This window comes from Thermomicrobium sp. 4228-Ro, assembly GCF_026241205.1.
Taxonomy (GTDB): Bacteria; Chloroflexota; Chloroflexia; order Thermomicrobiales; family Thermomicrobiaceae; genus Thermomicrobium.
The window spans coordinates 1,948,176-2,005,846 of record NZ_JAPFQM010000001.1; the positions used below are offsets into that span (position 1 = coordinate 1,948,176).

Here is a 57,671-nt window from a genome sequence, read left to right on the forward strand (position 1 = left end):
GCGCTGCTGGCAGAGCTCGCTGAACGGGGAATCGGATTCGTCATGGTCACGAACAACGCGACGAAGACGCCCGAGGAGTATGCGGCCAAGCTTTCCCGGATGGGGATGACGGTTCCGCCGGAGCGTATCGTGACCTCAGCTATCGCGACCCGCGACTGGATGCGCCAGCGCTACCGACCGGGCACGACGGTCTACGTCCTGGGGATGACCGCGCTGGAGCGTGCGGTGTACGACGGAGGGTACTTCGTGCGCGCCGAGCGCGATGCGCAGGTCGTCGTGAACGGAGCGGATTTCGCGCTCACGTACGAGAAGTTGAAGATCGCGACGCTGGCGATCCGCGCGGGAGCGGACTGGATCGCGACGAACGCTGACCGAACGTTTCCCTCGGAAGAGGGGCTCATTCCCGGTAGCGGCGCGATCGTGGCAGCGCTGCAGGCGGCGACCGATCGCTCGCCGATCGTGATCGGCAAGCCGGAGCCAGCGATGGTGCTGCGTGCCGCTGACATACTCGGCATTGCACCTCACGAACTCCTGATGGTCGGCGATCGGCTCGATACCGACATCCTGGCTGGTCGACGGGCCGGTGCAGCGACTGCACTGGTGCTCACTGGGGTCTCTTCGTTGACCGAGGTGCAGGCGAGTGCCGTGCGACCGGATATCGTGATCGACGACCTCCAGGTACTGCTCGAAGCCGTGCGAGGTGAAGAAGCGTGAGGCGAGTCGGCCGGTACTGGATCGATGACCCTCGGCTCATCCAGGGACGTGACGACGTTTCGCCAGAGGGGTTCAATCCCGGCGCGCTGCGGCTGCAGTATGCACTGGAAGCACTCGAGGGCGTGGAGGGACGTGTCCTGGTTCCCGGTTGCGGTGCCGGGCGTTACGTACGAGCCCTCGAGCGTGCCCGGCCTGACCTGTGGGTCGTCGGCGGTGACTTGAGTCGGCGGGCCATTCGCGAAGCACGGGCACGCGATCCGGCTGAACACTACGTCGTGCTCGATGCCTGCCAGTTGCCGTTTCGCTCGGGCGCCTTCGACGCGGTCGTGTTCCTGGACGTGCTCGAGCATGTTCCGGTACCGGCTGCGATGATCCGCGAGTGCGTGCGTGTTTTGCGCACAGGTGGCATCCTGCACGCCTTCGTGCCGCTGGAAGCGCAACCTGGGACGTTGTACTGGTTGCTGCGAGCGAGCGAGCGCTGGCCGATCCATCGCTGGAAGCGTGACCACGTCGGGCACATCCAGCGCTTCTCGGATCTAGACATTCTGCGCCTGCTCGGTCGAGTCGGCTTGGAAGTCCGAACGCTGAACTATAGTTTCCATTTGATCGGTCAACTGCACGATCTTCTCGACTACTGGCAGCGCGAGCGTACCGCTGGGGGTTCGGGAGCACTCCCGACTTGGTTGGTACGACTCCTGGTTCGTCTCGTTTTCGTCTTCACCTGGCGGGCCGCAGCTGTGGAAGACCGGCTATACCGCGGCCGCGTGCTCGCGGCAGGTTTGCACGTGACGGCGTACAAACCAACGGACACCGAGCAGGCCACGGTTACCGCGGGGGCGACAGTGCTGGTCGGCTAGTTTCGTAGGAGGGGATCGATGATCCCGATCATCGACGGACACACGGACTATTTGCTATCTCTTCTGGAAACGGGTCGCGATTTCCTCACAGAGAGTGACTGCGGTCATGTCGACCTGCCGCGGGCACGTCGCGGCCACCTCGCCGCGATGTTCAGTGCGGTCTTCATCCGTGATGCGTATCTGCCCGACCAAGCGTTGCTACGGACGATGCGAGCGGTCGACCGTCTGCTGCAGACGATCGCAGCCTCCGGTGGAGCCATGCAGCTCGTCACGACCGTCAGCGAGCTCGAACATTGCCTCCGAACCGGTACCTTCGGTGCCATCTTGCACTTCGAAGGCGCAGAGGCGATCGATCCCGAGTTCGCGGTCCTCCGTTTGGCCTACCGGCTCGGCCTCCGCTCGCTGGGATTGACCTGGAGTCGTCCGAACATCTATGCCGAAGGAGTCGGCCCCGACGATCGCGGTCGAGGACTGACCGATCTCGGCCGGGCACTCGTACGAGCGTGCAACGAGCTGGGCGTTTTGATCGACGTCTCGCACTTGAACGATGCCGGGTTCTGGGACGTGATCGAGCGGTCGACGCAACCGGTCGTCGCGAGTCACTCGAACTGCCGAGCCTTGTGTCCAGTGCCACGGAACTTGACTGACGAGCAGATCCGTGCGTTGGCGGCGAAAGGTGGCCTACTCGGCATCAATTTTCATGTCGGCTTTCTCCGCCCAGGAGCCGAGCGACCGGACGAGGTGAGCCTCGGCGACGTGATCGCTCATATCGACCACGTCGCCGAGCTCGTCGGCATCGACTACGTCGCTTTCGGCTCGGACTTCGACGGTGCGACGATGCCGCACGATCTCCCGGATGCCGCAGCAATGCCGCGTCTGGTCGAAGCTCTCTCCCGGCACGGGTACGACGACGTCGCCGTGCGCAAGATCTGCTACGAAAACTGGCTCCGCGTCTTGCGGACCGTCTGGCGGGCGTGAGCCCGACCGTTCAGACCTCGGTGACCAGCTCGAGCGACTTGTCGGCGACGATCCGCTGCGCCATGGCCAGGAAGCGCTCGAGGGGCATCGCTCCGAGATTCTCGTTGGTGCGGAGTCGCACCGCGATGGTCTCTTCAGCTGCCTCGCGGTCTCCGACGACGAGCATGTATGGCACTTTCTGCAACTGAGCATTCCGAATCTTCGCTTGCATCCGGTCATCGCTGTCGTCGACCTCCACCCGGAGCCCTGCTTCGCGCAGGCGTTCGCGTACGCGGTAGGCGTACGGGAGGTGGCGATCGGCGATCGGGATAACGACAGCCTGCACCGGTGCCAACCAGACGGGGAATGCACCGGCGAAGTGCTCGATCAAAATGCCGATGAAGCGTTCCAGCGAGCCGTAGATGACGCGGTGGATGACCACCGGCGTCTTCTCCGTCCCGTCCCGATCGGTATAGGTACAGCCGAAGCGACGCGGCAACTGGAAATCGAGTTGGATGGTACCGGTCTGCCACTGCCGACCGAGTGCGTCCTCCATCAGGATGTCGATCTTCGGACCGTAGAACGCTCCCTCGCCTTCTCCGATGAGATAGTTTCCGGGCCCAGCATGCTCGTCGAGAATGCGTTGCAATGCCGCCTCGGCCTTGTCCCAGGTCTCTGGGTCACCCATGAAGTCGTCAGGGCGGGTCCCGAGACGCAGCGTGTACCGGAGACCGAAGATACCGTAGAACAACTGGGCGATCTCGAGAATCCGAGCAAACTCTTCTTCAATCTGCTCTTCGGTGACGAAGATATGTGCATCGTCCTGCTGGAACTTGCGAACGCGGAGAAGGCCGTGCAGCGTGCCGGAACGCTCGTACCGGTGCAGGATGTCGCAATCGGACAGGCGCAGCGGGAGGTCACGGTAGCTGTGCTTCTTGAGGTTATAGACGACCATGGCGTTCGGACAGTTCATCGGCTTGACGCCATACACCAGATGGTCGTCGAGCTGAATGAGGAACATGTTCTCCCGGTAGTGTTCCCAGTGACCCGAAGTCTCCCAGAGGCTCTTGTCGTTGATAAGCGGGGCTGCGATCTCCTGGTAGCCACGCTTTTCATGCTCCTGTCTCCAAAAATCGAGGAGCAGGTTGAGAATCTTGAGCCCCTTGGGGAGCCAGTACGGCATACCCGGTGCGGTCGGGTCGAAGTGGAAGAGCTCGAGTTCCCGGCCCAGACGGCGATGGTCGCGCCGCTCAGCCTCTGCCAGGCGGTGGAGATAGGCCTCGAGTTGCTCGCGCGTCGGCCAAGACGTGCCGTAGATGCGCTGGAGCTGTGGGCGGCGCTCGTCGCCGCGCCAGTAGGCACCGGAGACACGAAGAAGCTTGAAGTAGCCGATTTGGGACGTGTCCCGAACATGCGGTCCTCGGCACAGATCGGTGAAGCCGTCGTGCGTGTACGTCGTGATGATCTCGTCCGGCGGGAACTCGTCGATGAGTTCCAACTTGTAGGGTTGATCGCGAAACAACTCGCGGGCCTGCTCCCGTGTCACGATCTGCCGGATGAATGGATAGGCTGCCGCCTTGATCTCTTCCATGCGCCGCTCGATCCGCTCGAGATCTTCAGGCGTGAGCGGCCGGGGCAGGTCGAAGTCGTAGTAAAACCCATCGGCGATCGCTGGGCCGATGCCGAGTTTGGCGCCAGGGAACAGTTCGAGCACGGCCTGGGCCATCACGTGTGCGCAGGAGTGGCGCATGCGGGCGAGATCCAGCTCCTGCTCGCTCTCGGGGGCGACAGCGAGATCCATTTCCTTCGTGACATCGCTCATGCTGTCCGACCTCCTGACTGGCTCACATCTTTCCTCGATCAAAACGAAAGCCTGCCATCCGGTTGGGACGGCAGGCCGAGCCTGACGCGGTTCCACCCAACTTTCCGCCGAGCAGACGCCTCAGCGGCACTCGTTGGCTCGCCCGATAACGGGGGCACCGGATTCGGTTACTCGGTTTCACCGAACCAGCTCACGGGTGGTGCGGGCGACCATCGGTTCCTAGCCGAGCTCGCAGCCAGTGACTCAGCCTCTCTGCAGGACGAGAGTCGCCGCATGTCCCGGTCCTCGCCGTTCTCACGAGAATGGTAGACGTCGAGTGAGATCACTGTCAAATGCGCTCGTCCCGGTGAGCGCTCGAACGATGGAGGAGTTCCGTGTTCCGCGGACAAGTGCTGCGCCTCAACATCCCCACACAGAAGGTGCCCCTGTAGGTCTGCACCGGTCTCGTCTGGATCGACTGGCTGAACGATCCTCCGTGAGTGCAGCGATGCATGCGCTGCCGAGCGAACAGGCACAAAAACCCTCGCCGCACGGCGAGGGTTTCGAAACCAGGTGGGCGGTAGTAGACTCGAACTACTGACCTCCACGATGTCAACGTGGCGCTCTAACCAGCTGAGCTAACCGCCCACGCCGATACAGAGTATATCCACACGGGGGCCGAGCTGCAAGGAGAGCAGAGTGAGAAGGGCACGCGCGGCCGACGACCCCGTCCGCGACTTGCAGGCATCTTCCGGTCTGCTCGAGCGGCGATGCGCCTCGGTTTCTCGCACGAGCGGGCACGATTCCCGCGCATGCCGGTCCTTCGCGACGGTGCTGCGATACCGTGTGTGCACAGATCGTGCCAGGGGGCAAATCCTGGAGTGAAATCCTGATGTTGCCCGAACGAGCAGGTGACGAGATGTCCGGTTGGTTTGCCTGTGGCACGGGTTCAGCACAGTGCGTTCGTCAATGTCCGAAGTGGCTGTATATCACCTCGCGCGGTTGCCACTGGATATCCCAGGTTGCGAAGCGACCGAGAAGCTGACGGGCGCGCTCGTGTAAGGTCCGGAGGATCGGGTTGCGCACCTTGTATGTTCCCCGGAGCTGGTTCACGATGAGTTCGGAGTCGGTGTGGACGTGCACAGCTGTCGTTTCCGGTCGAGCCCCCTGCTGCTCGAGCCTTTCGAGGAGCGTTTCCAGTGCTGTAATGAGCGTCCGGTACTCAGCTTGGTTGTTGGTGAGTTCCTGGTCGAACTCGATGCGCTGCTGTTCGACTGCACCGTTCGGGAATTCGAAGCGGAAGCTCCCGTAACCGGGTCCGGGATTGCCGAGCGATCCACCATCGAAGTAGAGAACGACACGCTCGATGGTTTCCTCCGTCTGCACGCTGCGGTCCCTCCGACATCACAGAAAAACGGGAGAGGCTCTGCGGACATGAACCTCTCCCGAATCGTACCAGCAGCACGCACGCTCAGCTCGCCACAGCGGCGTGGCGCTCGCGCGACTCCTGGATAATGGTCTCCGCGAGGTGTTGCGGAACCGGTTGATAGTGACTGAATTCGGTGCGGAAAGTTCCGCGCCCCTGGGTGAGTGAGCGGAGTTCCGTCGCGTACCGCTGGAGTTCGGCGAGCGGCACGAGCGCCTCGATCGTCGTCCATCCGTTCTCGTTCGGCGTCATGCCGAGCACCTGTGCACGCTTGCCGTTGAGGTCACTCATCACGTCACCCGTGTACGCATCCGGGACGGTGACCTGGAGGCGCATGATCGGTTCGAGGAGGATCGGCTTGGCAGCTGCCTGGCCCTTGCGGAACGCCTGTGCTGCGGCGATCTTGAAGGACAGCTCCGAGGAATCGACCGAGTGGTAGGAACCATCGACGAGCGTCACTTTCACGTTGACGACCGGATAGCCAGCCAGCACGCCGGCTTCCATCGCCTCCCGGACTCCTTTTTCGACGGCAGGGATGAACTGCTTCGGTACGACGCCGCCGACGATCGTCTCGTGAAACTCGAAGTCGGCATCGGGAAGCGGCTCGAGGTCGAGGAAGACGTGCCCGTACTGCCCGTGGCCACCGGTCTGCTTCTTGTGCTTGTACTCGACCCGACGCACCGGTACCGAGATCGTCTCTCGGTACGGAATGCGCGGTAGGCTCCAGTCGACGTGAACGCCGAACTTCCGAGCCATCCGATCGAGTGCGATCTGAATGTGACTTTCGCCGAGTCCGGAGAGGAGCGTCTCACCGGTTTGGTTCTCGCGACCGATACGCAGGGTCGGATCTTCTTCGAGGAGACGCTGCAGAGCGATGCCCATTTTGTCCAAGTCGGTCTTCGTGCGTGGACTCACGGCGACTGTAAAGACCGGTTCCGGGAACTCGATACCAGCGAGCGTGAGCGGTCGGTTGGGATCGGTCAGTGTGTCACCTGTCCGGGCGACCTGAAGTTTCGCGACGGCTCCGATGTCACCTGGTCCGATCTGACCGACCGGCGTCTGTTCTTTCCCGCGCACGACGAACAGTTGTCCGATGCGTTCGGTCTCGCCGCGTTGTGGAACGGCAGCGTGCGAATCGGTGCGCAACGTGCCAGAGTAAACGCGGAAGTACGACAGTTTGCCGACGAAGGGATCCGCAATCGTCTTGAAGACGACCGCGGCCAACGGACCGCTCGGTTCGGGACTGAGTTCGATCTCCGAGCCATCAGGTCGTCGCGCCAGGGTCGGACCAGGCATGGGGAAGAAGTCCACGATCGCATCGAGGAGCGGTAGGACGCCTTTGAGCGAGGTCGCCGCAGTAACGAAGACCGGTACGATGCTCCCGCTGGCGATGGCTGCTCGCAGGCCAGCACGAAGCTCGTCTTCGCCGATTTCCTCTCCCTCCAGGTATCGCAGCGTCAGTTCTTCGTCGCTCTCGCAGGCTGCTTCGACGAGCTGAGTGCGGAACTCGTCGAGCATGCTGACCAGTTCGTCTGGGGCGGTTGTCGGTTCCAGCGCACCATTGTCGGAGTACAGGAAGGCGCGACCTGTCAGGACATCGACGAAGCCACGGAACGTCTTCTCCTGTCCGATCGGTAGCTGCATGGGGACGACGCGGTTTCCGAAGGTGCCGCGGGCACTCGCGAGGGCTCGTGCGAAGTTGGCGTTCTCGCGGTCCATCTTGTTGATTACGATCGCCCGAGGGAGACCGATCGTTTCCGCTAATCCCCACACCTGCTCGGTGCCGACCTCGACACCCACCGTTGCGTCCATCAGGATGAGGGCTGCATCGACGACACGGAGGGCACTGCGGACTTCTCCAGCGAAGTCGAAGTATCCCGGAGCATCGAGCAGGTTGATTTTGTGATCGCGCCATTCGATCGGCACGATGCTGAGGAGTATCGAGATACGGCGCTTGTGCTCATCCGGGTCCCAATCGGATACCGTCGTTCCGTCCTCGACCCGGCCGAGTCGGGAAATCGCACCGGTAACGAAGAGAAACGACTCAGTCAACGAGGTCTTTCCAGCTCCACCATGGGAAAAGAGACCGACATTCCGGATCCGTTCAGGGGTGTACTGTTTCACGGTACCCTCCTCACTAGCCAGACCGGCGACGGGCCCCGTCGGGAGACCGGTGGCTCGAGTCTGGACTGGCGCGAGTTCGGCGCATCCTGCACCTCAGCTCTCGGGAACTGCAGTTGATAGTATAACGTCGCTGCTCGTGCGTGGCACTCGACGTGAAGCCGTAGAGGGGGTCCGATGACCAACGAATCAGCGTCGTCTCGAGCGGGACTCGCTGAGCGGTTGTTCGAACTGACTCGCGAACTGGCTGATCGGGACGGTGTTTCGGGTCATGAGCAAGCGGTCGTTGCTCGTCTCGTGGAACTCTTCAGGCCGTTCGCGGATAGGATCGATGTCGATTCGTTCGGGAACGTGTTCGTACGACTCGCGACATCGGTAGACCGACCGGTCCTGATGGTGACGGCACATTCGGACGAGATCGGGCTCCTCGTGAAGGGGATCGAACCGAACGGGTTTCTCCGCGTCGAGAAGATCGGTGGAGTTATCGAGAGCCTGCTACCCGGTCGGCACGTGCGCGTTCGCGGCCATCGCGGTGTGATCGGTGTGCGCCCCGGCCATCTCATGACGCCTGAGGAGCAGCGGAGCGTGCCGCCAGTTCGGGAGTTGTACGTGGATCTGGGGTTCGACTCGGCTGAGGAAGTGCTGGCGCTGGGCATCCAGGTGGGAGATCCGATCGCATTCGAGGAGCCGGTGGAGCGTCTGGCGAACCCGCAGCGGATCAGCGGAAAGGCGCTGGACAATCGTGTCTCCTGTGCGTTGCTGGTTGCGCTCGCTGAGCGGCTGCGTGGGGCGGAGTTGGGATGCCAGCCCGTACTGGTGGTCACGGTGCAGGAGGAGGTAGGTCTGCGTGGTGCGCAGATGGCTGCCTACCGGCTCGTGCCGGATGCCGCCATCGTGGTCGATACCGTCCCAGCCGGAGGGACGCCGGACACCGATCTCGTGCGCGACCTGGGCATTCGGATCGGTGGTGGGCCGGTCCTCGCACTCGCGAGCGGCATGGGGGGTGTGCGTGGACATCTTGCGCATCCTGGGATGCGCGATTTTCTTCTCCGAGTCGCCGAAGAGCGTGGCATTCGAGTACAGCGGGCATTGTTCCCACGCAGTACCTCCGACGTGGCTGCCGTGCACCTCCAGCGCGGAGGAATTCCGTCGATGGTCGTCAATATCCCCCGCCGGTATGCGCACAGCCCGGTCGAGACGCTCGATCTCGACGACGTCGTCGCGACGCTGGAACTCCTGGAAGCGGCGGTTCGGGCTTTCGACGCCACGGTCAGCTTCGACTTCCTCGCTGGTTATCGGTGATGCGGTTGTGTCACCGTGCCACGGTGGCGTGCCCGCTCGTAGGCTGTCCGTAGCCCGTGCAATGTCAGATCAGGCTCGAGCGCTGTGAACTCGGGAACCAGCGGTGCGACGAGCGTCGCAAGACCACCGGTCGCGATCGCGGGTGCGTCCTGGCCGAGTTCTTCGCGAATGCGGCGAATCAAGCCACGGACGAGTTCGGCATACCCGATGACCGTGCCAGCCTGCAAGCCCTCGCGCGTGTTGCGGCCGATCGTCCGACCAGGTGGCTCGAGTGCGACGGTAAAGAGGCGAGCGGCCCGCTGCGTGAGTGCATCGAACGCGATCGCCAGGCCAGGGGCGATGGCTCCGCCGATGTATGCACCGCGGCCATCGACGACATCGAATGTCGTACCGGTACCGAAGTCGACGACGATGACCGGGGCACCGTACCGCTCGATCGCGGCGATCGCGTTGCAGATGCGGTCGGCACCGACTTCCGTTGGCTGGTCGACATCGAGCACCAGTCCCAAATCTTGCGAACCATTGACCACGAACGGTTCGCTCGCGAGCCGCTGCCGGACGAGTTCCGTGAAGACCGCTGTCAAAGAGGGAACGACACTGGCGATCGCGACGGACCGTACAGCCTGAATGCGGAAGCCTTCGCTCTCGCTCAGCGTGACGAGCTGCACCCACCACTCGTCAGGCATCCGGTCGCGCGCTGTGGCGAGACGCCAGCGCGTTCGCAACTCGGAGCCGTCGAAGAGACCGATCACGACATTGGTATTGCCGATATCGACCGTCAGTAACACGGTGCAAACCCTTTCTGCCAAGGACAAGCGGTCCGTGCAGGGGAGGTTCTCCGACCTCCACGTGTTCTCGTGCAAGTCTGGAATACTGTTGGGAAGAGCGCAACGGTGCGCGACGCTCGATGGAGAGCGAGGTCGGCGATGACGGTGCAACCGCAGCCTCTCGGGAGCGAAGCCGGTCAGGCGCTCCGGGCCGAGCCGATCGAGGGACTCCGGCACGAAGTCAACCTGCTCGGTAGCTTGCTGGGCGACGTCCTGCGTGAGCAGGGCGGCGAAGCGCTGTACGATCTCGTCGAACGGGCACGGCGGGCGACGATCGCAGCCCGGACGACTGGCCGAGTTGCGGAACGCCTACGTGAACTGCAGGAGCGGTTTTCCCGTTTGTCGGACGAGGATCTGTTCGGGATCGTCCGGGCATTCGGGATCTTCTTCCATCTCATCAATCTCGCCGAGCAACATCACCGGGTTCGGACACTGCGGCAGCGCGAGCGAATGGAGCCGGCGCTGCACGAATCGATCGAGGCGGCGCTGGTTGCGCTGCGTGATCGTGGTCTACCACCGGACACAGTGGCGAAAGTGCTGGGCGAACTGCTCGTCTTCCCTGTTTTCACAGCACATCCGTCGGAACCACGCCGCCGAACTGTGCTGCAGCGACTCGCGGCACTCGCCCGTTCGATTCAGCAGTTGGACGATCCTCGCCTTTCGCCTCGCGAGCGTGACTGGCTGCTCGAACGCTTGCGCGAGGAGATCACACTCCTCTGGCAGACGGCGGAGACACGGGTCGCGCGTCCGACTCCGCTCGACGAGGTGCGGAGCAATATCGCGATCCTCGTCGGCCCGGTTTACGATGTCGTTCCGTTACTCCGTCGTGCGCTCGAGCGGGCGCTCCAGCGTTCCTATCCTGAGTTGGTCGGTCGAGAATGGCCCGTCCCGGTGCGCCTAGCGACCTGGGTGGGAGGGGACCGCGATGGCAATCCGAGTGTTACCGCTGCCGTCACGGAAGCGACTGCGCGTCTGCTCCGCGAGGCGATCGTACGCCGGTATCGCGACGAAGTCGTGGAGCTACGGCGGGCTTTGAGTGTCTCGGCTCGCGTACGGCCAGCGAGCGAAACGCTGCTCGACCGGATCGATCGCGAGCGTGAGCGCCTGAATCTCGCACCAGTGCGAGCGTGGGCGGACGAGCCCTACCGGCGGTTCCTCGGACTCATCGAAGAACGCCTGCGCCGCACCGAGGCGGGCGAGTTCGGCGGTTACTTTACCCCGGAGGAGTTCCTGGACGATCTCCGGTTGATCGCCGATTCGCTGGAGTCGGGTAAGGGGCTGCGCATCGCCAGGGGACGCGTTGCCGATCTCATCGCACGCGTTCGGGTGTTCGGCTTCCATCTCGCAGAGCTGGAGATCCGGCAGGATGCGGCGCGACATCGCGAGGCACTAGCCGAGTTGTTCGCGTTGGATGGGGTCTCGAACTATCTCGAGCGCACTTCGGACGACCGGGAAGCGCTCGTCTTGCAGCGACTGGCCGGAAAGCCGTTCGGCTTTCCGCGCGGTGCACTCTCGCCGGAAACGCGCGAAGTACTGGAGACGTTCGAGGCGATCGTCCGCATCCAGCGGTTCAACGGTGAGCGTGCTTGCCACACGGTCATCGTGTCGATGACTTCGGAAACGGCTGATGTCCTGGGTACGTTGCTGCTGGCTCGCGAGGCGGGATTGGTCGATTGCTACACCAACAAGGCGTGGAGTCGTATCGACGTCGTGCCGCTTTTCGAACAGATCGCTGAACTCGACAACTGTGGAGCGATTGTCGAGCGTCTCCTCTCGTTGCCCTTCTACCGTGAGATCGTAGCGTCTCGTGGTGACCACCTTGAAGTGATGGTCGGTTACTCCGACAGTAACAAGGACGGTGGGTACGTTTCCTCGAACTGGCGCATCTACCGGGCACAGGAACAGCTCGCGCGCGCTGCGAGCCGATACGGCGTCACACTGCGGATTTTCCACGGTCGAGGGGGCGCGATCGGTCGCGGTGGTGGGCCGATGGGCCGGGCGATCCGCTCCCGCCCCATGGCCGCGCGGACACCGGTCCTCAAGGTCACCGAGCAAGGTGAGGTGATTTTCACGCGCTACAGCGAGCCGGCGATCGGTCTCCGTCACTGGGAGCAGATGATCCATGCACTCGTTCAGTCGGTACTCGGTGAACCGGAGCCGCCTGTGCCTACGGAATGGCTTTCCACGATGGAGCGACTCGCATCCTTGTCGCAGGCCGCGTACGAAGAACTCGTCAAAGGTCATCCGGAGTTCGTCGCGTATTTCACTACCGCAACGCCCTTTCCGGAACTTGCCACATTGAACCTCGCATCCCGCCCGGTTGCTCGGCGAGCGGGCAGCGATGGCACGGTCCGGTTCGCTGACCTGCGTGCGATTCCGTGGGTCTTCAGCTGGACACAGAGCCGCGTGAATTTGCCGGGATGGTACGGTTTGGGGACAGCGCTCGAGCGCGTCGTCGAGGAGCGTGGTGCGGAAATCCTGCGGTCGATGTACCGGAATTGGCCCTTCTTCGAGACACTCATCGATAACGCGCAGATTAGTCTGGGAACAGCGGAACTCACTGTCGCGTCGCTCTACGCGCAGCTCGCCGAGTACCCGGAGCTCTTCGAACGCATCGCCGCGGAGTACGAGCGCACGGTCCGCCTGGTCCTGACTATAACTGGGCAAGTCGAGTTGCTCGAGCGCTCGCCGGTCCTTTCTCGCCTGGTTAAGCTTCGCAATCCCTACGTGGACGTCCTCCACCTCGCACAGATCGAACTTCTCCGGCGGTACCGTCAACTCGCAGCCGACTCGGAAGGTCGGCGAGCTCGGCTGCTCGATGCGATCCACCACAGCATCAACGCGATCGCGGCAGGGTTGCAGACGACGGGCTGATCGGTGTCGGCGGCGTGTCGAGCAGCCGCTCCAGCTCTGCCCGGACGTGCGGATCGTTTTCGCGCTGTAGCGCCGAGAGGAGTACTGGCTCGCTCGTAGAGAAGTCGATCCGAGCCATGGCCCAGGCGGCATGGCTGCGTGCGAGCGGCTGGTCGTGACTCAGCACCACCTCTTCGAGAATGGCCAGGTGTCGTCTGTCACCGATATTGCCCAAGGCGACCGCAGCGTTCCGAGCGAGCCCGGCGCGCTTGGCCCGGAGGACCGGGCGGCGCTGGTAGACCGTTCGGAATTCCTCCTCGCTCATGCGGAGGAGCCATTCCAGTGAAGGAAAACAGTGTTCGATGCGCTCGGGACGGACGACCGGGTCCTCCGCTGGAAGCGCAGCGGACGTGTAGGGGCACACCTCCTGACACACGTCGCAGCCGAACACCCAGTTGTCCATCAGGGGACGGAGTTCCCAGGGAATCGATCCGCGGTGTTCGATCGTCAGGTAGGAGATGCAGCGCGGTGCGTAGAGCTGATAGGGCGCGACCAGGGCGCCGGTTGGGCAGGCGTCGAGACATCGCTGGCAGCGACCGCAGCGTGGCCGAAGCGGTTGATCCGGATCGATCTCGATGTCGAGTACGAGTTCGCCGAGGAATACCCACGACCCGTGCCGGGGCACGAGGATCATCGTATTCTTCCCTTGCCAGCCGAGCCCGGCCCGCGCCGCCACTGCCCGATCGACGATCCGGGCTGTGTCGACGAGAAACCGTGCCTCGATTGTCCGTCCTACTCGTGCTTCCAGGAAGGCATGGAGCCTGCGCATGCGCTCTCGGAGAACCCGGTGGTAATCGATCCCCCAGGCGTACCGGGCGATCCGGCCACGTGCCACACCGTCGTTGGGGGGCTGGATATCGGGGAGCCAGTAGGAAAGGGCAACGCTCACGATGCTGCGGGCGGTCGGCTGGAGATTCCGCGGGTCCGCAGCGATGTCAGCGCGTCGCTCGTCGAACCAGTCCATTCCGCGCAAGTATCCGGCACGGATCCGTTCCTTGAGCAGGTCGGCGAGGTGCGGAAACGGCTCAGCAGTCGTCACGGCGATGAGTGAGAGTCCTGCTTCGGCGGCGAGTTGACGCAGTTCGTCGCGAGTCAGCTGCATGGCTGAGCCTGGGCGATGAACTCGAGAACTTCGTCGCGTGTCGGTAAAGCGGAACGGGCGCCGAGTCGGCGGGTCGCCAGGGCACCGACGGCGTTCGCGAACCGGCCGAGTTCCGGTAACGACAGGCGCTCGAGCAGTCCGTAGATGAGACCGGCAGTGAAGGCGTCGCCAGCACCGGTCGGATCGACGGGCTCGACTGCGAAAGCTGGACATGACACGATTTCACGCGGCGAAACCAGAACGCAGCCGCCCCGTCCACGGGTGATCGCGGCGAGGCGAGTCGCACCCAGTGGCATCCATCGCCGGAGCGTCTCGACGACACTGTCCAGGTCTCCGCAACCAGTGAGAGCGGAAAATTCCACCTCGCTCCCGACGAGCACGTCGTGCTGGATAGCGAGGCGAAGTGCGCGATCCCTCGGGAGAAGAGCGAGGTGGGTGAGCGGGCCGACCAGCTGGATCCGTGGTGCGATATGCGCAGGCAAGTCGAGGAGAAATTGGCGAAGTGCATGGTCTTCCACGTCGATCACGACGATGCGCGCCTGGAACACGCGATCGAGCGGTAAGGGGTCTCCGAGCTGGAGGTGGGCGCCGGGATGCCAGAGAATCGTGCGTTCCGGACCCGGTGTCACCAGGATCGTGCAACGATCAGTCGGTGTGCCGGCACCTCGTGGGAGGATATGCAGCGTTATATTCTCCCGCTCCAAGTCCGCAAGCAGCGCTGCGCCGTACCGATCGGAACCGACCGTCGTGACGAACAGCGGGCGGACGCCGAGTCGGGCGAGTGCGACGGCCACGTTCGCAGCAGTTCCTCCGCCTGCTTCTGCACGGTGCCGGATGATCGCCCCCGATCCTGGCGTCGGGAGTCGGTCGAGCACCAGGAACTCGTCCCACGACGTCGTTCCCAGGACAGCGACAGGTTCTCGGTGCTCCGCTGCCTGGTGATCTGCCATGTTGAGCGCTCCGCTCGTGGTTACTCACCGACGATCGGAATACTGATCTGGCGTTGGGCACGGTGCTCGGCACCGGAACGCCGCTCGGCGAGGATCTGTTCGATCTCTTCCTTCAGTGCCGGGACGATCTCGTGTTCCTCGACACGCCGTACGATCTTCCCCTTGCGGAAGATCACACCCTTGCCGCGACCGGCCGCCACACCGACATCGGAATCCCGAGCCTCGCCTGGGCCGTTGACGACGCACCCCATCACGGCGACCTTGATCGGCTCCTTCACCGTGCGGAGATATTCGTCGATCTCGTTCGCCAGTCGGAAGAGATCGACTTCCACCCGGCCACAGGTCGGGCAGGCGACGAGGGTCGCGCCTCGCTCGCGGAGGCCGAGGCTCTTGAGGATCTCGTAGGCGACCCAGACCTCTTCGACCGGATCGGTCGTGAGCGAGACGCGGATCGTGTCACCGATGCCCTCTTGGAGCAGTGTCCCGATTCCGATGGCCGAACGGATCGCACCCGACTTCGGTGTACCTGCCTCGGTGACACCGAGATGCAATGGATAGTCGTTCAGTTTGGCCATACGTCGGTAGGCCTCGATCATCACCGGTACCTCGAAGGCCTTGAGCGAGATGACGATATCGCCGAAATCGAGGTCCTCCAGGATCTTTACATGGTGCAGTGCCGTCCGCACCATATGCTCGGCGATCAGCTCGGTCTGCGTTGCGCCCTGGGCAGCCATCTCGTCGACGAACTCGCGGGTCATCGGCGGCAGCGAGCCGAAATTAACGCCGATGCGGATCGGAACGCCTCGCTCCTTCGCCTTCTCGACGACCTCGCGGACCTCTTCCGGCTTGCGGATGTTTCCCGGGTTGAGGCGCAGCTTGTGCACGCCTGCTTCGAGCGCCTTGAGGGCAAGCGTGTGCTCGAAGTGGATGTCAGCCACAACCGGGATCGGTGAGCGCGGAACGATCTCTGCCAGGGCGGCTGCTGCGACACGGTCCGGTACGGCGACGCGCACGATCTCACAACCCGCGTCGGCGAGTTCGTGGATCTGCCGGAGCGTCGCCTGCGGGTCACGCGTATCCGTCGTCGTCATCGATTGCACGACGATCGGTGCATCACCACCGATCTGGACGTTACCGACCCAGACTGGACGTGTCTTCCGGCGCTGGTAGGCCATCGCTTCCTGTTCCCTCCCGATGGGCGTGTCGCGCCCTGAGCCTCTCTGTGTCAAGTGTGCACGATCGGCGACGGTGTCGTCGATGGCAGCCTAACGAAGAAGCGATTCGCCGCTCAAGAGCCGTCCGATATCGACGAAGGCGATGGCGAACATGAGCAGGAGCAAGATGGCGAAGCCGACGAGGTGGATCAAGCCTTCCTTCTCCGGTGGAATGCGCCGTCCGCGGATAGCTTCGACGAGAACGAAGAACAAGCGACCGCCATCGAGGGCTGGGAAGGGGATAAGGTTGAGAATCGCCAGGTTGATCGAGAGCAACGCGGTGAGATGGGCGAGCGTGACCCAGACCGGTTCCGGACTGAGCTGGAGAATCTCCGACGTAAGTTGGCCCATACCGATCGGCCCTGCGATATCGCTCAGCGAGGCTTCGCCGCGCACGAGCATGAGGAGACCTTGGATCATCTGTGCGAGGAGGAGGGCTGTTTGTCTCGCCGCCTCGATCGGAACGTGCCACAGCGGGACACGACTCATGACGAGGGTCGGACGCAACGTGAGGCCGGTGTTGGGAATCCCGCTGTCAGGTGCTGGTGGGGTCGCGAAGGCCAACGTGACTGTTTGTCCAGCCCGTTCGACGACGAGCTCGACGGTGCGCCCAGCGTACGTCTGGAGCGCGAGGCTATAGGCGCCAGCATCTTCGATCGGGTAGTCGCCGATGCGGACGAGCCGATCACCTGGCTGCAGGCCTGCCTGAGCAGCAGCGGAACCAGGTTCGACTGACTCGACGACGAGGCGAGCAGCTGGTTCGATGAGCACGCGGATACCAGTACGACCTTGTCCTGGCGGCGGACTTTCTCGCGGCACGACGATGGTATCGATCCGCTCAGTGCCACGCTGGATCGTCACTCGGAGCGGTCGACCGGCGTTACGTTCCGTAGCCTGAATCAGCCGATCGGCGTCATGAATCGGCTGGCCATCCACGGCGACGAGCCGGTCACCCGGTTGCCAGCCAGCGGCGGCGGCGGGCGAGTCAGGGACGACCTCGGCGACATAGAGGTGAAAGCGTGGCTCGCCGCGAAAGCCGACGAGCATTATCATCAGCAGGAACGCAACGACGAGATTCATGAAGGCGCCAGCACCGAAAAAGACGGCACGCTGCCAGCGTGGCTTGTTCTGGAGGCTATCCGGACCCTCGGTCGCTTGATCTTCTCCGACAACCCGAACGAACCCGCCCAGTGGGATGGCATTGATCGAATACAGCACACCTCCGCGCCGGATACCGAAGAGTCGCGGGGGGAGTCCGATGCCGAACTCGAGAACGCGGATGCCGAACAGTCGGGCAGCCAAGAAGTGACCGAGTTCGTGAGCCAAGATCAGAACGGCGAGGATGGGGACGATATAGAGCGCTTGCATCGGTCTTGCCTTCCACGGCCGGAATGACGGCCGGACCAACTAACTGTATCGGCCGATACGAGTGGACGTCAAACGTCACACAGGATTGAGGTGGAGGGATGTGACAGCCGGTCGGGAGGGCGTCGCGCTGGTCATGGGGAGAGACCAGACCGTTCTGGGAGTCGGTCTTGTAAAGATCACGGAATGTCGGCGACAATAAGCGCGTCCTGCCGGAAGGTACGGCATGGGGCGGCAGGACGGCGAGGATGGCATGGATGGATGGGAGGTCGTGCCTTGATTATCGGGATTCCGCGGGAGGTCAAACCGCGGGAATATCGCGTGGCGCAGCCACCACATGGCGTGCGGGAACTGGTGCGACACGGTCACACCGTACTGGTCGAACGTGGCGCTGGTGTCGGGAGCGGCTTTTTGGACGACCAGTATACAGCGGCTGGTGCGCAGCTCGTCGACGATGCGGCGACGGTGTGGGGCGAAGCCGAACTCGTCATCAAGGTGAAGGAACCGATAGAGTCGGAAATTCCCTTTTGCGGCCAGGACTTCTCCTTTTCACCTTCTTGCATCTGGCTGCGAACGAGCAGTTGACTCGCGTGCTGCTCGAGCGAGGTGTCACGGCGATCGCGTACGAAACCGTGCAGTTACCGGATGGTTCGCTCCCCTTGCTTGCCCCGATGAGCGAAGTGGCCGGGCGGTTAGCTGTACAGGTAGGCGCCTACTACCTAATGGAGCCTTATGGTGGACGCGGCGTGTTGCTCGGAGGGGTACCCGGTGTGCCCCCAGGCAGGGTGGTGATCATCGGTGGGGGAACGGTGGGGACGAATGCTGCCCAAATGGCAGTGGGCCTCGGTGCTGATGTGGTGCTGTTCGACATCAATGTCGAGCGGCTACGGCATCTCGAGTCGGTCCTGCACGGACGGTTTCGTACGCAGATGTCGAACGAGCAAGCACTGGCCGAAACGATCCAGGAAGCGGATCTCGTGATCGGAGCGGTCTTGATCCCCGGAGCCCGGGCACCCAAGCTCGTGACGCGCGCGATGGTGGCCAGTATGCGGCCAGGCAGCGTGATCGTGGACGTCTCGATCGACCAAGGTGGTTGCGTCGAAACGGCTCGACCGACCACCCACGATGCACCGGTGTACGAGGTCGACGGCGTTGTGCACTACATGGTCACGAACATGCCCGGAGCAGTGCCGCGAACGAGCACGTTCGCACTGAGCAATGTGACGTTGCGATATATCGTGGAACTCGCTAACCTCGGTTTCCGTGCTGCCGTGCAGCGCGACCAGGCGCTGGCGAAAGGCGTTAATGTGTTTAGAGGACATATCACACATCCTTCGGTCGCCGAAGCACTAGGGCTGCCGTTCGTTCCGCTCGAGACATTGTTGTGACGCGAGCGGATGCCGGTCGAAGGTCGTTCGATGACACTTGGGAGAGTGGAGGCGAGGCCGATGCAAGAGGTGATCGAGCAGTTCTTAGCAGGGGTCGTCCGCGAGCGGGGTCTGTCACCCAATACCGTGGCTGCCTACCGAAACGACCTGGAACAGTTCGCAGCGTATCTCCGCGAGAGGTGTCACCTCGCCGAGTGGAATGCGCTCCGGAGCGAACATCTCGAAGCCTTCTTGCAGTACCTCCGCGATCGACAGTATGCGGACACCACGGCAGCCCGGAAACTCGCCGCGATCAAGGCGTTCTGTCAGTATCTCGTCCGTAACGGCATTCTCGAGGACAATCCTGCTGATGGCTTACCGGTACCGCGAGTCGGTCGTTTCGCACCGCGCGCGATCTCGCCCGAAGATGTCCGCTCGCTCATCGCGATCGCGTCGAGTGACCGGTCGCCTGAGGGATTGCGTGACCAGGCGATGCTGCTCACGCTCGCCACGACCGGTCTCCGCGTGAGCGAGTTGACCTCGCTCGATCTCGACGATGTCGATCTGGCGCGCGGGGAGCTGGTCGTTCGCCGTCCGAACGGTCGAGAGCGCCGGGTGCCGATTAACTCGGAAGCCGTTCAAGTCCTGCGTGAGTACCTGGAGCGCGCGCGTCCCCTCTTTGCGCCGTCGAAGACTGAGCGGGCCGTGTTTCTGAATCATCGAGGTACACGGTTGACTCGACAGGGATTCTGGCTCATTCTCAAGGGCTACGCGGAAGCGGCGGGCTTGCCCGATGTGACGCCTCATACACTCCGACACTCCTTCGCCGTTCATGCGCTCGCGAATGGCTGGGATCTCCGCGATGTTCAGCGGATCCTCGGGCACGTGAGTCCAGCGACGACGCAGGTGTACCGGCAGCTCGTCGAACAGGTCATCCAGCCGGATGGCCAGGTGCCGGCGCACGCGGAATACTTCGAGCGAGTATCTGATGAGCAGGGGGCGGCCACGAGCCGCGTGACCCAGCATTGAACCTGGACAGAAGTGCCTGTGGCCAGCCCCTCGTCGATGACGAGGGGCTGCGTGTGTCCGGAGGGGGATGAGCACGATGGAGTCGAGTCGAGCATCGACCGTGCGCCTGGAGATGATCGTTTCTCTCGCGAAGCGACGAGGGTTCGTCTATCCGGGTAGCGAGATCTATGGGGGCTTGGCCAACACGTGGGATTATGGACCACTCGGGGCGGAACTCAAGCGTAACATCAAGAACGCCTGGTGGGAGTATTTCATCCAGCGTCGGGAGGACATGGTCGGGCTCGATGGCGGCATCCTCCTGCATCCAAAGGTCTGGGAGGCCTCGGGGCACGTCGAAGAGTTCAACGATCCGTTGGTCGACTGCCGGCGTTGCAAGAGTCGGTTCCGGGCGGACACGCTGATCGAGGAGCGGCTCCATCGGCCGACGGAGGGCCTCTCACTCGATGACATGACGCAGATCATCCAGGAGTCGAGTCTGGCCTGTCCGGTGTGCGGGGCGCGCGATTGGACGCCGGTGCGAAAGTTCAACTTGATGTTCCGGACCTTCATCGGGCCAGTCGAAGAACAGTCGACCCCGGTTTATTTGCGTCCCGAGACGGCGCAAGCGATCTTCGTCAATTTCAAGCAGGTCGTGCAAACCAGCCGCGTCAAGATTCCGTTCGGCATAGGCCAAATTGGCAAGGCATTCCGGAACGAGATTACGCCCGGTAATTTCATCTTCCGCCTGCTCGAGTTCGAGCAGATGGAGATCGAATATTTCATTCGACCCGAGACGTGGGAAGCCTACTTCGATGACTGGTTGGAGGAAATGGCACGATTCCTCCGCTGGATCGGCTTCAAGCCTGATCGCCTCCGCACGCGCGAGCATGGCCCGCAGGAACTGTCGCATTATTCGAAAAAGACCATCGATTTCGAATACCTGTTCCCCTTCGGATGGAAGGAATTGTGTGGCCTCGCCTATCGCACCGACTACGATCTTCGGCGTCACCAGGAGTACAGCGGCGAGGATCTCACGTACTTCGATCAAGAACGGAACGAGCGGTACATCCCGCACGTCATCGAACCGACGATGGGCGTGGAACGCCTCATGCTGGCACTCCTGTGCGATGCCTACGACGAGGAACCAGCAGTCGACGTGAACGGGAACCCCTATACCCGCGTGGTGCTGCGCTTCAACCCGCGCATTGCCCCGTACAAGGCGGCAGTGTTGCCGCTCATGCGGAAGCCAGAACTCGTCGAAGTGGCGAAGGATGTCGCCCGTGAGCTGCGTCAGCACTTCCGAATCGAGTACGACGAAACCCAGAGCATCGGGCGGCGGTACCGGCGTCAGGATGAGATCGGGACGCCATACTGCATCACGATCGACTACCAGACGCTGGACGATCGAACGGTGACGGTCCGCGACCGGGACACGATGCAACAGGTGCGTGTGCCGATCAGCGATCTGGTCGAGGAAATCGAAAACCGCCTGCGCTCAGCTTGAGCGCTCGTGGAGCTCGAGCTCGTCTTGGCCGAGGAGTTCTCGGACAACGCGATGCAGTTCCTCGGCAGAGTAGTAATGAATGACGAGCCGCCCACTCCGTTCCGTCCCGCGGAGCTCGACTTTCGTCCGGAGTCGCCGCTGCAGTGCTTCCTGCAGCCAGGCGTAGTCCGGTGGAGGGGTGGCGCGAGACGACCGACGTGCCGGCAGCGCGCCCGCCGTCCATTGCCGGACGAGTTCCTCCGTCTGGCGGACGGTCAGGTTGCGCTCGCGAACGATCCGGAGTGCCTCGATCTGGGCGGCGGTGTCCGGAAGCGCGAGCAGGGTACGGGCATGTCCCTCGCTGATCTCGCCGGTAGCGAGAGCGTCCTGAATCGCTGCCGGGGCTTCAAGCAAGCGGAGCGTATTGGCGACTGCGGAACGACTCTTACCGACGCGTTCAGCAACTTCTGCTTGTGTGAGCCCGAATTCCTCGATGAGTGCTCGATAGGCCATCGCTGTTTCCAAGGGGGAGAGATCGGCACGCTGCAGGTTCTCCACGAGTGCGATCTCGACGGCTTCACGGGGAGAAAGGTCACGAACGATCGCCGGGATACTGGTCAGTCCGGCTAGCTTTGCGGCACGCCATCGTCGTTCGCCAGCGACCAGCTGGTAGGGTGGGGTGCCACTCGAGCGAGCGACGATGACGGGCTGCACGACCCCGTGTCGTCGGATCGACTCGGCGAGCTCCAGCAGGCTGTCCTCGGCGAACTGTTGCCGTGGTTGCCGGGGATTCGGCGCGATATCGTCGATGGCAATCTCGCGGATTGCCTCGTCACTGATTGCTGTCGTCTGGGGTATCAGCGCGTCCAGACCGCGTCCCAATCCGGTGCGTCGAGCCATCGGAACCACACCTCGCGTCTCGCCCGAGTCTAGCACGAACCAGGGGTATACCTACGCCTGGACGGCAGAAGGAGGCGTTCGATGTGGATTCTCGAGTTGGTGGGAATCGTCCTGATCGCCGCTCTCCTGCGGTATGCGGCGGAATCAGCGCAGCGGTCGGTCTGGGCTCGCCGTGGGCTCGATGTCGTCGTATTGGGCGGTGGAAGCCTGCTTCTCGGGGTTGGCCTTCTCGGTTGGTACCGCAGTATGCACGCACTCCTCGTGTCGGGGGTACTGGGCGGTGTCCTCGTCCTGCTCGCGCGGTGGTATCCGTATCGCACCCGCATCGCGCGGTGGATACCGATCGATCCCGACTCAGTGCCTGATGCGTTCGGTCTGGCTCTTCTGCAGGGGTTGATCGGCGTTCTCGCTGGGGCACTCCTTCTCTCCAGCGCCTTGCCGGAGTTCGAAATTCGGCGCGAGCAGCTGATCGCACAGGGGATCGGCGAGGTAGCGTTAGCGTTCGTTTTGGTCGGCTTCCCGTTCTCGCGTGACTTTCGCGATGCAGTGCATCGCCTCGGGCTCACGCTGCCAGCACGACGCGAGGTGGTGAGCGCTGGGCTCTTCACTGTAGCGCTTTTCCTCGTATCCCTGACGAGTGGAGCGCTGGCGCATATCGTGCAGCCAGAAGTGGTCGCTCGTATCGAAGAACGGATGATCCCGCTGACCAGCGAGTTCGGGGCACCAGGCTGGGCGCTGCTTCTGGGAATTCTCGCCGGAATCGGTGAGGAACTCTTGTTTCGCGGTGCGATCCAACCACGCTACGGGCTCGGATTGACGGCGGTGCTGTTCACGCTCGTTCACGTTCAATACGAACTCTCGGTCGTGACACTCGGGGTCGCAGGGCTCGCGATCCTCCTGGGATTGGAAAGACGCTGGTTCGGTACGACGGCCTGTATTCTGACGCATGCGCTCTACGATATGGTGGCGGTTCTGCTGCAAGCTGCGTCCCGTTGAGCGGAGGGCTACTGGTTCACCGGGAACTGCTGCCACGTGCCGTCCGCGAAGAGTGCATAGACAAAACCGCGGTCACTCAGGATGAGCGTACCGTGCTCGAATTCCTGGATGCGTGCGCCGGTGGACATGACGTGAACGTCACCTTCGGTCGCGTAACCGAGCGACGGAGCCAGCGCCTTTTCCTCCCAGACCTGACCGAACGCCCCGCCCGGTGCCCACAGGTTGGGCTCCACGGAGCGAAATTCGAGAGGCGGATCGACCGGTTGTGGCTCGGGAACACTGGACCAGGTGCCAGTGGCATCGAGGATGTAGATGTGCAAGGTGTCGAACCGCTCCAGCATCATTCCGCGCTGGAAGGCCAGTTCTGCAGCGTTAACAGTGAAAGCGGGTGAAACTGGCTGACCGAGTCGCTTTTGGATCGCCTCGTCAGCCCAATAGACGCGTGCGAACGCACCCGTGACCGGAATCGGTTCAGGCGTGCCCGGTGTCGGAGACGGCACGACCGTCGGACTCGGTGTCGCCTCCGGCGCGGTCGAGGACGGCAGCGGCGTCGGCGTCGGAACCGGAATCGGCGTCGGTGATGGCGTTGGTGGGGGCGGTGGAGCGGGAATCTGCGGCTGATCGGAAGATCGGTTCTGAGAAGGCTCGGGAACGATCGGCGCTACCGTGGGCACTGCCTGCGCGGGTGCCCCAGCCGGAACGGCAGTGGGAGATGATGCAGGCTCAGCGACATTCTCCCTCGGCGTCGCCATCGGTTTCGGCGACGGAGTCGGAGCGGGGGTAGGTGTTTCCTGGACATGAGCGACAGCGCTTGTCGTCTGGAAGGTCAAGACGAACGGAGTGCCGAGCGGGTGGCCCCAGCGATCTTGTGCATCGGGTAGGATCGCGATGCGATACACCGTATCAGGCAGCAACAGAACGCGGCGTTCGGCGTCGGCCCCGATAATCAGGGTTGTCCCATTCCAGCTGATCGGTAGGCGCTGTCGTTCACCGGGTGGCGAAATGCGCAAATTGTTCAGTACTGATTCTTCGTTCATCGGTTTCGAGAAGGTGATTTCGACTGGTTGGTAGATGGGCCACCGCTGCGTCGAGGAGGTCGCTGGGTTCGAAGCGACGACGCGCGGTGGTTGGGTGCGTTGGAATCCGATACTGGCCGTGACCAGGGCGATGAGCAGAACGATCATGCCGAGCGCACTCGTGGCCAGCGCGAGCCGTGTTCGCGTCCGGGGGGTACTCTTCCGTTCTTCGACTAACCGCTTCCACACGTCACGCTGCAAGGAGCGCGGTGGTGGTGGCGATGGGGGCAGACGCCGGAGCTGCTCGCGCAGTCGTTGGTATTCATGGAGGCGGGCTCGGCAGTCTTCACACACTGCGAGGTGCGCGAGCAAACGCTGCCGCTCCTCGTCCGACAGATCGCCGTCGAGGTAGGCTGACAAGAGCGGCCGGTAGGAACGACAGCGCAGCGAGCTCATCCGGATGTCGATGCCTCCATGTCGTGGTACAGGCGACGGAACTCTTCCCGCGCACGGAACAGCAGAGACTTCGCTGCCGAGCGGGAAATGTTGAGCATGTCAGCGATCTCGTCGATCGAATACCCCTCGTATTCCCGGAGGATGAGAACTGCTCGGTAGCGCGGTTGCAGCCGCTGCAGGATGCGCTCGACGAGGTCCTGGGTTTCGGTCTGGAGGAGTGCTCGTTCCGGATCGGCAGCTCCCGCTGCGCGCAGGGAGTTGCCGTGCCAGGGATTGAGCTGGTCGAGGCGGAGCCAACGCAGGCGATTCCGGCGTCGAAGCGTATCCAAACAGACGTTGGCTGCGATGCGGCGCAACCACGCCCCGATATGCAAATCGTCAGTCGTTTGCGGCAGCGCCTTGTAGGCCCGGATGAAACATTCTTGGGTGAGATCACTCGCATCGTCGGCATTGCCGACCATCCGGTAGACAAACTGGTAGATCGTGCGTTCGTATTTTTGATATAGGAGCGCGAACGCTTCCTCGTCGCCCGCCTTGGCGCGGACGACACAGCGTAGCTCATCTACCGCAGACAGGGCGACTGAGCCCGACATCCGCTCTCCTCCAATGTCTATAACGAGCGACGGGTCCTCTGGGTGCGGTGACTTCACGGCAGCACTCCTGACAGGCCGATCGTACACTGTTCCTTGCCGGATGTCAATTCGGTGTTCCTGCGGCGATCGTTGTGCGACACGGAGGGCGCGGAGCTTTCGAGGCCTGGTAAATGCCCTCGGCTTCACGGTGCCGTCCTGAGGCAGCGTACGGGAGACCGTGAAAGCTCGGGCGTGCATCGACCACATAGACGCGTGTTCACGTGTGGATGGGATAAAGGCAAGCGTGCCGAGCTCGTCACTCGTTCCGGCGGTGTGGGGAGCGCCTCGCACGCATGATCGGGGAAGTCGTTCGTGTGCGTAGCCAGGTGAGAACGGGCTCGGAGGGACGTCGCTGGCGCGTCATAGCGAGGGCTCCTGGCTTCATGATCTCGTTTATACTCAGTGCACCACGTGCCTCATGGTCTCTGGGTTCTGTATAGAGGGTTTCAGGAGAAGATCGATGGCTCGCACCTTTCAAGAGCGTTTGCAGCGCGGAATCGTACTGGCTGACGGCGCGATGGGTACGCAGCTGTACGAGCGTGGAGTTCGCTTAGACGAGTGCTTCGAGGCGATCAACTTGCACGCGCCGCATCTGGTTCTGGAAATCCATCGTGCGTATATCCTCGCGGGTGCTGAACTGATCGAGACCAATACGTTCGGGGCGAATCGTTTCAAGCTGGCGAATTTTGGACTCGCCGATCGTGTGCGGGAAATCAACCGAACAGGGGTACGGCTGGCGCGAGAAGCGCGCGAGATTTGTGGCGTTCCGGTGTTCGTCGCTGGTGCTGTGGGACCGACCGGACGGCTCCTTGAGCCATACGGGACAGTGGCACCGGAGGCGGTTCGCGACGCCTTCCGTGAGCAGATCGAGGCGCTTCTAGAAGGTGGTGTGGATGTCCTCGTTTTCGAGACGATGAACCAGCTCGCTGAGATTCGCGAAGCGATCGCTGCGGCGCGAGAGGTCTGCGACCTCCCGATCGTCGCTCAGATGACCTTCGCAGCCGACGGTCGCACACTCGCCGGGCACAGCCCTGAGGAGGTCATCGAAGCACTGGCTGAGCTCGGCGTTTCCGCAGTCGGCGTGAACTGCAGTGTCGGGCCGAGGCCGACAGTCGCGATCCTCCAGCGGATGGCCGCGGTCAATCGTTGGGGTCTCCCACTGTCGGCGATGCCCAATGCCGGTTGGCCGACCAACGTTGGAGGACGGGTGATCTTCGGCGCATCACCTGACTATTTCGCGGATTTCGCGCGGGAGGTCCGCTCTTATGGCGTTCGGTTAGTCGGCGGTTGTTGCGGCACGACGCCGGCGCATATCGCCGCGATGCGGCGTGCTCTGGATCATGACACTGGTCAGGCGTCCCTGGGCGTCAGCGAGCGCCAGCGCACTGACCGTTCGGTGACTGAAGTTCCATCGACTGAGAGTCCAACCCGGTTAGCGCAAAAACTCGGGAAAGCGTTCGTCATCAGTGTGGAGATCGACCCACCGAAAGGGCTCAGCCCGGTGAAGGCGATCGACGGTGCGCGGCTGTTACGCGAGGTCGGTGTCGAGTTCATCAATGTCGCCGACAGTCCGATGGCGCGTGTGCGGATGAGTGCTCTCGCGCTCTGCGTGATTTTGCAGCAAGAGGCTGGAGTCGAGACGATTTTGCACTTGACCACACGCGATCGCAATCTCATGGGGCTGCAGTCGGACCTGCTCGGCGCGCACGCGCTCGGGGTTCGCAATATCCTCGCCCTAACCGGCGATCCGCCGACACTCGGCGACTATCCTCAGGCGACGCCTGTCTACGACGTCGACTCGATCGGCTTGGTGCGCATTCTCCAGCGTTTCCGACAGGGAATCGATGTCGGGGGTGCCTCGATCGGTCGGCCTGCTGCGTTCACGATCGGTGTCGCTTGTGACCCGACCCGGTCGGATCTCGATCACGAGATCGAGCGTCTCCACGCGAAACTCGAAGCGGGTGCCGATTTCATCATGACCCAGCCGGTCTTCTCCTTCGACACCTGGCGATCCTTCGTAACGCGGTACGAGGAGCGGTATGGTCCGATCAGGGTGCCTGTCCTGCTGGGAGTGTTGCCGTTGCAGAGCTATCGTCATGCTGTGTTCCTGCACAACGAGGTGCCGGGCATCACGTTGACGGAAACCGCGCTGGAGCGCATGCGACGGGCTGGACCGAACGGTCGATCTGAGGGTGTCGCGATGGCACGCGAGTTGATCGCCGAAGCATACGACTTTGTGGACGGTATCTATCTCATGCCTTCGTTCGGTCGATACGAAGTGGTTGCCGAGGTGTTGGAAGCATTGCCGAAACAGCGGTTTCGCGCCCGGGCTTCCTGAGCGCGCCTCGTTTGTTATACTGGCGAATGGCCGCGTATCGGCGGCTCTTTCGTAGTGCGCAGCAGCGGGTGACACACAGGTGTGAAGGACAGGAGCGATGCAGGACCTGATTCGCAGCGTCCAGGAGCAATACATGCGAACCGATCTCCCGCCATTCAGCCCGGGGGATACGGTGCGTGTTCACTATCGCGTCGTCGAAGGCAACAATACGCGGGTTCAGCCTTTCGAGGGTGTCGTGATTCGCAAGCGGGGCGGCGGCACCGACGCCACCTTCACGGTCCGCCGTATCGCCTCGCACGGTATCGGCGTCGAGCGCACGTTTCCGTTGCACAGTCCGCTCATCGAGAAGATCGAGGTGCTTCGGCACGGGAAGGTGCGACGGGCGCGCCTGTATTACTTGCGCGAGCGTTCGGGCAAGGCAGCACGTCTCAAGGAGCGGCGGCGGCCTGAGGGAAGCTACCTGCGCTGAGGTGGCAGTATGCCGAGAGGGCTCGCCTCGTCCGGCTCGAAAGCAGGGAGTCGAGGCGAGCGGCCGACGTTCCTGCACGAGGAGCGCTTTTGGCAGGCTGGGTACTCGCGCATTGCTGGCCTCGACGAGGTGGGCCGGGGTGCCTTAGCTGGTCCGGTCGTTGCGGCAGCGTGCGTCTTCGCGCCCGGTACCTGTCTCCCTGATATCTTCGCGGATTCGAAACAGCTCACGCCGGTCCAACGTCGTCGCCTGGCGGAGTGGATCCGCGCCCACGCCCAGGCATGGGCGCTCGGCGCTGCATCGCATCGGGAAGTCGATCGCTACGGTATCGTCTTCGCTACTGCTCTCGCGATGCGGCGTGCTCTGGCGCGGATCGGTCCCGTCGACCACGTGTTCTACGACGGAACGCCATTGCCTGGTTTCGATCGGTCCTCGGCTACCCCGATCGTGCGCGGCGATCGCTGTTGCGCGAGCATCGCTGCCGCGTCAGTTCTAGCCAAAGTGGTACGCGACGATTTGATGGCACGTGTCGGTGCACGGTTCCCAGGATACGGTTGGGCCGAGAACGCCGGTTACGGTACTTTTCAACATCGTGCTATGCTGGAACGACTCGGACCGACACGGTTGCATCGCCGTTCGTTTCGTCTCGGTATCGAAGAGGACAGCTGCGAGTGAGCGACCGGCGAACGCTCGGTACCCTGGGGGAAGAGATCGTCGCTCGCTGGGCAGAACGCATCGGCTGGCGGGTGATCGCTCGTAATTGGCGTTGCCGGTCCGGTGAACTCGACCTCGTGGTTCTCGACGGGGAGACGCTCGTCGCGGTCGAGGTGAAAGTTCGCAGCCCATCTGGACAGGAACCCGCCGAATGGGGTGTCCACCCGCGGAAGGCGAAACGGCTCCTGCAGACATTGAACGCCTTCGTCGCAGCGTATCCCGAGTATGCAGAACGGTATCGTCGCATCGATGTCGTGGCACTGACGGTCGACCGACGGGGGCGGATCGTACGCTGGACGCACTTACCTGGTAGTGTGACCGATGACGGAGTGTGGGAATGATCGACGAGGCCACTTGTGAGCGCTTGTGGGCGGCAGCACGGGCACGGCGAGCTGAACTGGTCGCTTTCGCTCAGGATCTGATCCGCACGCGAAGTCTTCCCGGCGAGGAACAGCAGATCGCAGAACTGGTGGCTGGCCGTTTGCGCTCGCTCGGCTACGACGAGGTCGATATCGACCGAGCCGGGAACGTGATCGGTGTCCTGCGAGGAACGAGCGGCGGCCCCACTGTACAGTTCAATGCGCACCTCGACCACGTACACGAGGGCGACCCGAATCAGTGGCCTTACCCGCCCTACGACGGTGTGGTCGTCGACGATGTTCTGTACGGGCGAGGTGCGTGTGACGTCAAGGGTGCGCTGGCGAGTCAGGTCTATGGTCTCGTGCTCCTGCGCGACCTCGGTCTGCGACCAGTCGGGGACTGCTACTTTACCGGCGTTGTGCAAGAAGAGATCGGTGGGCTCGGGGCCGCAGCGCTCTGCCAGTGGCTCCGAACGGATGCAGTCGTATTGGCTGAAGCGACTGCTCTCGATCTCCGGCGGGGTCACCGCGGGCGCGTCGGGATCGAGGTGCGCTTCGTCGGCCGATCGGCACATGCCAGTGCACCGGAGCGTGGGGCCAATCCCCTGTTTTCGTTTGCGCGATTTCTCGGTCGTCTCCACGAACTGCCACATCTGGCCCATCCCGAACTCGGGCCGAGCACGGTCGCTCCGACACTGGTTCGGAGTGACCAGGTAAGCAGCAACGTGATACCGGGGGTCGTCCAGCTGGTGCTGGACTGGCGCACCGTGCCGGGGGAGGAGCCCGAGACGATCCGGGCGACGGTCGAGCAGCTTGCCCTGCAGTGCGTCGAACCAGGAGTTCGGGCGGAAGTGCAGCTCCAGGAGCGGGTGGCGCGGAGCTACCGGGGATTCGTTCTCGAGCTGCCACCGACGCGCGGGTACGTGCTCCCGGCTGACCATCGTGTGGTCCGAGTCGGGCGATCTGTGCTGGAATCCGTCATGAAGCGACGAGTCGAGGACGGCTTCTGGCAATTCGCGACCGACGGTGGTCACTTCATGGTGCACGGGATGGCGACGATCGGTTTCGCGCCGGGTAACGAAGCGCTGGCCCATACCGTCGACGACAGTGTCGCGATCGCTGATCTCGAGGCAGCGATGGTCGGATACGCAGCGCTCGCGCTAGCCTTGACCCGCGAGGAGGCCGAGCAATGAGTACGAGCCCAGAGCAACACCGGCAGGCGGCGCCACGCAGCGTTCGTTGTGCGGTCATTACGGTCAGTGACACGCGAACGGTGGAGACGGACACGAGTGGAGCACTGATCCGCGAGCGCCTCGAGCGGGCGGGGCACGTTGTCGTGGGCTATGCCATCGTGCCGGACGAGCGAGAGGCGATCGGTCAGGTGGTCGATGAGTTCGTCGCGAGGTCGGACTGCGACGCGGTGCTCCTGAATGGCGGAACGGGCATCGCCCGTCGCGACGTCACGTACGAAGCGATCGTGGAACGACTCGAGAAGCGATTGGACGGGTTCGGCGAGCTCTTTCGCTGGCTGAGTTACCGGGAGATCGGAGCTGCCGCGATGCTATCGCGGGCGATCGCTGGAGTGTATCGTAGCAAGATCGTCATCGCGATGCCCGGCTCGACGGGTGCCGTGCGGCTTGCGATGGACGAGCTGATCGTGCCCGAACTCGCGCATCTCGTCTTGGAAGCGCGAAAGTGAGGGATCGGTGGAATGAGCGAGACGGCGCAGGTGCGGCGTCCACCACAAGTACTCAGGGGAATGCGCGATTTCTCCCCGCGGCAGATGCTCTTGCGCCAGCGTGTCATCGACTTGCTTCGGCAAGTCTTCGAACGGTACGGTTTCGATCCGATCGATACACCGCTCCTGGAGTACTACGAAGTTCTCGCCGGAAAGTACGGCGAGGAGGGGGAGAAGCTCCTCTACCGGTTCGTCGATCACGGTGGTCGGGAAGTCGGTTTGCGGTACGACTTGACCGTTCCGCTGGCGCGCTATGTGGCGGTGCACCGGAACGAGTTGACGCTGCCGTTCAAGCGGTATCACATCGGACCAGTGTTCCGGGCGGAGCGACCGCAGCGAGGCCGGTACCGGCAGTTCTGGCAGTGCGATGTCGATATCGTCGGAACGCGGTCGATGCTAGCTGATGCCGAAGTCCTCGCCGTGTGGATCGACGCGCTTTCGACTCTGCGGATCCCCAACGCGGTCGTCCACGTCAATCACCGTCAGTTGCTCGAAGCACTGGCTCGAACAGCCGGAGTCGATCCGGCGTTGGCACTGCCGGTGTACCGAGCGATCGATAAATTGGCGAAGATTGGGCGCGAAGGGGTACGTGAGGAGCTCATCCGTGCAGGGGTGGATGCAGGAGCTGCTGATCGAGTGTTGGAACTGATCCAGTTGCAAGGCGAGCCGTTCGAGGTCATCAGGGCTGTGCGTGCTCGATTGCAGGAGGATGCGCAAGCGCAACGAGCATTGGACGAGCTGGCTGAACTCTTCACGTATCTCTCTCACTACGGCGCACCGAGCGGTCGCTACGTTCTCGACCTCTCCCTGGCCCGCGGGCTCGATTACTACACTGGGCCGGTGGCGGAAGTCATCGTGAGCGAACCGGCGATCGGATCGCTCGGGGGCGCTGGTCGGTACGACCACCTCATCGGGCTCTTTCTCGATGAAGACATCCCGGCGACGGGTGCGTCGTTAGGGCTGGAGCGTCTGGTCGAGGTAGTCGATGAGTACGGCCTCCTGCCCACACCGGCCACGGTCACGCAGGTTCTGGTCGTCATGGTGGACGAGCGCCACCAGCCCGCGGTGTTGCAGCTTGCCCGATCGCTTCGCTCGGCTGGTCTGGCGACGGAAGTGTATGTCGGTGAGCGGCGTGATCTCCGTCGTCAACTCCAGTACGCGAATCGCAAGGGCATCCCTTTGGCAGCGATCGTGGGGCCGGACGAGATCGAAGCGGGTGCCGTGACCGTGCGCGATCTCGCGAGCGGTGAACAGGAGCGCGTGCCGACTGCAAAAGTCGCGGAGGTATTGTGTGCTCGGCTCGCTCTGCGATCGGGCGCGCTTGAGCAAGAGGGATCGTGAACGATGGGGGAGATGCTGACTCCGCATCAGCGTGTGATGGTTGTCGTCGCTCATCCGGACGACATGGAATTCGGTGCCGGTGGAACGGTTGCGCGGCTCGTGCGTGAAGGCAAGGAGGTCGTACTGGTTCAGTGCACGTCGGGAGATAAGGGGACGAGCCGGCGCGATATCTCACCGGAGACACTGGCGCGCCAACGCGAGGAGGAGGAACGCGAGGCGTGCCGGATTCTGGGTGTCCGCGAAGTGGTGTTCCTCCGGTTGCCCGACGGTGAACTCGAGCCGGATCTTGCTTTCCGCGAGCGTATCGTTCGCCAGATCCGCTCCTTCCGGCCGGATATCGTGATCACGCACGATCCTTTTCGCCCATACGCGTTGCATCCAGATCATCGGGCAGTCGGTATCACGACGATCGATGCCGTTTATCCGACTGCTCGTGACCCGCTGTACTTTCCGCATCACCTCGCTGAAGGTCTGGAACCGCATAAGGTGGCCGAGTTATGGCTGTTCGGTGCACAGTATCCGGATGTCTATGTGGATATCAGTGAGACCTTGGACATCAAGATCGCTGCGCTCGTCGCACATCGGAGCCAGATAAGCGATCCTGCTGAGCTTGCTGAACGTGTCCGTGAGCGAGCAGCCGAGGTTGGTGCGGAACGTGGCATCGCCTACGCAGAAGCATTCAAGGTGATCGCCCTGCGTCGCTGAAGCGATCACGGCGCGTGCAGAAAAGTCAACGAAGGGGTTGCATTTTGCAGACTCGGCTGCTATCCTTGTGATAGCCCACCAGTGTCGCTCGGGTTTCGAGTCCGGGGTACTCCGGGAACCGGAGAAGGGAGTCACGGAGATGGCTGTTCCGGTCATGCAGCGCGCGATTGCAGGCGACGAGCGCGCCGTACCCCGGGCAGGTGAGCGGATCACTCGCGACGCGTATGGCCGCCCGATTACGTATCTTCGCATTTCGCTTACCGATCGCTGTAATTTGCGCTGCGTCTACTGTATGCCAGCGCACGGGATGAAGTTCGCTCCACGGGAGGAGCTGCTGACCGACGAGGAACTGTTACGCATCGTCCGCGTTGCAGCTCAGGTCGGTTTCAGTCGCCTGCGGTTGACGGGTGGCGAACCGACTGTCCGACCGAATGTGGTCGAACTCGTGCGAGCGATGGCGCAGATCCCGGGCGTCGAAGACATTTCGATGACGACGAACGGGCTGCTTCTCGAACGTCTTGCGTACGATCTCGCGGCAGCCGGTTTGAAGCGCATCAATGTGAGCCTCGACACCTTGGATCCCCAACGCTATCGGATCATCACGCGTGGTGGACGCATCGAGAAGGTCTGGGCTGGCATCGCTGCGGCAGAAGATGCTGGACTGTCCCCGATCAAACTGAACGCGGTCGTCGTCCGTGGCTTCAACGACGATGAGGTGCCGGCATTGGCCGGTCTCACGCTCGAGCGTTCCTGGCAGGTACGTTTTATCGAAGTCATGCCGCTCGAAGGTGTCGCAGAGGTGCACGACACAGGTCTGGTGACGACTGCAGAAACCCGTGCCCGGATCGAAGCTGTCTACGGACCGCTCGAACAACTCGAGGCGCCGCTCAGCGATCCAGCGCGCGTGTATCGAATTCCCGGTGCGAAGGGAACCATTGGTTTCATCAGTCCGGTGAGCGAGCCCTTCTGTGCCTTTTGCAATCGCATTCGCTTGACTGCGGACGGAAAGCTTCGTCTCTGTCTTCTGCGCGCTGATGAAGTCGATATCCGCGGCCTCGTCCGCAGTGGTGCGAGCGACGAGGCGCTCATGGAGCGTATTCGGGCGGCTGTTTGGCGCAAACCCTGGGGCCATGGACTGCGTGAGGGTGATCGTCGCACAGGACGAGGGATGAGTCAGATCGGCGGTTGAAGATAGCCGCTCGGAGAAGCGGAACGCCGGGGGACTGAGCCCCCGGCGTTCCTGGTTCCCGATCACCCGTGCCCGTGACCGTTACTGCGGACCTGTGCGACGAGCTGCTCGAGCCGTAACCGCTGGCTCAGCGGTACCCTTCCAGCATGACCGTTCGGTTCCGCATTGCTTGCCGGCTGTGCTTGCATGCTGTCGGTCGGTGCCTCTGCTCCCTCGCCGATCCGGAAGTTGGCGATGAGTTCGCGGAGACGCGTCGCATAGCGTTCGACGATGCCGGATTGCGCTCCGACTTCTTCGATCATCTGCGTCGCTGTGTCGACTTGCCGCTGGACCCGTTCGACGTTCTGCTGTTGCGTTCCGACGATTCGGTCGATCGCTTTCACCGCGTCGGTCACCTGATGGGCCTGGGCGGCCATTTCCTCAGCAGCCGTCGCGTTCTGCTCGATCACGCTACTGATATCGCGCAGCGCAGCGATCACGCGATCGCTGGCGGCCGCCATTTTCCGAGCAGCGGCTGTGATCGCATCGACCTTCTGGCTGGTCTGTTCGACCGCTTCGAGAATCGTCTGCAGCGCTCGACCTGCTTGCTCGGCTCGGTCCGCGCCGCTCGCGACTCGATCGGCACCGGTGCGCATCGCAGCGACAGCTTGCTCGGTCGCCTGGCGAACCTGCTCGATCAACGCCGCGATGTCCTGAGTCTCCCGTCGGCTGCGTTCAGCCAGCTTGCGCACTTCGTCAGCAACCACAGCGAAGCCGCGACCGTGCTCGCCAGCGCGCGCGGCCTCGATCGCTGCGTTGAGCGCGAGCAAATTCGTTTGCTCCGCGATGTTGTCGATCGTCTCCACGACCGAGCTGATCTCCTGACCGAGCCGTCCGAGTTCGGCGACACGCTCGGCAGCCGAGAGGACGACGTTTCGGATCTCCAGCATGGCGTCGATCGTCTGTCTGACGGCATCGGCGCCGCTATCGGCCGAACGTCGAGAGTTGAGCGTCGCCTCCTCGACGGCAGCAGTGTCGGCGAGCACCTGGTGTACGTGACCGGCGAGTTCGTTGGCTGCTGCGTTGATACGTTCGAGGCTCCGTGCTTGTGCGCTGGCTCCCGTGGCCACGGCTTGGACTACTTGTTGCAGCTGTTCCATCGAGACGCGTGCCGAAGCAGCAGCGTGCGCGACCTCACTAGCACCTTGGCCGACCTCGATCACGCTCGCGTTCACGTCCCGCATCGCGTCGACCGAGCCAGTGGTCGCGTGGTTCATTTCCTCCGTCGCGTCGGTGAGACCGTCTGCAGCGGCACGGATATCGGCTACCATCGTACGGAGCTGCTTGACCATCGTGTCGAGTTCGCTGGCAGCATTTCCGAGCTGATGCTGCACTGCATTGAACGACTCGACCATCTGGCCGATTTCGTCTCGCCAGTTGACCGTGACATCGTCGGTCGCGAAGCGGGCGGACTGTGTCAGGTCACCAGCAGCGATGCGGCGCAGCGTTTGGGCGAACGTGGGGACTTGCTCGGTCGCGAGGCGTCGCGCTGCCTGAGCGACCGCGAGCGCGCTCGTCCGCACGCGCTGCGCGATCAGGATGCCGGCCGCTGTTTGCAGCACGACGAAGAAGGCGTGAAGGGACGTGATGGTCCACGATGGACCGTCCTTATAGACGCTGTACGGCCAGAAGGCATTGAAGAGCACATGATGAACAGCGATGAGCCCTGCTGCGAGCACGATCGGCAGCCAGTCGTAGTAGATGATCAGGAAGGCGAGAGCCACGAAGATTTGGAAGTGCATTTCGATGAGCCCTCCGGAGAGATGGATGAGGAGGGCAGCATAGAGCATGAGGAGTCCAGCAGTCAGAAGCCGGTACCAGCGGGTACCGGCGAGGAACCGATAGCCGATCGTGGCGGTACCGCTCAGAACTGTGGCGCCGACGAGCGCCTGCCAGAGCGGATGTTTTCCGAAGAGGAACACGACAGCGAGAGCAGCGAGTGCATGGCCCCAGAGAATCCACAGGCTGATACGGTCACGGCTGCGATCCATCGTCTCTGCTGCTCCGTTCATCGGCACAGTGACCCCCCTGCTCCTATTCCACGCGATCCCACTCCACAGAGGGATATCGGCTGCCGGGTACATTTCCTGAAGAGGGGAGATCATGTTGTCGGATTGATGTGCAAGGGCTGCTTCGTCGAGTGATGCATGCTCGGGGTGGGGGCATGCGAGAGCGCTCAGCCGGATGAGCGCGTACTGAGCCAGGTTCGGCCGTAGTCGCGCATGGCGCGGACGAGTGGCAAGAGTGCGCGACCACGGGTGGTGAGTTCATAGCGTGTGCGTCCACCGTTTTCCTCGATCCGGCGAATCAGGCCGGTCGCTTCGAGGTGCTTGAGGCGTGAAGACAGCGTCTTGGGGCTGATGCCACGAACCGAACGCTCGAGCTCGCTGAAACGGCTCAGGCCACGGGCGAGATCCCGCAAGATCAGCGGTGTCCACCGGTCGCAGAGGATCGCTGCCGTCTGGGCGAGCGGGCACTGTTCCGGTGGCAGAGGTGTGGTCTGCATCGATGAGCACCTTCCCGATGCCGCGCGGTATCCTCCACAGCGCAACGCTCGGACTCAGTGGGTGCGAGCGTCGTACAGTTCCGTCTCACTCGGCAAGTGTACTCTGCCCGCGTTGGCGATGGGTACTGCGATTCGTGGATCGATGATCGAAGTGCAGGCAAATGGGTGATCGGGTGCTGGTATGCGAGAGTTGCGCTTGCCAGTCTGGCCACATACGACCGCGTTCCGGATGCGACCGCCTATCGCCGCGCTGGTCGGGAGTGGAGTCGCTGTTGCGGGTGCACTCGCGAGCGCGTTGCTCCTCGTTCGGTTCGGTCCCGTGCCCGCGCTGGCGGTGTTGATCGCTGTGCTGGCGGGCATCCTCGTCGCCGTCGATCCGCGATCCGGTCTCTGGGTCGTTCTGGCGATCATTGCGCTGCTCCCGTACGCGGTCATCCCGATCAAAGTGGTAATAACTCCCCCGCTCCTCGAGCTCGTGGGGCTGGGAGTGGTGGGGACGTGGCTCCTGCAATCGTTCTTGGACAGGAGCCGATCTGTCCCGTTTCACCCACTCGTCCTCAGTGTCCTCCTATTCGCGGGCGTGTCGTTGTTCGCATTCGTCCTCGGAATCGGTCGTGGATATACAACGCAGACGTACCACGATTATGCGAAGTTTTTGATCAGCCTCAGCTTGTTCTTCCTTGCGTGGTCAGTGCTCCGGCGCCTAGCGGACTATCGTCGGTTCACGACCGTGTTCCTTTCGGCCAGTGGCCTGGCGGCGGTGCTCGGACTCGCGTTGTATGCAGCTGGGCCCGGAATGACTCTCGCGGTCCTCGCTCGACTGATCCCGTATGGCTATCCCGCGACCCGGATCGTCCGCTACATCGAGGACGATCCAGCGAAACCGATGCGCTTGACGAGCACGAGCGTCGATCCCAATTCGTTCGCTGGGCTTCTCGCTCCGGCGTTCGTGATCGCTGTAGCCCAAGCCGTAGCGCGGCGCCCGGTCATCCCGCGCTGGCTCGCGGTCAGTGCTGCCGCGACCATCGGACCCGCGCTCCTGCTCACCTACTCGCGAGCGGGATGGTTGGGAGCTGTGTTCGGCGTGGGATTGATCGCGCTCGCTCGTTATCGCTGGTTGTTCCTCCCTGGTAGTGCTGGACTGGTTACCGCCATGACGCTCGGTATCGGAGAGGGAGTGTTCGAGCGACTGTGGCAAGGCTTCACACTGCAGGACCCGGCGACACAGATGCGCTTGGAAGAGTACCGTACAGCACTGGCGCTGCTCCGGGCCTATCCGGCCTTCGGCGTCGGATTCGGGGAAGCGCCAACGGTCGAGCTCTGGACAGGGGTGTCGAGTATCTATTTGCTGGTGGCGGAGCGGATGGGGCTGGTTGGGCTGATAACGTTCCTCGCAGCAGTGCTCGGTATCCTCGCACTCGGGTGGCGGACATGGCTACGCGAGCGGCGCGAGGACGCGTGGAGCGACTTACTCCTGAGCTGGCTCGGTGCACAAGGTGCACTGCTGCTCATCGGGATGTTCGACCATTACTACCTGAACATCAGTTTCCCACATATGGTAGGAGTCTTCTGGCTGGTGCAGGCGATCGTCCTCCGCCTCGCGGTCGATCGCCGGCGAGCCGAGCGGAACGATGCGTTCGCTGGAAGCGCGGTAAGGAAGAGATGAGCTATGGCGGAAATCGTGCGGAACTTGCGGATCGCAGGACCGACACCGTTGCCGTTACCCGTTCTGGCGGCTCTCCAACGGCCGATGGTTCCACACCGAGGCCAGTGGTTCCGGGAGTTCGTTCGTAACCTGTTGCGACGTCTTCGTGAGTTGCATCGAACAGACGGTGACGTCTTCGTCCTGCCTGGGACAGGTTCGGCTGGCTGGGAGATCGCGGTCGTCAATCTCCTGCATCCCGGTGATCGGGTGCTCCTACTGGTCAACGGGGACTTCGGCGAGCGGTGGCGGCGGGTGGCTGAACGGTACGGTGTGGACGTCGTTGTCCGTGAGATCCCGTATGGACAGGCTGTTCGGCCAGACCACGTAGCGGAGTCTCTCGGGCAGACGCCGGGCATCCGCGCAGTCTTTCTCGTCTACAACGAGACATCGACGGGAGTTCTGAATCCGTTGTCTGAGATCGCGGCGATCGTACGGGATGCTGGTGCACTCCTGGCAGTGGACGGTGTCAGTGCGATCGCCGGGTGCCCGTTCGAGATGGATGCCTGGGGTGTGGACCTCGTGTTCAGCGGTTCGCAGAAGGCTTGGATGTGTCCGCCGGGGCTGGTGATCGTCGGCGTCGGGCCACGGGCCTGGGATGCAGTCGAGGGAGCCGGTTTTCCGCGCGCGTTCTGGGATCTCCGCGAGTACCGGGCTGCAGCTCGCACCGGCGATCTTCCCTCTACGGCGCCGATCAGTCTGATCTATGCACTCGAGGCAGCGGTCGGGATGATCGAGGAGGAAGGGTTAGAACGCGTCTGGAACCGGCATCGAGAGCTGGCGGGCTGGTTCCGTGCCGCAACCGGATCGGTCGGATTCCGCTGCTTCGCCGAGGCGGGCTTCGAAAGTCCGACGGTGACGGCACTCGTCCCGCCCGAGGGGATCGACCCCGAGACGTTGGTGGCCCGCTTGGAACGACGCTATGGCATTGCTGTCAACGGGGGACAAGGCAGGCTAAAAGGGAAGATCATCCGCGTCGGGCATATGGGCTGGGTCGAACGAGTCGACCTGGAAGTCGTGTACGCAGCGCTGGTGCGTGAACTCACTGACGCACGCGAGGGAAGGTGGGACTGAGGACAGCCGCGCGCTCGTGCGGCCACTTGGAGCGAGCATCACGCGTCCGGTTGATTCGACAGGCAAAGTCGAGCGTTCTGACGCTTGTCGTACTGGCAGGGGCTCGTTATACTAACGACGGTGTCTCGCTGACCGTCGGCTCGAACGAGTCGGTAGTGGTTGGCAAAACTACGGCACTCGAGGAAAGGTACATGGTGGGGCAGCAGATCGACGAGAAGCACTACGGTCAAGGGATCGGGAGCGTCCCGGTCATGGATGACGCTGAATTGTTCCGGCAGTTATTGGACGACCCGAGCCACGATTACCGTCTGTTTCGATACGGTGACGTGGTCGAGGGTGAAGTGATGTATGTCGGTCGGGACGAGATCCTGGTGGACATCGGTGGCAAGTCGGAAGGGGTCGTCCCGAGTCGCGAGTTTCAGACGTTGACGCCGGAGGAACTGGGGCGGCTCCGCCCGGGTGACCGGATCCTGGTCTTCGTGTTGCAACCAGAAGATCAAGCAGGCCAGGCTGTGCTCTCGATCGATCGAGCACGTCAGGAAAAGACCTGGCGGCGGCTTCAGGAGATCTTCGAGGCCGGCGGTATCATCGAGGCTGAGGTCGTCAACTACAACAAGGGTGGCCTGTTGGTCAACCTCGATGGGATTCGCGGGTTCGTCCCCGCTTCGCAGGTCGTGGCGATTCGGGGCGGTGACGAGGTGACCAAGCAGGCTGACATGGCCAGGATGATCGGCCAGCGCCTCAAGCTCAAGATCATCGAGATCAATCGGCATCGCAATCGCTTGATCCTCTCGGAGCGTCAGGCGGTTCAAGAGCAGCGTGACGCGATGAAGGCGCAGCTGATCGAGACGCTGCGCGAAGGCGAGACACGTCGTGGTCGTGTGACCAGTATCGCCGATTTCGGGGCGTTCGTCGACATTGGTGGTGCGGACGGCCTCGTGCACCTGTCGGAAATTTCCTGGACGCGCGTGAAGCACCCGAGTGAGGTGCTCCGCGTGGGTGACGAGGTGGATGTCATGGTGCTCTCGGTCAATCCGGAGCAGCGCAAGATCGCGCTCTCGATCCGGCGGACGCAGCCCGAGCCGTGGATGCAGGTAGCGAGCCAGTTCCAGGTCGGGCAGATCGTTCGTGGAACGATCACGCAGCTGGCCGGTTTCGGGGCCTTCGCGCGGATCGAGGAAGGCGTGGAAGGGCTGATCCACGTCTCCGAGTTGGCAGGGTGGCGAGTGGAGCACCCGAACGAGGTGCTGCAGGAAGGTGACGAGGTCATCGTCAAGGTCATCCGCATCGATCCAACCAGGCGTCGCATCGGGCTCAGCTTGAGGCGGGCGCTCGAGGTCGCGGACGAAGAACTCGAGGCGCTCCTGGGTCCCGAGGCGGTTGCGATTAAGCAACGTCTGATCGAGCGCGGTATCACCCCGTACGCTGGCGAGGGAGAAGAGGCCAGCGAGGCAGAGTACGATTCCGAGCCGGAAGGTGATGAGCCGCCGGCCGACGATGGCGGGGAGACCTGATCCCCGCCAGCCCCGCACGTGAAACAACACGCTGGCGAGTTCCGATCCGGAAAGTGATACCTGTGCTCCGGGCCCCCAGGAACGAGCTGGGGGCCCTGGCTTCCTCCGATCCGCTGGGGGTTTGGCTGAAGATGCCCATAGCGAGTACACTTTATCGGTGCCGGAGGCGAGGTGCAGGAAATCGAACGGCTGGATGGAACTCGCCACGACATTTCTCGAACCTTGAGAGTTAGGACGGGCGCATGCCCGGGAGTGTGTGCTATGGCGGATAAGTTCGAGAAGTTCACCGAACGGGCGAAGAAGGTGCTCGCGCTGGCGCAGGAGGAGGCGCGGCGCTTCAACCACAACTACATCGGCACCGAACACCTGCTCCTCGGCCTCGTGCGCGAGGGGGAGGGGGTGGCTGCACGTGTCTTGCAGAGCATGGGTGTGCAGCTGCCCAAGGTGCGGAGCGCGGTGGAGTTCATCATCGGCCGGGGCGAGAGTACAGTCGTCGGGGAGATCGGGTTGACGCCGCGGGCACGCAAAGTCATCGAATACGCTGTCGACGAAGCGCGGCGGCTGGGTCACCACTATATCGGGACCGAGCACTTGCTGCTCGGGTTGGTGCGCGAGGGCGAGGGAATCGCTGCGGGGGTGCTGGAGAGCCTCGGAGTCAACCTGGAGAAGGTCCGCCAGCAGGTGCTGCAGGTGCTGGCGCAGGGGACTGCGTACCAGCAGCGCGCGCAGCAGACGAAGACCCCGTATCTCGATGCACTCGGTTTCGACCTCACCGAGGCGGCACGACTCGGCAAGCTCGACCCGGTGATCGGTCGGCAGACCGAGATCGAGCGCGTGATGCAGATCCTCTCGCGCCGCACGAAGAACAACCCGGCCTTGATCGGCGAGCCGGGCGTCGGGAAGACTGCGATCGTCGAAGGGTTGGCCCAGCGCATCGTCGCGGGTGATGTGCCGGAGCCACTGCAGGGGAAGCGCCTCGTCGCGCTCGACATCGGTGCGCTGGTGGCCGGAACCAAGTATCGCGGCGAATTCGAGGAGCGCCTGAAGAAGATCGTCGCGGAGGTGAAGGAGTCCGGTACGATCCTCTTCATCGACGAGCTGCATACGCTCGTCGGTGCGGGGGCCGCTGAGGGGGCCGTCGATGCTGCCAACATCCTGAAGCCGGCACTGTCGCGCGGCGAGGTGCAGACGATCGGTGCGACGACGCTCGACGAGTATCGCAAGTACATCGAGCGCGATGCCGCACTCGAGCGCCGGTTCCAGCCAGTCATCGTCAACGAGCCGACGGTCGAGGAAACGATCGAGATCCTGAAGGGTATCCGGGAGCGCTACGAGGAGCATCACAAGCTCAAGATCTCGGACGGAGCGTTGCATGCGGCAGCGGTGCTGGCGGCGCGGTACGTGACCGATCGATACCTGCCGGACAAGGCGATCGATCTGGTCGACGAGGCTGCGTCGCGGGTTCGGATGTACCGCTCGGCTTCGCCGCCGTCGCTGAAGGAGGCTCGACGCGGTCTTGAGTCGCTGCGCCGCGAGCTGGATGCCGCGGTGGCGAGTCAGGAGTTCGAGCTGGCGGCAGAGCTGCGCGAGCGCGAGCGACAGCTGATCCAGCGTATCCAGGAGCTGGAGCAGCATTGGCGCGAAGAGCAGGGGCAGGAAGAACCGGTCGTTACCGAGGAGGACATCGCTCAGGTCGTCTCGATGTGGACCGGGATCCCGCTGACGCGCCTGCACACGGAGGAGAGCGAGCGCCTCTTGCACATGGAAGAGGCGTTGCACGAGCGGGTGATCGGTCAGGACGAGGCGATCAGCACGCTGGCTCGAGCAGTCCGCCGGGCCCGGGCTGGGCTCAAGGATCCGCGCCGACCGATCGGAACGTTCATCTTCCTCGGGCCGACGGGCGTCGGAAAGACACTCCTGGCTCGGGCACTCGCCGAGTTCATGTTCGGGAGCGAGGATGCGCTCATCAAGATCGATATGAGCGAATTCATGGAGCGGCACACGGTGTCCCGGCTTGTCGGGGCGCCGCCGGGATACATCGGCTACGAGGAAGGTGGCCAGCTCACCGAGGCAGTGAGGCGGAAGCCGTACTCGGTGATCCTGCTCGACGAGATCGAGAAGGCGCACCCGGAGGCGTTCAATATCCTGCTCCAGATCATGGAGGACGGGAATCTGACGGATGCCAAGGGTCGCCGTGTCGACTTTCGGAATACGATCTTGATCATGACGTCGAACATCGGCGCCGAGCTGATCCAGCGCGAGGGCAGCCTCGGCTTTGCTGTGACCGAGGATCCGAACAAGAAGGTCCAGGTCGATTATCAAACGATGAAGGACAAGCTGCTCTCGCAGTTGAAGCAGACGTTCCGCCCGGAGTTCCTGAATCGGATCGATGCAGTGATCGTCTTCCACCCGCTGACGCCGGAGCACGTGCGGCAGATCGTCGATCTCGAGCTGAAGCGTATCCGGAAGCAGCTGGCGGAGCAGCAGATCACGCTCGAGGTCACCGATGCCGCTAAGGACCTCCTGGCGAAGCGCGGATACGACCGGCAGTTCGGCGCTCGGCCGTTGCGGCGTATCATCCAGAACCTGATCGAAGATCCGCTGGCCGAGGCGATCCTCGCGGGTCGGTTCAAGCCGGGCAGCACCGTCATCGTCGATGTGCGTGACGATTTGCTGACCATCGAGCCGGCGGAGGCACTCAGCACAGTCTCTTGACGTTCGCGCTGGACGCTCTGCGGGACACCGGCAGAGTCCGGTGTCCCGCATCGTTTTTCGCTATACTCGAAGTCGAACCTGTGTTCGCGTTCTTGCATTGGGGGAACAGTGTCGCGAGGAAAGACGCGTCGGAAGACGGTCTGGGTATGCCGCGAGTGCGGGCACGAGAGTTCTGGCTACTTCGGCCGTTGTCCGTCCTGCGACGCATGGGGGACGATGGTCGAGCAGCTGGAGGCGCCAGTCGCAGCGAATCGTTTCGGCGAGCCGAGAAGCTTCCAGCGCCTCACGGAGGTGCGGAGCGCTGAACGTGCCCGGCTGTCGCTGGGATCGGTCGAATTCGATCGGGTCCTCGGTGGTGGACTGGTACCCGGCTCGCTCGTCTTGCTCGGCGGTGATCCGGGTATCGGGAAATCGACGTTGCTGCTTCAGACAGCGCTTCGAGTGGCCGAGCAGGGGCGCACGGTCCTCTACATCGCTGCAGAGGAGTCACCGGAACAGATCAAGCTCCGTGCTGACCGCCTCGGCGCGCCTTCCGAAGGAGTCCTCTTGCTCGCGGAAACAGCACTGGATCGCGCGCTGGAGGAGGCGACTCAGCTCCGGCCAGCACTGGTCATCATCGATTCGATCCAAACGGTGTACCTGAGCGAGTTGGACTCATCGCCTGGAAGCGTGTCGCAGTTGCGGGATTGTACGGGTCGCGTCTTGCAATTTGCCAAGCGAACCGGCATACCGGTGTTTCTGATCGGACACGTGACCAAGGAGGGCTTGATCGCGGGCCCTCGTGTCGTCGAGCACATGGTCGATGTCGTACTGTATCTGGAGGGTGAGCGGTTCCACCAGCACCGTGTCCTGCGTGCAGCCAAGAACCGGTTCGGATCGACGAACGAAATCGGCGTCTTCGAGATGTCCGATGCCGGGCTGATCGACGTCGGGAATCCATCGGAGCTTTTTCTTTCCGAACGAGTCGCCAACGCCGCCGGGAGCGCCGTGGTGGCGGTGCTGGAGGGTACCCGGCCCATACTGATCGAGGTCCAGGCGCTGACCAGTGCAGCTGGCTACGGAACGCCGCGCCGGGTCGCGACGGGTTTCGACGCAACGCGCTTGCAGCTGCTGGTCGCTGTTCTGACGAAGCATGCTGGTCTCCGATTGGCGGATCAAGACGTCTTCGTGAACGTGACAGGAGGTATTCGGATCGTCGAGCCAGCAGCGGATCTTGCGGTTGCACTCGCGATCGCGTCCTCAGCCAGCGGAATACCGCTCGAAACGGACGCCGTGTATATCGGTGAAGTGGGGCTGGCTGGCGAAGTACGCGGTGTACACAGCCTGGAACGCCGACTCCAGGAAGCTGCCCGCCTCGGATTCGCACGTGCCTACGTGCCGGCATCGAGCCGATTCCCGCTGGTTGGGGCTGGACTGCACCTCGTGTCGGTGCGCACGGTGGCTGAAGCAGTCAGTGCACTCGCGGCGCGGGCGGTGCGGGCTCGACCAGATGTGATCGAGCCACTGCCAGAATGAGTCGAGCCAAGCGTTCGGCAGCGTCCGGTACTGCCAGTGTTCTTCCTCGCTGGCCCATCCGTGCGAGCGCGATTGGATCGGCGACGAGTTCGCGCACCAATACAACGAGTTGTTCCGGTGACAGTTCGCGCTGGTCGAGGATCACTGCGCTCCCCGCTTGTGCCAGGAGCTGCGCATTACGGAGTTGCTCGTTACCGCGGGCCCCAGGCAACGGAACGAGGATCGCCGGTTTGCCGAGTGCTGCGAGTTCCGCCACGGTGCTCGCCCCAGCTCGCCCGAGAACGAGGTCGGCTGCCGCCAGCACGTCAGGCAAATCTTCCTCGAGAAATTCGACCACCACGTACCGTCGACGTAACGCTTCGGGTAAGGACGCTCGCCGTTCCAGGAGGCGAGGGAAATCACCGTTCACCTGTCGAGGTCCGCACTGATGGACGACTTGAACGACACCGAGGAGTTCGGGTAGGGCTCGCGCGACGGCTTCATTGATGGCGTGCGCACCCAGCACACCACCCGTGACGTAGAGAAGCGGTGCTTGATTCTCTAGACCGAACCGTCGGCGGGCACGGTCGGGATCTCCGCGGAGTATCGCCTCTCGTACCGGGAGGCCGGTATGCACGAGGTGTGGATGGGTGAGAAGCGCGCGGGTCGCTTCGAACGAAATCGCGACTGCATCAGCGAAGCGAGCTGCAATGCGTGTCGCGAGCCCCACTGCAGCAGTCTGTTCGTGGATAACGATCGGGATTCGATTCAGCCAACCCGCGAGAACGACCGGGACGCTCACGTACCCACCAGTACCGAAAACGACATCCGGCTGAAAAGAACGGATGACCGCGGCAGCTGCCAATGTTCCGATTGGAATGGCCGAAAGGTCCAGCAGGGTTCGCGGTGTGAATTCCCTCCTGAGCTTGCCAGTCGGTACCCAGTGGAAAGCGATTCCCTCACGAGCAGTGAGGCGACGTTCGACGCCGCTGCGGGATCCGATCCAGAGCGGTTCGACAGCGGTGAGGCGGCGAAGTTCCGCGAGTACAGCGATGGCAGGGAGCGTATGGCCGCCGGTACCGCCACCGCCGATCACGAGACGTAATGGTCGCTCTCGGTCAGCCGTCATCAGGCGTCCTCCCCAGCGATCAATAGTACCGAGTCGCTGCAGCGTCCGAACCGGTGCGGGACAGCGGTAGAATAAGGCAACACGAGAAGGCGACGAGAAAAGCCTCGTTGCCTTATGAGTCGGGAGGTGCCACCGGTGCGGTTCGCAGGTTGGGAAGCGCTCGCGAGTGTCGCAGTGGGCACCGTCCTGTGCGATCAATTCACGAAGGCGCTCGTTCTCGCCTATCTGGGGCCGAACGGATCGATCGATGCGGTCGTCCTCATTCCGGGGCTGCTGCGGCTGTTCTACGTCGAAAACACCGGGGCCGCTTTCGGCTTGTTCCAAGGGCGGAATCCGATCCTCGCGGTCCTGGCACTGGGTGTCGTTCTGGTGTTAGTCGTCACGTTCCGATATCTGACGTCGACCAGCCTGGGCGCCGTTGCGCTCGGTCTGCAACTCGGTGGTGCCATCGGCAACCTGATCGACCGATTTCGACACGGCTTCGTCGTCGATTTTATCGACTTATCGTTTTGGCCGACGTTCAATGTCGCTGACAGTGCGATCACGATCGGTGTGCTGCTTCTCCTCGTGCTCCTGATACGCTCCGATCGACTGCCCCGGTCGGATGCGCCGCAAGCGAGCGAACCTGTGGACGCGGAGCAGCAGGCGCGATGAATGCTCGCCAGCACGATGCGATCAGACTCGTCCTGGAGATATCCGAGCGGGAACACGGTGAACGGCTCGACAAGCTGATCGCGAGCCGTGTGACCGGTATGAGCCGAAGCTTCGTACAACAGCTGATGAAGCAGGGCGCGATTCTCGTGAATGGCCAACCCTGCAAGCCGGCCCAGCGCGTTCGCTTCGGCGATCGCCTGGAAGTCTATCTCCCGCCCGTCGAGCCGCCGAGTGACCTCGAACCGGAGTACCTGCCGATTCCCGTGATCTACGAGGATGACGAGATCATCGTCTTCGACAAACCTCCTGGTATCGTCACGCATCCCGCACCTGGGCATGAGCACGGAACGCTCGTCAATGCGCTCAAAGCGATTCGACCGGACTTGCAGGTCCAGCCGAGTCATCGGCCCGGTATCGTGCATCGTCTGGACAAAGACACCTCCGGACTCCTGGTTGTGGCCAAGACGGAACCAGCCCGGCTCGCACTGCTCGAGCAGTGGCAAAGCAGGAGTGTTGTCAAGCGTTATACGACGCTCGTTCACGGCGTCGTGGAGCCGGATTCGGGAACGATCGACGCACCGATAAGCCGTGACCCTCGGGAACGCACGAAAATGGCAGTCGTGGCATGGGGGCGTCCGGCGATCACGCACTTTCGTGTCCTGGAGCGGTTCCAGTGTGCGACGCTTCTCGACGTGACGATCGAGACTGGGCGAACGCACCAAATTCGCGTGCATTGTGCCTTCATCGGGCATCCGGTGGTCGGTGACCAGCAGTACGGGGGAAACCGACCCTTCTGTGTTCCCGTGCCGCGCCAGTTTCTCCATGCCCGGTATCTGCGCTTCCGGCATCCGACGACCGGTCGAGTCATCGAGCTCGAGACCCCGCTTCCGTGGGATCTCCGCGTCGTCCTCGAGCGACTGCGCACTCTCGAGCGTGAGCGTGTCCCATGCCAGGCCCGCGGTTGAAGCCGTTCGTCGAAGAGGTCTTTCGAGAGGCGTTGTCAGCCGTCGATCCGGAGCGATCGGTGCGCGCGTCGCTCCGGCTGGAGGGGGATATCCTCTGGGTGCGGGGGGTGCCGTATCGATTGCTCGAGAACAGTCGTCTGGTGCTCCTGGCGGTCGGCAAAGCGGCTCTCGGTATGGCCGCTGGTGCCCTCGCTCGACTCGGTGCCCGAGTCGACCGATGTGTGGTTGTACCCAAGGCGGAGGGCATCCAGAGCAGGGAGTTTCCCGGTTGCCGCGTTATCCCTGGGGCGCACCCGATTCCGGATGAACGGAGTGTCGAGGCTGGAAAGGCTTTACTTAAGGCCGTACGCGGACTGACACCGGACGATCTCGTCCTCGTTCTTCTCTCCGGTGGGGGGTCAGCGCTCGCCGAGGTACCCCGCTCGCCAGCGACTCTCGGCGATATCGTCGAGACCACGGAACGCCTTCTGCGGGCTGGTGCGGACATCTGGCTCCTGAACAGTGTCCGACGGAGGCTGAGTGCATTGAAGGGAGGGCGACTCGCTGAAGCGGCAGCACCAGCGCGCGTGGTCAACCTGATCCTCTCCGATGTATTGGGCAATCCGCTGTCCGTCATCGCGAGCGGCCCGACGGTTCCACCGGAGCACATCGTGACGGACCTGCCACGCGTTCTTCAGCACATGGGCGTCTGGGACGAGCTACCCGAACGTGTCCGGTCGCTCCTGGTGGCACCGGAAACGACACCGCAACGGTTCGACAACGTTCTGCAATCGGTGGTGTTGGCTGATGCGGCAGCGCTGGTTCGAGCAGCAACCGAAGCCTGTCGTCGGCGTGGATTGCCAGCGGTGACCTGTGGAGCGCGGTTCACCGGCGAAGCCCGTGAATTCGGGCGGTTCTGGGCTACCCTGGCGCGAAGCGTCCGCGAGGAGCACCAACCGTGGATACCGCCGATCGCGATCGTCGCCGGCGGTGAACTCACGGTCACGGTTCGCGGAAGCGGACGCGGTGGTCGGAACACCGAAATGGCTCTCGCTGCTGCGGTGGCGCTCGAAGGAAGCGAGAGGATCACCGTAGCGAGTCTCGCCTCGGACGGCGATGATGGTCGGAGCGGTGCAGCCGGTGCGGTAGTGGATACTGTGACTACCGCGGTGCTACGGGATCGGGGAATCGATCCGCTGCGGGCCCTGCACGAGAATGATTCGGCGACAGCGCTGGCTGCAGCAGACGCGCTCGTCGTTACCGGGTTGACGGGGACGAACGTCAACGATCTCTATCTTGCGATCGTCGAGTGAGAAGCGATCGCGTCAGCGTGTCAGCATCGTCGTGTCGATCGGCGGGCGCGGGAGCCAGCCAATTCGCTGCAGAGCTTCCCGGCCGAGGAGGCCAAGAGTTATGCGCGATTGTTCGTCTGTCGCATTCGGGTTGTATTCGAACCGGGCACGCTCGAAGTACTGAACCGTCCGTCCGTTTTCGACAAATTCCTCGCTGATCGGGTATCCGAAGATCGCAAGTCCTCCGTTGTTTTCCCAGAATTCCTTGAAGCCGTAGGCAAGAGAATGCCCAGTTTCAGGGAAATAACGCCGTTCGGGCGAGTCGGGGAACGGGGCTATCGGTTTGAACGGATCGGCAGCACGGTCTGCGGTCAACTCAGCTCCGAGGCGCCCGATGGAGATCCGCTGATCCTCCGGTGCATCGGGGCGATACTCGAGACGCGCACGCTCGAAATATTGCACCACGATGCGCTCACCGGTTGCAGGATCGGTCATCGAGAATTCTTCGGTCAAGGGATAGCCGAATATTCGCTCACCACCGTGCGTTTGCCAGAACAACTTGAAGCCACCGCTTAGATAGTGCTTGGTTTGAGAGAAATAGACGCGGTCCGGTGAGGGGACAGCTGGCGGCTCTTGCGGATCGGATGGCAGTCGTTGCCGAATGGCGAGCGCCTGCACGCGTCCCTGTCTCCCTGGCAACTCGGTGATCCAGGCGATCGAATGCGATGAGACGGCTGGCCAGACAACGTGCTGGGCCCGTGCGACGGCGAATTCAGTGCCCGACACGAGATCGTATGCATAGATTTCGGGCAAGCCAGAACGCCAGTCTTCCCAGACCAGGAGCCGATCGCTCAGAGCGAGTCGACCGATAAAGTGACCATCAGTGATCGTCTTCTCCGTTCCACTGAGTCGATCGAACACGACCAACTGTGGCGCACCACCGGACCGCCGTAATCGGCGGAATGCGACCAGATTCCCAGCTATGACCGGATCGGTCTCGTCGTCGGTGCTGGCGACGAGCGGTGTGACCTGTTGCGTTGCGCGGTCCCAGAGGAAGATGTCCCAGTTGCCATTGCGGAAGTCCTGCCAGACGATGAGATCGCCACTCACGCTAGGGTTGGCCTGATTGGCTGGATCGTCAGTAATCGTGAATGTTTCACCAGTTGCGATATCGCGTGCTCGGATATCACCCTGGCCTTCTCGGAGTTCACGCCAGGCGACGAGAGTCCCGTCGATGCTCGGCTGTTCGACAGCGCCCGGATTCTCCGTAACGGTAAAGTCGGAACCGCTGGCGAGATCCGTGCCCACGATCTGGGCGCGGGTTGGATCCGCGCCGCTCACCCACACGATGCGCTGGCCACTCACCGTCGGTTGCGAACGAACACCCGGGCTTCGGACTGGGCGAAACTCGCGGGCGTCCTCCAGATCGTAGGCATACACGTCGGGATTACCGGTTCGTCGATCTTCCCAGACGAGCAGCGAACCGCTGGCGTGCAGCGAAGCGAGTTCGAGGCCGATCGACGATGTGAGGGCGGGTTCGAGACGATACTGCTCCGGGGTCTGTGCGGAGACTGGTCGCCACGTGAGGATTCCGAGTGCACTGAGCGCTACTGCGAGAAAGAGCTGGGCGATTTTGGCCATGACTTGCGGTCCCGCCTCCTTTGAATGCTTCCGGCGTCCAAGACGCGACCGCCCGGAGTATACCCTCTGGTGTCGATGGAGGACGCGAGTGCATGGTTGTCGGACAAGGTCGGTGTGGAGGTGAACCGTGATTCCCGTTCTCCTTGATGTCGATACCGGTGTCGATGACGCGCTCGCACTCGCGATGGCTGTCATGTTAGACGAACTCTCGCTCATCGCTGTCACGACCGTCGCGGGAAACGTGGATGTCCAACGTGCAACGAGCAATACGCGCCGCGTACTCGATTGGCTCGGAGCGATCGCGGTACCGGTCGCTCGGGGAGCAGCGCAGCCGCTCCTGCGGCCACACCGCGATGCTCGCGCGGTGCATGGGGAAGACGGGCTCGGTGGTGCGCATTTGCCGGTTGTACGGTCGGGACCCGTCATCGATGCGAGTGCACCGGAAATCATCGTACGTACTGCTCGGCGCTATCGAGGGGCGTTGCGGCTGGTCTGTCTCGGCCCACTCACGAACCTGGCCATCGCCGTGCGTCTGGAGCCGCAACTACCGGAGTATGTGGAGCGCCTGATCGTCATGGGTGGCGCGTTTACCGTTCCCGGGAACGTGACGCCGACCTCCGAATTCAACGTGTGGAGCGATCCCGAAGCCGCTTCGATCGTGGCGGGGGCCGGGTTTCGCATGATTTGGGTCGGTCTCGATGTCACGCGGGAGGTGAGGCTGGAGCGAGAGCACCGTGATGGGTTGGTCGGACTCGAGACGCCGGCGGCCAAGCTGCTGATCGAAACGACGCGATGGTGGCTGGACCGGCCGAATACCGACCACTTTATTCTGCACGATCCGTTGGCTTTGGCAGTCGCTGCTCAGCCCGAACTGGTCGATGGCCCACGCGCACGCGTGATCGTGGATACGCGTTCTGGTCCGACACTTGGACGAACCGATTATACGATGGAGGAGGGGGGTGCATCGGTCGTCGCACGCTCGGTCAACCGGGATCGATTTTTCGCGCTGTTCTGGCGCGCCTTCGCTCCAGAGCGGTGCTGCGAGCACGGTGACCGAGCGTGCGATCCGTCATAATTAGTTCCGTCGTGGGGGAAGCGAATCGGGGGATACCCTGAACGTGGGAGGCGAGAACCGTGTCGGGCGAAGCTGTGGAGCGCGATCAACCTGCCTTGCAGGACATGGATCTCCTCGGTCGGCTCACCCAGTTCTTCGATTCTCTGGATCAGCATGTCCGTGCTGGCCAGGGCTGGTTCATCTTCAATGCACGAGGGCAGCGTGGCGCACGGATCACGGCGTTCATTCTCAGTCGCTTGGCCGAGTACCAGCTCCTGTACACCTACTACTTCATTCCGTGGCGAGACTTCGCGTTGAATGCCTACATGGTCGAAGTGGAGCTGCAAGCGCTGGCAGCGCAGCGGCAAGCCTTGCAAGGTCGAGCGCAGCAGGAGTTCGATATCGCGACGCGTGTGTCACGCGATCATCTCGCCCGGATGATGGTTTCTGACCTTCTCATCATCGCGGGCATCCAGCCGCAGCATCGTCATGAGGTCGTCTTCCTGGACCAGGCGATCGAGCGCCGATATCAACAGCGGTTGTCGACGATCTTGATCACCCCGGCCAAGCCGCACGAACTGGCCTGGCAAATCGAGCGCGCTGCGCCGGGGGAGCAGTTCTGGGACCGGCTCTTCGATCGCATGTACGAGCGGAGTCTCATCGCTCTGTGACGCGTGGGCTAGGTGCGCCGGACGAGCGCATGGTCGGCGAGTGCGGCGAGCATATCGCGGCCGTCGGACGGCGGCAGTTGCGAGAGTAGGAGCTTGGCTTCCTCCACATAGCGGCGCGCGTACTCGAAGGCCTCGTCGATCGCGCCGGATTCTCGAATCAAGGCCACTGCAGTTGCGATCGCGCTCTCGTCAGGGGTCCCATGCTGAATCACTTCGAGGACGAAGTCCCGCTGCTCGCTCGTCGCCTTGCCGTTCTGCAAGAACAGCATCGTCGGGAGCGTGATCGTTCCCTGGCGTAGGTCCTGACCGGCTGGTTTCCCGATCTCGGCTGCGTTTCCCTGTAAATCGAGAATGTCGTCGACGATCTGAAAAGCCATTCCGATTGCGCCGCCGAACTCGCCGAGCAGTTCGATCTGCTCATCGGTCGCATCGGCCAGAATCGCACCGATTTCCGCTGAGGCGGCAAAGAGCGAGGCGGTCTTACCATAAATACGGCGCTGATAGTCATCGAAACTCACGTCAGCGCGACGCGCTGCGAATATTTCGCGGAGTTGGCCGTCGCAGATACTACCCAGACACCGGGCGAATACAGCCAAAACACGCGGATTCATCGTCGAAGCAGCGAGCATCGCCGATCGGGCGAACATATAGTCACCGACCATGATGACGACCGACGGCTCGAACAGCACGTTCAGCGTCGGCTGGCCACGCCGCAGCGATGCTCCGTCGATCGAATCATCATGAATGAGCGATGCCGTGTGAAGCAGTTCGATGCCGGCTGCCGCTGGAACGAGGCGCTCGATGTCGTAGCGAAACGGCTTGGCTGCAAGCAACAAGAGAAACGGACGAAGCCGCTTACCACCCGCACGAACCAGCGCTTGGAGAATTTCGCTCACGAGTGGAAATTCCAGCGCTGTTTCAGCGAGCAGGCGATCCTCGACTCGCTGGAGGTCCGGTCGCATTCGGTCGAGAACGGTCGCGAAATCCAACTGTCCCCCGCGCCCGAGTCCAGACGCACCACCGAGCCGCTGCCGCGGCAGTTGCTAGTATGTCTCAGATGAGGCCGGAAAGAAAGGGTGAGCCAGCGAGCAGCTCGCTCACAACGTTTGCCTCGCACGGACGAGTCCTCGACGGTTCGAGAGCCAGGTTATGGCATACTGCGGCGTAACGGGAGTTTTTCGGGTGGCGGGAGCTGGGACGGAGCGTACTCGGTGTTTCCGGGGAATCGACCGTATCGGTCTCGTCGACGCGCGTTCGCGCTCTCCTGGAAACTGAGTCTGGCGTTCATCGCGGTTCCGCTCCTGCTCGCTGCACTGTCGTTGGCGTACGTTCACTGGTTGCGCGACGATCGAGCGGAAGTGTTGGTCGTCGATCGGGTCACTGGTGCGCCAGTGGCTGGTGCTGCGATCGAAACGAGTTTCGGTACGGTTCAGACGAATGACGAGGGTCAAGCGCGTCTTCCGCGTGAGCCATCGGGACCCTGGCGGGTTGCAGCGCCCGACTACGATGCGATCACCTTCGATCCTGACCTTCGGGCTGGTCGTTTACGGGTGCTCCTGCGGCCGAACGTGATCCGCGGTACCGTCGTACGGAACGGCGACGGCTCGCCGGTCGCAGGTGTGTCCGTCCGAGCCGAGGTCGATGGTATGACCGTCGTCTCCGCTCGAACTGACCAGCAGGGCACGTATGTGCTCCGCGGAGTGCCGGAGGGAGCGACCATCGTCTTCGAACACGAAGACTACGCTTCCGTGAAAGTTCCCCTGGCCACTGACCAGACAGTGGTTGATGCAGCCCTCAAGCGGGATGTGCTGATCGGTGTGCTGCGTGATCCGCAGGGGCAGGCCGTCCAGGGGATTGTCGCAACGTCGTCGGGGTGGGCCCAAGCTGGTCCTGACGGCTGGTACCGCCTCAAAGGTGTTGCGCCTGGGGAACGTCTGGTTGTCAAAGCTCCTGGTTATCGGGTCGTGGAAGCGACGGTGCCGCAGTCGTTCGAGTTCGATGTCACGCTCGAGCCGCTCGTCGTTCGGGCGATCTACATCAATGCTGTTGTCGCTTCTCGCCCGGAGGCACTGGAGGAGCGGCTGCGACTCGTGGATCGGACGGAGCTGAACGCTGTCGTGATCGACCTCAAAGACAGCACTGGTCATGTCTATTACGATACGAAGGTTTCGCTCGCTCACGAGATCGGTGCGGTTCGCCCAGTGCTGCAGCCGGCCGAATTGGTCGAGCGCTTGAAGGCACGCGGAATTTACACGATCGCGCGCATCGTGGTGTTCGAGGACCCGATCCTCGCGGAGGCGCATCCGGAATGGGCGATCAAGGACCGGACGACTGGTCAGGCCTGGCGGACCTGGAATGGTGTCGCTTGGGTAAACGCCTATCGGCCAGAGGTCTGGGACTACAACATCGCATTGGCGCGCGAGGCAGCCAGCTTCGGTTTCGATGAAATTCAACTCGATTACATTCGATTCCCGACGGATGGGCCATTGCAGAAGGCCGACTACGGTGTTCCGCATACGGCTGAAAATCGCACGGCTGCGATCGGTGAGTTTCTCAAGCGCGTACACGAGGCGCTACTTCCGACGCAGGCCTCTCTCGGTGCTGACATCTTCGGTCTCACCGTCTGGGAACTGAGCGACAGTGGCATCGGTCAGCATCTCGAAACGATCGTCGAGCATGTCGACTACGTGTGTTCCATGCTGTATCCGTCGCACTTCTGGGCCGGTTCGCTTGGATTCGAGATCCCGAGTGACCATCCGTACGAAGTCATGCTCTGGAGTCTCGAGAACGGGCTAGCACGTGTACCGGCAGCCAGGAACAAGTTCCGACCCTGGCTACAAGACTTTTCGTACGGACCTGGAAAGCCGTATGGCCCAGCCGAGGTGCGTGCGCAGATCCGCGCCGTGTATGACGCAGGTTTGGAATCTTGGATGTTATGGAACGCCGACAACGTCTACCATGAAGAGGCACTCGAACCGACGACGTCATGAAGAGGCCGATGCAACGCGAGTGGAGTAGCACACTGACGACACTGAGCCTCTTGGGGCGTGATCTTCTGGTCACTGCGCGACCGCGCCAGTGGTTGAAGAATACGGTCGTCTTGGCACCACTCGTCTTCGGTCGACAGCTCCTCAACATATCGTCCGTCATCGATGCGGCCTTCGCGACCTTGTCGTTCTGTCTGGCAGGGAGTGCCATCTATTTTTTCAATGACTGGTGCGATGCAGCAGCGGACCGAGAGCATCCCCTAAAATGCCTTCGTCCCATCGCCGCTGGGCGCTTGGGGCGCCGGCATGTCTGGAGCGCGATTGTTCTGCTCCTGTTCGGCGCCATCGTGTTCGCCTGGGCAGCGGGTGGTGCGACACCGTATGTCGTCAGCGCGTATGTCGGTTTGATGATCGGCTACACGGTTCGGTTCAAGCACGTCGCGCTCCTCGATATCTTCGTCATCGCTACCGGATTCGTTTTGCGAGTTTGGGCAGGAGCAACAGCGGTCGGCGTACCCTTGTCACCGTGGCTATACATCTGCACAGTGCTGTTGGCATTGTTTCTCGCCGTAGCCAAGCGACGGCACGAGGTTTTGTTGCTCGAGGGTGTCGCAGCGAATCACCGCCCGGCACTCGACGAGTATTCTGTGCCGTTACTCGATGCACTGCTGCACATCACGGCAACGGCGACGATCATGACGTACTCCCTGTACACGTTCTTCGCACCGAGCCTGCCAGACGATCATTCCATGATGGTCACGATTCCGTTCGTGCTCTACGGGATCTTTCGCTATCTGTATCTGGTGTACCGGCGGGATCTCGGTGGCGTACCGGAGCAAGTGCTGTTGGACGATCGACCGTTGCTCTTGACGATTGTCGTCTGGGGTCTCCTTGTCCTCGTTCTTCTCTACCGGTAAAGATTGCCACGGCGTGACTCAACTTGATTGCTTGGAGACGTTGTAGAGTCGGGAGCCTGATGGTATACTGGCGCGGAGAACTGTTGAGGAAGACGCGCGCCGTGCCGTCTGGAGCGGCGCGGGCACAGGAGGAGGCAGCGGAACATGCTGATCGTGCGACGCGGAACACGACAGCAAGAGCAGGGGCTTCAGCAGGAAGCTGTGGAAGCCTTCCAAGCCTGGTATGTCAGTTTTTCCCCGCTCCTGCGCATGGCTGCGCGTCCCTGGAGACCTCCTCTCGAGGTCTATGAAGACGAACGGGGGTTAGTCGTTCGAGCGGAACTGGCGGGTCTCCGGGAGGACGATATCCATGTCGTCGTCAACGATTCGGTACTCCAGATTTCTGGAGTACGTCGCCCCCGGGAGGAGGGACAGAGGCGGACGTACCACGAAATGGGTATTGCGTACGGGCCCTTCGAGGCGGAGGTGCGTATTCCTTTCCCGGTAGACCTCGATCGAGTCGAGGCGGTCTATCAGCAAGGTTTTCTCGAAGTCACCTTGCCGCGAGTCCATGCCTCACGGACGGTGCCGCTTCGGACGACGAACTCTTGAACGTGAGGTGCGTGCGATGACTGACGAACTACGGCATATTTCACCGGAGCACGAAGAACACCTGGAAACCGAGGAGCAGACGACGCAGCGGGATCTCAAGCTCTTGCCGGTTCTCCCGCTCCGCAACACCGTCGTCTTTCCGACGACGGTCGTGCCGCTCGCTGCGGGACAACCGCGTTCGCTTCGCTTGATCGACGATGTCGCGTCGGGCGACCGACTCTTGGTACTCGTGCTCCAGAAAGATCCGAAGAAGGAGGGTGCTGGCCCGCAGGACGTGTACCAGGTCGGCACGATCGGCAGCATCCAGCAGATGATGCGGGTGCCGGATGGGACAGTGCGCTTGGCCGTACAGGGACTTCGGCGTGTCCGGATCGTCGAGTGGGTGACCGAGGAACCGTACCTGAAGGCGCTCGTCGAGGAAATTCCGGAGATCGTCGAGGACACGATCGAAGTCAAGGCACTGACGCGCACTGCCCTGGAGCTGTTC

The 57,671-nt window shown here is 62.6% G+C and carries 47 protein-coding genes, 1 tRNA gene and 1 pseudogene (2 of these 49 cut by a window edge); 32 read left to right on the forward strand and 17 right to left on the reverse strand.

Going from position 1 to position 57,671, the window contains the following annotated elements; all coding sequences use genetic code 11:
• The 3 genes in view from OO015_RS09135 to OO015_RS09145 are tightly spaced (at most 18 nt apart) and all read left to right on the forward strand, a layout consistent with a single transcriptional unit that may run on beyond the window.
• Window positions 1-714 carry the 3' portion of an HAD-IIA family hydrolase gene (locus OO015_RS09135; protein ID WP_265940924.1) on the forward strand. 114 nt of this gene lie to the left of the window's left edge, so the window shows 714 of its 828 coding nt (coding positions 115-828); its start codon lies beyond the left edge, outside the window; the stop codon is at window positions 712-714.
• Window positions 711-1,571: a class I SAM-dependent methyltransferase gene (locus OO015_RS09140; protein WP_265940925.1), complete on the forward strand. Its 861-nt coding sequence runs from the start codon at window positions 711-713 to the stop codon at window positions 1,569-1,571. Before OO015_RS09135 ends, OO015_RS09140 begins: the two co-directional genes overlap by 4 nt.
• A gap of 18 nt (window positions 1,572-1,589) precedes the next feature.
• Complete coding sequence (locus OO015_RS09145; protein ID WP_265940926.1) at window positions 1,590-2,549, forward strand: dipeptidase; 960 nt, start codon at window positions 1,590-1,592, stop codon at window positions 2,547-2,549.
• Window positions 2,550-2,559: 10 nt separating this feature from the next.
• Here the strand turns inward: OO015_RS09145 and thrS are convergent, their stop codons facing one another.
• The 4 genes from thrS to fusA all read right to left on the reverse strand — a co-directional run bounded on the left by thrS (window position 2,560) and on the right by fusA (window position 7,879).
• Window positions 2,560-4,350 carry a threonine--tRNA ligase gene (gene thrS / locus OO015_RS09150; protein WP_265940927.1) on the reverse strand — a complete coding sequence of 597 codons (1,791 nt, stop codon included), beginning with the start codon at window positions 4,348-4,350 and terminating at the stop codon, window positions 2,560-2,562.
• A gap of 553 nt (window positions 4,351-4,903) precedes the next feature.
• Window positions 4,904-4,977: transfer RNA gene (locus OO015_RS09155), tRNA-Val, on the reverse strand.
• Between the two features lie 318 nt (window positions 4,978-5,295).
• The gene (locus tag OO015_RS09160; RefSeq protein ID WP_265940928.1) at window positions 5,296-5,715 is read right to left on the reverse strand and encodes a ribonuclease HI family protein; all 420 of its coding nucleotides are present in this window, start codon (window positions 5,713-5,715) and stop codon (window positions 5,296-5,298) included.
• Window positions 5,716-5,800: 85 nt separating this feature from the next.
• Window positions 5,801-7,879: an elongation factor G gene (gene fusA, locus OO015_RS09165; RefSeq protein ID WP_265940929.1), complete on the reverse strand. Its 2,079-nt coding sequence runs from the start codon at window positions 7,877-7,879 to the stop codon at window positions 5,801-5,803.
• 174 nt (window positions 7,880-8,053) lie between these two features.
• On the opposite strand from fusA, the gene OO015_RS09170 reads away from it, so the two are divergent.
• A complete protein-coding gene (locus OO015_RS09170; RefSeq protein WP_265940930.1) occupies window positions 8,054-9,178 on the forward strand; it encodes a M42 family metallopeptidase in 1,125 nt (374 codons plus the stop codon).
• On the opposite strand, the gene OO015_RS09175 is transcribed toward OO015_RS09170, so the two are convergent.
• On the reverse strand, window positions 9,169-9,966 hold the full coding sequence (locus OO015_RS09175) for a type III pantothenate kinase (RefSeq protein ID WP_265940931.1): 798 nt from the start codon (window positions 9,964-9,966) through the stop codon (window positions 9,169-9,171). The two genes, OO015_RS09170 and OO015_RS09175, sit on opposite strands and share 10 nt — an antisense overlap.
• A 138-nt stretch (window positions 9,967-10,104) precedes the next feature.
• Between OO015_RS09175 and ppc the strand changes: the two genes are divergently transcribed.
• Window positions 10,105-12,879 (forward strand): phosphoenolpyruvate carboxylase, encoded by a 2,775-nt coding sequence (ppc, locus tag OO015_RS09180; RefSeq protein ID WP_265940932.1) that lies wholly within the window; start codon window positions 10,105-10,107, stop codon window positions 12,877-12,879.
• Here ppc and queG read toward each other — a convergent pair.
• From queG to rseP, 4 genes are all read right to left on the reverse strand, one after another.
• Window positions 12,842-14,020 (reverse strand): tRNA epoxyqueuosine(34) reductase QueG, encoded by a 1,179-nt coding sequence (queG, locus tag OO015_RS09185; RefSeq protein WP_265940933.1) that lies wholly within the window; start codon window positions 14,018-14,020, stop codon window positions 12,842-12,844. The genes ppc and queG overlap by 38 nt on opposite strands.
• Window positions 14,011-14,970, reverse strand: coding sequence for a carbohydrate kinase family protein (locus tag OO015_RS09190; protein ID WP_265940934.1), 960 nt, complete (start codon window positions 14,968-14,970; stop codon window positions 14,011-14,013). The genes queG and OO015_RS09190 overlap by 10 nt, the downstream gene beginning before the upstream one ends.
• Before the next feature lie 20 nt (window positions 14,971-14,990).
• On the reverse strand, window positions 14,991-16,145 hold the full coding sequence (ispG, locus tag OO015_RS09195) for a flavodoxin-dependent (E)-4-hydroxy-3-methylbut-2-enyl-diphosphate synthase (protein WP_265940935.1): 1,155 nt from the start codon (window positions 16,143-16,145) through the stop codon (window positions 14,991-14,993).
• Window positions 16,146-16,235: 90 nt separating this feature from the next.
• Window positions 16,236-17,552: an RIP metalloprotease RseP gene (rseP, locus tag OO015_RS09200; protein WP_265940936.1), complete on the reverse strand. Its 1,317-nt coding sequence runs from the start codon at window positions 17,550-17,552 to the stop codon at window positions 16,236-16,238.
• A 273-nt stretch (window positions 17,553-17,825) separates the two neighbouring features.
• On the opposite strand from rseP, the pseudogene ald reads away from it, so the two are divergent.
• The 3 genes and pseudogenes from ald to OO015_RS09215 all read left to right on the forward strand — a co-directional run bounded on the left by ald (window position 17,826) and on the right by OO015_RS09215 (window position 21,428).
• Window positions 17,826-18,937, forward strand: a pseudogene (gene ald / locus OO015_RS09205) (alanine dehydrogenase).
• A gap of 60 nt (window positions 18,938-18,997) precedes the next feature.
• Window positions 18,998-19,945 (forward strand): tyrosine-type recombinase/integrase, encoded by a 948-nt coding sequence (locus OO015_RS09210; RefSeq protein WP_265940937.1) that lies wholly within the window; start codon window positions 18,998-19,000, stop codon window positions 19,943-19,945.
• Between the two features lie 76 nt (window positions 19,946-20,021).
• Window positions 20,022-21,428, forward strand: a complete 1,407-nt coding sequence (locus OO015_RS09215) for a glycine--tRNA ligase (RefSeq protein WP_265940938.1) — start codon at window positions 20,022-20,024, stop codon at window positions 21,426-21,428.
• On the opposite strand, the gene OO015_RS09220 is transcribed toward OO015_RS09215, so the two are convergent.
• The gene (locus OO015_RS09220; RefSeq protein ID WP_265940939.1) at window positions 21,420-22,307 is read right to left on the reverse strand and encodes a ParB/RepB/Spo0J family partition protein; all 888 of its coding nucleotides are present in this window, start codon (window positions 22,305-22,307) and stop codon (window positions 21,420-21,422) included. The two genes, OO015_RS09215 and OO015_RS09220, sit on opposite strands and share 9 nt — an antisense overlap.
• Before the next feature lie 81 nt (window positions 22,308-22,388).
• On the opposite strand from OO015_RS09220, the gene OO015_RS09225 reads away from it, so the two are divergent.
• On the forward strand, window positions 22,389-23,303 hold the full coding sequence (locus OO015_RS09225) for a CPBP family intramembrane glutamic endopeptidase (protein ID WP_265940940.1): 915 nt from the start codon (window positions 22,389-22,391) through the stop codon (window positions 23,301-23,303).
• 8 nt (window positions 23,304-23,311) lie between these two features.
• On the opposite strand, the gene OO015_RS09230 is transcribed toward OO015_RS09225, so the two are convergent.
• Window positions 23,312-24,775: a zf-HC2 domain-containing protein gene (locus OO015_RS09230; protein ID WP_265940941.1), complete on the reverse strand. Its 1,464-nt coding sequence runs from the start codon at window positions 24,773-24,775 to the stop codon at window positions 23,312-23,314.
• Window positions 24,772-25,368 (reverse strand): RNA polymerase sigma factor, encoded by a 597-nt coding sequence (locus tag OO015_RS09235; protein WP_265940942.1) that lies wholly within the window; start codon window positions 25,366-25,368, stop codon window positions 24,772-24,774. The genes OO015_RS09230 and OO015_RS09235 overlap by 4 nt, the downstream gene beginning before the upstream one ends.
• Window positions 25,369-25,867: 499 nt before the next feature.
• On the opposite strand from OO015_RS09235, the gene OO015_RS09240 reads away from it, so the two are divergent.
• The 9 genes from OO015_RS09240 to moaA all read left to right on the forward strand — a co-directional run bounded on the left by OO015_RS09240 (window position 25,868) and on the right by moaA (window position 34,260).
• Window positions 25,868-27,745, forward strand: a complete 1,878-nt coding sequence (locus tag OO015_RS09240) for a bifunctional homocysteine S-methyltransferase/methylenetetrahydrofolate reductase (RefSeq protein WP_265940943.1) — start codon at window positions 25,868-25,870, stop codon at window positions 27,743-27,745.
• Between the two features lie 97 nt (window positions 27,746-27,842).
• Window positions 27,843-28,214, forward strand: a complete 372-nt coding sequence (gene rplS, locus OO015_RS09245; protein WP_265940944.1) for a 50S ribosomal protein L19 — start codon at window positions 27,843-27,845, stop codon at window positions 28,212-28,214.
• Between the two features lie 9 nt (window positions 28,215-28,223).
• The gene (locus OO015_RS09250; RefSeq protein ID WP_265940945.1) at window positions 28,224-28,889 is read left to right on the forward strand and encodes a ribonuclease HII; all 666 of its coding nucleotides are present in this window, start codon (window positions 28,224-28,226) and stop codon (window positions 28,887-28,889) included.
• Entirely contained in the window at window positions 28,886-29,269 is a 384-nt protein-coding gene (locus OO015_RS09255; RefSeq protein ID WP_265940946.1) for a YraN family protein, read from the forward strand. Before OO015_RS09250 ends, OO015_RS09255 begins: the two co-directional genes overlap by 4 nt.
• Entirely contained in the window at window positions 29,266-30,480 is a 1,215-nt protein-coding gene (locus OO015_RS09260; protein WP_265940947.1) for a M20/M25/M40 family metallo-hydrolase, read from the forward strand. The genes OO015_RS09255 and OO015_RS09260 overlap by 4 nt, the downstream gene beginning before the upstream one ends.
• On the forward strand, window positions 30,477-30,986 hold the full coding sequence (locus OO015_RS09265) for a MogA/MoaB family molybdenum cofactor biosynthesis protein (RefSeq protein WP_265940948.1): 510 nt from the start codon (window positions 30,477-30,479) through the stop codon (window positions 30,984-30,986). The genes OO015_RS09260 and OO015_RS09265 overlap by 4 nt, the downstream gene beginning before the upstream one ends.
• Window positions 30,987-30,998: 12 nt before the next feature.
• Window positions 30,999-32,366 (forward strand): histidine--tRNA ligase, encoded by a 1,368-nt coding sequence (gene hisS, locus OO015_RS09270; protein WP_265940949.1) that lies wholly within the window; start codon window positions 30,999-31,001, stop codon window positions 32,364-32,366.
• Between the two features lie 3 nt (window positions 32,367-32,369).
• Complete coding sequence (locus OO015_RS09275; RefSeq protein ID WP_265940950.1) at window positions 32,370-33,071, forward strand: PIG-L deacetylase family protein; 702 nt, start codon at window positions 32,370-32,372, stop codon at window positions 33,069-33,071.
• 139 nt (window positions 33,072-33,210) lie between these two features.
• A complete protein-coding gene (moaA, locus tag OO015_RS09280; RefSeq protein ID WP_265940951.1) occupies window positions 33,211-34,260 on the forward strand; it encodes a GTP 3',8-cyclase MoaA in 1,050 nt (349 codons plus the stop codon).
• Between the two features lie 62 nt (window positions 34,261-34,322).
• On the opposite strand, the gene OO015_RS09285 is transcribed toward moaA, so the two are convergent.
• Both OO015_RS09285 and OO015_RS09290 read right to left on the reverse strand, forming a co-directional pair.
• Window positions 34,323-36,311: a methyl-accepting chemotaxis protein gene (locus tag OO015_RS09285; RefSeq protein ID WP_265940952.1), complete on the reverse strand. Its 1,989-nt coding sequence runs from the start codon at window positions 36,309-36,311 to the stop codon at window positions 34,323-34,325.
• Window positions 36,312-36,475: 164 nt separating this feature from the next.
• Window positions 36,476-36,805 carry a winged helix-turn-helix transcriptional regulator gene (locus OO015_RS09290; RefSeq protein WP_265940953.1) on the reverse strand — a complete coding sequence of 110 codons (330 nt, stop codon included), beginning with the start codon at window positions 36,803-36,805 and terminating at the stop codon, window positions 36,476-36,478.
• 181 nt (window positions 36,806-36,986) lie between these two features.
• Between OO015_RS09290 and OO015_RS09295 the strand changes: the two genes are divergently transcribed.
• The 5 genes from OO015_RS09295 to radA all read left to right on the forward strand — a co-directional run bounded on the left by OO015_RS09295 (window position 36,987) and on the right by radA (window position 45,325).
• The gene (locus OO015_RS09295) at window positions 36,987-38,471 is read left to right on the forward strand and encodes an O-antigen ligase family protein (protein ID WP_265940954.1); all 1,485 of its coding nucleotides are present in this window, start codon (window positions 36,987-36,989) and stop codon (window positions 38,469-38,471) included.
• A 3-nt stretch (window positions 38,472-38,474) separates the two neighbouring features.
• Window positions 38,475-39,581 (forward strand): pyridoxal-phosphate-dependent aminotransferase family protein, encoded by a 1,107-nt coding sequence (locus tag OO015_RS09300; protein WP_265940955.1) that lies wholly within the window; start codon window positions 38,475-38,477, stop codon window positions 39,579-39,581.
• Window positions 39,582-39,772: 191 nt separating this feature from the next.
• Complete coding sequence (rpsA, locus tag OO015_RS09305) at window positions 39,773-41,095, forward strand: 30S ribosomal protein S1 (RefSeq protein WP_265940956.1); 1,323 nt, start codon at window positions 39,773-39,775, stop codon at window positions 41,093-41,095.
• A gap of 261 nt (window positions 41,096-41,356) precedes the next feature.
• Window positions 41,357-43,810 carry an ATP-dependent Clp protease ATP-binding subunit gene (locus OO015_RS09310; RefSeq protein WP_265940957.1) on the forward strand — a complete coding sequence of 818 codons (2,454 nt, stop codon included), beginning with the start codon at window positions 41,357-41,359 and terminating at the stop codon, window positions 43,808-43,810.
• 108 nt (window positions 43,811-43,918) lie between these two features.
• The gene (gene radA, locus OO015_RS09315) at window positions 43,919-45,325 is read left to right on the forward strand and encodes a DNA repair protein RadA (protein WP_265940958.1); all 1,407 of its coding nucleotides are present in this window, start codon (window positions 43,919-43,921) and stop codon (window positions 45,323-45,325) included.
• Here radA and murG read toward each other — a convergent pair.
• Window positions 45,261-46,433 (reverse strand): undecaprenyldiphospho-muramoylpentapeptide beta-N-acetylglucosaminyltransferase, encoded by a 1,173-nt coding sequence (gene murG / locus OO015_RS09320; protein WP_265940959.1) that lies wholly within the window; start codon window positions 46,431-46,433, stop codon window positions 45,261-45,263. The genes radA and murG overlap by 65 nt on opposite strands.
• Window positions 46,434-46,568: 135 nt before the next feature.
• Between murG and lspA the strand changes: the two genes are divergently transcribed.
• From lspA to OO015_RS09335, 3 genes are read left to right on the forward strand one after another with little or no spacing between them, the layout of a single operon-like run.
• Window positions 46,569-47,087: a signal peptidase II gene (gene lspA, locus OO015_RS09325; RefSeq protein WP_265940960.1), complete on the forward strand. Its 519-nt coding sequence runs from the start codon at window positions 46,569-46,571 to the stop codon at window positions 47,085-47,087.
• Window positions 47,084-48,052: an RluA family pseudouridine synthase gene (locus OO015_RS09330; protein ID WP_265940961.1), complete on the forward strand. Its 969-nt coding sequence runs from the start codon at window positions 47,084-47,086 to the stop codon at window positions 48,050-48,052. Before lspA ends, OO015_RS09330 begins: the two co-directional genes overlap by 4 nt.
• Window positions 48,034-49,344: a glycerate kinase type-2 family protein gene (locus OO015_RS09335; RefSeq protein ID WP_265940962.1), complete on the forward strand. Its 1,311-nt coding sequence runs from the start codon at window positions 48,034-48,036 to the stop codon at window positions 49,342-49,344. The genes OO015_RS09330 and OO015_RS09335 overlap by 19 nt, the downstream gene beginning before the upstream one ends.
• Before the next feature lie 12 nt (window positions 49,345-49,356).
• On the opposite strand, the gene OO015_RS09340 is transcribed toward OO015_RS09335, so the two are convergent.
• Window positions 49,357-50,964 carry a TolB family protein gene (locus OO015_RS09340; protein ID WP_265940963.1) on the reverse strand — a complete coding sequence of 536 codons (1,608 nt, stop codon included), beginning with the start codon at window positions 50,962-50,964 and terminating at the stop codon, window positions 49,357-49,359.
• A gap of 127 nt (window positions 50,965-51,091) precedes the next feature.
• Here OO015_RS09340 and OO015_RS09345 point away from each other — a divergent pair, with 127 nt between their 5' ends.
• Both OO015_RS09345 and OO015_RS09350 read left to right on the forward strand, forming a co-directional pair.
• Window positions 51,092-52,039, forward strand: coding sequence for a nucleoside hydrolase (locus tag OO015_RS09345; RefSeq protein ID WP_265940964.1), 948 nt, complete (start codon window positions 51,092-51,094; stop codon window positions 52,037-52,039).
• 59 nt (window positions 52,040-52,098) lie between these two features.
• Window positions 52,099-52,689, forward strand: a complete 591-nt coding sequence (locus tag OO015_RS09350; protein WP_265940965.1) for a hypothetical protein — start codon at window positions 52,099-52,101, stop codon at window positions 52,687-52,689.
• A gap of 8 nt (window positions 52,690-52,697) precedes the next feature.
• Here OO015_RS09350 and OO015_RS09355 read toward each other — a convergent pair whose 3' ends face one another.
• Complete coding sequence (locus OO015_RS09355) at window positions 52,698-53,678, reverse strand: polyprenyl synthetase family protein (protein WP_265940966.1); 981 nt, start codon at window positions 53,676-53,678, stop codon at window positions 52,698-52,700.
• Between the two features lie 222 nt (window positions 53,679-53,900).
• Here OO015_RS09355 and OO015_RS09360 point away from each other — a divergent pair, with 222 nt between their 5' ends.
• The 4 genes from OO015_RS09360 to lon all read left to right on the forward strand — a co-directional run.
• A complete protein-coding gene (locus OO015_RS09360; RefSeq protein WP_265940967.1) occupies window positions 53,901-55,679 on the forward strand; it encodes a putative glycoside hydrolase in 1,779 nt (592 codons plus the stop codon).
• An 8-nt stretch (window positions 55,680-55,687) separates the two neighbouring features.
• Window positions 55,688-56,593, forward strand: a complete 906-nt coding sequence (locus tag OO015_RS09365; protein ID WP_265940968.1) for a decaprenyl-phosphate phosphoribosyltransferase — start codon at window positions 55,688-55,690, stop codon at window positions 56,591-56,593.
• A gap of 144 nt (window positions 56,594-56,737) precedes the next feature.
• Window positions 56,738-57,184 carry an Hsp20/alpha crystallin family protein gene (locus tag OO015_RS09370; RefSeq protein ID WP_265940969.1) on the forward strand — a complete coding sequence of 149 codons (447 nt, stop codon included), beginning with the start codon at window positions 56,738-56,740 and terminating at the stop codon, window positions 57,182-57,184.
• Window positions 57,185-57,200: 16 nt separating this feature from the next.
• On the forward strand, window positions 57,201-57,671 hold the 5' end (the start) of the coding sequence (lon, locus tag OO015_RS09375; RefSeq protein WP_265940970.1) for an endopeptidase La. It continues 2,028 nt past the right edge of the window; 471 of the gene's 2,499 nt are visible here — the first part of the coding sequence; the start codon lies at window positions 57,201-57,203; the stop codon falls past the right edge of the window.

Excerpts from the sequence above, each read along its gene's own strand:
- OO015_RS09220 (WP_265940939.1), bottom strand. The coding sequence starts at position 22,307 with ATGGCTCGACGCACCGGATTGGGACGCGGTCTGGACGCGCTGATACCC.
- moaA (WP_265940951.1), top strand. The coding sequence starts at position 33,211 with ATGGCTGTTCCGGTCATGCAGCGCGCGATTGCAGGCGACGAGCGCGCC.
- OO015_RS09190 (WP_265940934.1), bottom strand. The coding sequence starts at position 14,970 with ATGGCAGATCACCAGGCAGCGGAGCACCGAGAACCTGTCGCTGTCCTG.
- OO015_RS09225 (WP_265940940.1), top strand. The coding sequence starts at position 22,389 with ATGTGGATTCTCGAGTTGGTGGGAATCGTCCTGATCGCCGCTCTCCTG.
- OO015_RS09275 (WP_265940950.1), top strand. The coding sequence starts at position 32,370 with ATGGGGGAGATGCTGACTCCGCATCAGCGTGTGATGGTTGTCGTCGCT.
- ispG (WP_265940935.1), bottom strand. The coding sequence starts at position 16,145 with ATGGCCTACCAGCGCCGGAAGACACGTCCAGTCTGGGTCGGTAACGTC.
- OO015_RS09215 (WP_265940938.1), top strand. The coding sequence starts at position 20,022 with ATGGAGTCGAGTCGAGCATCGACCGTGCGCCTGGAGATGATCGTTTCT.
- OO015_RS09230 (WP_265940941.1), bottom strand. The coding sequence starts at position 24,775 with ATGAGCTCGCTGCGCTGTCGTTCCTACCGGCCGCTCTTGTCAGCCTAC.
- queG (WP_265940933.1), bottom strand. The coding sequence starts at position 14,020 with ATGCAGCTGACTCGCGACGAACTGCGTCAACTCGCCGCCGAAGCAGGA.
- OO015_RS09250 (WP_265940945.1), top strand. The coding sequence starts at position 28,224 with ATGCCGAGAGGGCTCGCCTCGTCCGGCTCGAAAGCAGGGAGTCGAGGC.
- OO015_RS09240 (WP_265940943.1), top strand. The coding sequence starts at position 25,868 with ATGGCTCGCACCTTTCAAGAGCGTTTGCAGCGCGGAATCGTACTGGCT.
- OO015_RS09145 (WP_265940926.1), top strand. The coding sequence starts at position 1,590 with ATGATCCCGATCATCGACGGACACACGGACTATTTGCTATCTCTTCTG.
- OO015_RS09310 (WP_265940957.1), top strand. The coding sequence starts at position 41,357 with ATGGCGGATAAGTTCGAGAAGTTCACCGAACGGGCGAAGAAGGTGCTC.
- OO015_RS09300 (WP_265940955.1), top strand. The coding sequence starts at position 38,475 with ATGGCGGAAATCGTGCGGAACTTGCGGATCGCAGGACCGACACCGTTG.
- OO015_RS09290 (WP_265940953.1), bottom strand. The coding sequence starts at position 36,805 with ATGCAGACCACACCTCTGCCACCGGAACAGTGCCCGCTCGCCCAGACG.
- OO015_RS09295 (WP_265940954.1), top strand. The coding sequence starts at position 36,987 with ATGCGAGAGTTGCGCTTGCCAGTCTGGCCACATACGACCGCGTTCCGG.
- OO015_RS09235 (WP_265940942.1), bottom strand. The coding sequence starts at position 25,368 with ATGTCGGGCTCAGTCGCCCTGTCTGCGGTAGATGAGCTACGCTGTGTC.
- murG (WP_265940959.1), bottom strand. The coding sequence starts at position 46,433 with ATGACGGCTGACCGAGAGCGACCATTACGTCTCGTGATCGGCGGTGGC.
- OO015_RS09265 (WP_265940948.1), top strand. The coding sequence starts at position 30,477 with ATGAGTACGAGCCCAGAGCAACACCGGCAGGCGGCGCCACGCAGCGTT.
- OO015_RS09260 (WP_265940947.1), top strand. The coding sequence starts at position 29,266 with ATGATCGACGAGGCCACTTGTGAGCGCTTGTGGGCGGCAGCACGGGCA.
- rseP (WP_265940936.1), bottom strand. The coding sequence starts at position 17,552 with ATGCAAGCGCTCTATATCGTCCCCATCCTCGCCGTTCTGATCTTGGCT.
- OO015_RS09330 (WP_265940961.1), top strand. The coding sequence starts at position 47,084 with ATGAATGCTCGCCAGCACGATGCGATCAGACTCGTCCTGGAGATATCC.
- OO015_RS09285 (WP_265940952.1), bottom strand. The coding sequence starts at position 36,311 with ATGAACGGAGCAGCAGAGACGATGGATCGCAGCCGTGACCGTATCAGC.
- OO015_RS09170 (WP_265940930.1), top strand. The coding sequence starts at position 8,054 with ATGACCAACGAATCAGCGTCGTCTCGAGCGGGACTCGCTGAGCGGTTG.
- OO015_RS09370 (WP_265940969.1), top strand. The coding sequence starts at position 56,738 with ATGCTGATCGTGCGACGCGGAACACGACAGCAAGAGCAGGGGCTTCAG.
- rpsA (WP_265940956.1), top strand. The coding sequence starts at position 39,773 with ATGGTGGGGCAGCAGATCGACGAGAAGCACTACGGTCAAGGGATCGGG.
- OO015_RS09210 (WP_265940937.1), top strand. The coding sequence starts at position 18,998 with ATGCAAGAGGTGATCGAGCAGTTCTTAGCAGGGGTCGTCCGCGAGCGG.
- thrS (WP_265940927.1), bottom strand. The coding sequence starts at position 4,350 with ATGAGCGATGTCACGAAGGAAATGGATCTCGCTGTCGCCCCCGAGAGC.
- OO015_RS09335 (WP_265940962.1), top strand. The coding sequence starts at position 48,034 with ATGCCAGGCCCGCGGTTGAAGCCGTTCGTCGAAGAGGTCTTTCGAGAG.
- OO015_RS09365 (WP_265940968.1), top strand. The coding sequence starts at position 55,688 with ATGCAACGCGAGTGGAGTAGCACACTGACGACACTGAGCCTCTTGGGG.
- OO015_RS09340 (WP_265940963.1), bottom strand. The coding sequence starts at position 50,964 with ATGGCCAAAATCGCCCAGCTCTTTCTCGCAGTAGCGCTCAGTGCACTC.
- hisS (WP_265940949.1), top strand. The coding sequence starts at position 30,999 with ATGAGCGAGACGGCGCAGGTGCGGCGTCCACCACAAGTACTCAGGGGA.
- rplS (WP_265940944.1), top strand. The coding sequence starts at position 27,843 with ATGCAGGACCTGATTCGCAGCGTCCAGGAGCAATACATGCGAACCGAT.
- ppc (WP_265940932.1), top strand. The coding sequence starts at position 10,105 with ATGACGGTGCAACCGCAGCCTCTCGGGAGCGAAGCCGGTCAGGCGCTC.